A 57,671-nucleotide genomic window follows, 5' to 3' on the forward strand; every position below is an offset into this window, starting at 1 on the left:
AAATCCGCCCGGCGGCGCTGCATGCGATCGCCCGCAAGGCGCTGGCGCGCAAGACCGGCGCCCGCGGCCTGCGCTCGATCCTGGAACATGCGCTGCTCGACGTGATGTACGAACTGCCAAACCAGCAAAACGTGGTCAAAGTCGTGATCGATGAAAACACGATCACGAACGGCGCAAAACCTTTGCTGATTTACAGCGAAACGGCGAAAGCATCGGGCGAAAACTAAAAAATTTCCCGCACGCACCCCACAAAAGGACTTGATCCGCCGATTCTTAGCGGTACAATTTACCTCAATAAAAGACCGAGGCTTCAATCGCAAAGCCACTCTCGCAGCGCAAGCTGTGAAGGTGGCTTTTTTCATTGCACCACGGACTTTTATTGGAACGGCTATATTCGCGTCAAGTTGATGATATTGACTTGCAGAAAATATTTTGGGCTGGCGGTATTGAGTTTTGGATGTACGCGCCCAACATCGTCAACACGCTTTCTATAAGGTATGCCATGACAACTTCGAAATTAACCGAGCAAACGACGCTGCCCCTCCTGCCGTTGCGCGACGTGGTCGTGTTTCCGCATATGGTGATACCACTGTTCGTTGGCCGTCCCAAGTCGATCAAGGCACTCGAAGCCGCGATGGAGCAGGGCAAGAGCATCATGCTCGCCGCGCAAAAGGCGGCCGCCAAGGACGAACCTTCCGCCGCAGACATCTACGAGATCGGCTGCGTGGCGAATATTCTGCAAATGCTCAAGCTGCCGGACGGTACCGTGAAGGTGCTGGTCGAAGGCGCCCAGCGCGCGCGCATCAATCACATCAGCGATACCGCGACCCATTTCGTCGCCGACCTGACCCCGCTGCGCTCGGAAGCGGGTGACGACTCCGAGGTCGAGGCGATGCGTCGCGCCATCGTTCAACAGTTTGACCAGTATGTCAAACTGAACAAGAAGATTCCGCCCGAGATCCTGGCATCGCTCGCCGGCATCGACGACGCGGGCCGCCTGGCCGACACCGTCGCCGCGCACCTGCCGCTCAAGCTCGAGCAAAAGCAGGTGATCCTGGAGATCTTCAACGTCGCCAAACGCCTGGAGCACCTGCTCGGCCAGCTCGAAGGCGAGCTCGACATCCTGCAGGTCGAAAAGCGCATCCGTGGCCGCGTCAAGCGCCAGATGGAAAAGTCGCAGCGCGAGTACTACCTGAACGAACAGGTCAAGGCCATTCAGAAGGAACTGGGCGAAGGCGAAGAGGGCGCGGACATCGAGGAACTCGAGAAGAAGATCGTCGCCGCCAAGATGCCGAAAGAGGCGCTGGACAAGGCCGGTTCCGAGATCAAGAAACTCAAGCTGATGTCGCCGATGTCGGCCGAAGCGACGGTCGTGCGCAACTACATCGACACCCTGATCTCGCTGCCGTGGAAGAAGAAGTCCAAGGTCAACAACGACCTGGAAAACGCCCAGAAGGTGCTGGACGCCGACCACTACGGCCTGGAGAAGATCAAGGAACGCATCCTGGAATATCTCGCAGTGCAGCAGCGCGTGGACAAGCTCAAGGCCCCGATCCTGTGCTTCGTCGGCCCGCCGGGCGTGGGCAAGACCTCGCTTGGCCAGTCGATCGCCAAGGCGACCAACCGCAAGTTCGTGCGCATGGCGCTGGGCGGCGTGCGTGACGAAGCCGAGATCCGCGGCCACCGCCGCACCTACATCGGCTCGATGCCGGGCAAGGTGCTGCAATCGCTCGCCAAGACCGGCGTGCGCAACCCGCTGTTCCTGCTCGACGAGATTGACAAGATGGGCGCGGACTTCCGTGGCGACCCGTCGTCGGCCCTGCTCGAAGTGCTCGATCCGGAACAGAACCACACGTTCTCGGACCACTACGTCGAGGTGGACTTCGACCTGTCGGACGTGATGTTCGTCGCGACCTCGAACTCGTTCAACATTCCGCCGGCGCTGCTCGACCGGATGGAAGTGATCCGCCTGTCGGGTTACACCGAAGACGAGAAGACCAGCATCGCGCAGCGTTACCTGCTGCCCAAGCAGATGAAGGCGAACGGCGTCAAAGAGGACGAGCTGAAGCTGGAAGAAGCTGCGATCCGCGACATCATCCGCTACTACACGCGTGAAGCTGGCGTGCGCTCGCTCGAGCGTGAAATCTCGAAGATCGCGCGCAAGGTCGTGAAGATGCTGCTCCTGAAAAAGAGCGAGCGGAAAGTCGTGGTCGGCGCCAAGAACCTCGACAAGTTCCTCGGCGTGCGCCGCTTCGACTTCGGCATGGCGGAGAAGGACAACCAGATCGGCCAGGTGGTCGGCCTGGCATGGACCGAGGTGGGCGGCGACCTCTTGACCATCGAAGCCGTGCAGGTGCCGGGCAAGGGTGCCATCATCCGCACCGGCACGCTGGGCGACGTGATGAAGGAATCGATCGAGGCCGCGCGCACCGTGGTGCGCAGCCGCGCGCAGCGCCTGGGCATCAAGAACGAAGTGTTCGAGAAGGCCGACATCCACATCCACGTGCCGGAAGGCGCGACGCCGAAGGATGGTCCTTCCGCAGGTATCGCGATGACGACCGCGCTGGTGTCGGTGTTCACCGGCATTCCGGTTCGTGCCGATGTCGCCATGACCGGCGAAATCACGCTGCGTGGCGAAGTCCTGCCGATCGGCGGCCTGAAGGAAAAGCTGCTGGCAGCACAGCGCGGCGGCATCAAGACGGTCCTGATCCCTGAGCAGAACGTCAAGGACCTGGCCGAGGTGCCCGACAACGTGAAGAACAAGCTCGAAATCGTTCCGGTGCGCTGGATCGAAAAAGTGCTTGAGTTCGCGCTGGAGCGCCAGCCGGAACCGCTGGTGGAAGTGCCGACGGTGGCCGTGGCGGCGACCGCAACGGCCGAAGGCCAGGGCGGCGTGGTCAAGCACTAAGCTTAAGTTCAGTACCCAAAGGAGGCGCCCACGCGGCGCCTCTTTTTACGTTGGGGCAAAATTCATCATACGGCTTGCGGGAGGCGTTCGTAGGGTGCGCACCTGTGCGCACGCTGTACGCTTGCGGATAGTTTGCTCCACGTACGAACGTGGTCCATGTATGTACCGGAGCCAACGATGTTCAACCGTACCGCGTGCGCACAGGTGCGCACCCTACGAAAACACTGGCGCTCGTGGCTCCAACCCCCACAAATTTCCATAAAGCACATTCGTTGCTTGACACAACTATTGCCCCCTTGTTTAATACGCCCTTGCAGTTTTTGCCTGAAGGCGCGGCGGCCGCGGCGTCCAGAACGAACAAGAGGGATAGAGTGAACAAGACTGAACTAATCGAAGAAATCGCGAAATCGGCGGACATTACCAAAGCCTCGGCCACGCGCGCACTCGACGCCATGCTCAACGCAGTGACCACGACGCTGAAGAACAACGACAGCGTGACCCTGGTCGGCTTCGGTACCTTCAGCGTTGGCGAACGTGCGGCACGCACTGGTCGCGATCCGCGCACCAAGGAAGCCATCAAGATCAAGGCAGCCCGCGTACCGAAATTTAAGGCTGGTAAAGCCCTTAAAGATGCTGTAAACTAATGCCTTCTTTGCGGTGACAAGCAGAGAAGAGTATCTGGCGGCACCGTCGTCGTCGGGCGCTTAGCTCAGTTGGTAGAGCGGAGCCCTTACAAGGCTTAGGTCGGGAGTTCGAGCCTCTCAGCGCCCACCAGTTGGCCAGATACGCGCAGTACCAGTATTTTGTGGAGCGGTAGTTCAGTTGGTTAGAATACCGGCCTGTCACGCCGGGGGTCGCGGGTTCGAGCCCCGTCCGCTCCGCCAAGTGGTTAGAGAGAAGAGTGCTTCCCCTGCGGGAAGCACGGGTTGGGGATCGAAGGGAATCGCTTGCAAGCGATTCCGCGGCCTGCGCAGCGTAGGCGAGCCCCGTCCGCTCCGCCACAAAATGCTAAAGAATTTGGAGCGGTAGTTCAGTTGGTTAGAATACCGGCCTGTCACGCCGGGGGTCGCGGGTTCGAGCCCCGTCCGCTCCGCCAGATTTTAGGAGTAACAGTGTTCCCCCTGCGGGGAACACGGGCTTGGGCTCGAAGGGAATCGCTTGCAAGCGATTCCGCGGCCTGCGGGACGTAGGCGAGCCCCGTCCGCTCCGCCAGATTTGAAAAGAAGAGGCGAACATTGGTTCGCCTTTTTTTTTAAGTTTTCAGTAACGCATTCTCAACCTTGATTGGCTGACCATGTTTGAATTCATTCGTACCCACCAGCGCCTGATGCAGATTATCCTGTTGGTGTTGATCCTGCCGGGCTTTGCGCTTGTGGGGATCAGCAGTTACCAGAACCGTGGCGACGGCGGCGCCGGTGTCGCCACCGTGGATGGCCAGAAGATCACCCAGCAGGATTGGGAAGCCGCCCAGCGGCGCCAGATCGACCAGTATCGCCAGATGCTGGGCGACAGGTTCGATCAGAAGATGTTCGACACGCCGGAAGCCAAGCAGGCGATCCTTGAAAACCTGGTGGCCGAGCGCGCCGTCAACGCCGAAGTCGCACGCGGCCACTTGACCGCGACTGACGCGATGTTGCAAAAGACGATCGGGGACATCCAGTCTTTCCGCAATCCTGACGGCAGCTTCAACATGGACCAGTACAAGGCCGCGCTGGCAGCGCAGGGCATGACTCCGGAAATGTTCGATGCGCGCCTGCGTCACGACTTGGCCATGCAGCAACTGGTCGGTTCGATCCAGTCCACCGCCTTCACACCGCGTTCGGTCGCGTCGCGCATGTCCGACCTGAACGACCAGGAGCGCGAAGTCCAGGAGCAGCTGTTCCCGCTGGCGCAGTTCGCGCCGCAGGTCAAGGTGACCGATGACATGGTCAAGGCCTACTACGACAAGCACGCGGACCAGTTCCAGGTGCCCGAGCAGGTCAAGGCCGAATACGTGGTGCTTGATCCGTCGACGGTGGAAAAGCAGGTCACGGTCAGCGATGCGGAAATCGCCGACTTCTACAACAAGAACATGAAGAGCTTCACTACGCCGGAAAAGCGCACCGCGAGCCACATCCTGATCGCGGTCAAACGTGACGCCCCGGCCGCCGAGAAGGAGAAGGCGCGCGCCAAGGCGGAAGCCGTGCTGGCCGAAGTTCGCAAGAACCCGAACGATTTCGCGGCGATCGCCAAGAAGGAATCGCAGGATCCGGGTTCGGCAGAGCTGGGCGGCGACCTTGGCGAAGTGCAGAAGGGTCTGTTCGTCAAACCGGTGGAAGACGCGATCTATTCGCTCAAGCAGGGTGAGATCAGCGGCATCGTGCCGTCCGAGTTCGGTTTCCACATCATCAAGGTAACCGCGGTCAAGCCGGCGACCCAGAAGACGCTGGAGGAAGCCAAGCCGCAGATCACGGAAGAGCTCAAGCAGCAGAAGACGCGCAAGAAGTTCTCGGAGCTGGCGGAGGTCTTTAACAACACCGTATTCGAGCAGTCGGACAGCCTGAAGCCGGCCGCGGACAAGCTGGGCGTGCAGGTCCAGACGGTCGACGGCCTGACCCGCAAGCCGAACCCGGCGCTGGGCCCGGCACCGTATAACAACGAGAAGTTCCTGGGTGCGTTGTTCTCGGCTGATGCGATCAAGAACAAGCGCAATACCGAACCGGTCGAAATCGGCGCAGGCACCCTGATTGCGGGCCGCGTGGCTGAATTCAAGCCCGCTGCAAAGCGGCCGCTGGCGGAAGTGGAAGCGCTGATTCGCCAGCGCGTGACGCAGGAAGAAGAAATGCGTCTGGCACGCCAGGCTGGCGAAGCGAAGCTGGCCGCTGCCAAGGCATCGGGCGACGCTGCCGGTTTCGGCGAGGCAAAGGTAGTCTCGCGCACCAAGGAGCCCGCGATCAATCCGACCGCCGCACTGGCCGTGCTCAAGGCTGACGTATCCAAGCTGCCGGCCTATGTAGGCGTGGAGCTGCCGGGCCAGGGTTACGGCGTGTACCGCATCGGCAAGGTGTCGCAGCCGGCCCAGACCGACGAAGCGCGCCGCAAGCAGGAAGCCGAGCAGATCGCCCGCGTGCTTGGCGAGCAAGAGATGTTTGAATACATCGAAGCGCTCAAGCACAAGGCCAAGGCGAAGATCAACGTCAAGCCGGCTGAACTGGGCGAGCAGAAGTAATCGGGCCTGAAAGGCTCAGACAAAAGACCCGGCTGCGGAAGCAGACCGGGTCTTTTTTTCGCTGTCATCGGCAAGCGCGGGTTTCGTAACGTGATCACCAGCGTACGAAAGAGAGCAGTCGTTCCCGGGCTCGGCGCCCCCCTTGGCGGGAACAGCGCCACTGGCGCTGTTCCCCCCATAGGCCGCGTGAAATGACGTTCAGCATGGGTACCCGCCTACGCGGGAACGACGTCGTTAGGCCCTCAGCTAAGGGTGACAGTGTCTCTTTTCCGCGCGTTGCCGGTGCCAAGCATGGCCGCGCGCAATGTAGTGCGATCAGCAATTGTCGGAGGTATTCATTTTCGGATAGCTCCTATTTGCCTATGTATATTGTTCACCGAAAGTCACTGCGGCAGAATTCATTGAATGCAATACGAATATCGTGAATTCAAACTCGTTCGCGGGACAATATCATGCATTGCGACTCCTTCCTCATGCTATCCGGCTCCGGATTGCCGGAGCTTCTCACCGCGCAGGACTGGGACGAATTGCTTGGGCGTACCAGGAGCATTCTCGCCGGTACGGGGATTGACGATTTCCTGCTGCGCCTGAACATCACCGATCCCGAAGGCTGCGTCCGCTCGCACCTGTTCAGCACTCTGCCGGATGACGTTTCGCGGCTGTTCGACCGCAGGCTGCAAGGCCAGGAGGATTCTGTCAATCACCACTTGGCGTGCTCTGGCTTGCCGCTGGCATGGACGGTTGGGCAGATGTGCGAGCATGGCGTCAATCCGGCGTATCAGGCGCTGGGGCGAATCGGGATCCAGCACGGTGCCAGCTTTGCCGTGCGTGGCGCGCTGACCGTGAGCCGTCTCGATTTTTATCGCCGCGACGCGACGCCGCTGTCGCGGCCGCCCACGGCCGACCTGCTGTTGCTTGGCTCTTACCTGCACGAAGCAGTCCACGCCCTGTGGAAGAAGGAGAACCCTGACCCGGCGCCGACCCTGACCCGGCGTGAACGTGAATGCCTCTACTGGAGCGCTGGCGGCAAGACCAGCAAGGAAACTGCGATGATCCTCGGCATCTCGCAGCACACGGTGTACTTTCACCTCAAGAACGTCGCCAGCAAGTTCAATGTCTACTCGACCCGGCACGCAATCACCCGCGCCAGCCGGCTGGGCATGCTCACACCGCAACTGCCCTGAGCGCCGCGGCCCACGGCGCGGCGTCCAATTTCCGGCTTCGGCCGGGATGATGGTCGAGTACTCGTTCATTGCGGGGCCAGCCTTCAGTTCATGGCCAAGGTCCGGGCCGCGCGCGCAGACGCCGCCGTGTTGGCGATCGCGGTGGCGAACGGGGTCCTGGCGATGCCGAAGGTGCTCTGGGTAAGCTCGCTCGAGAACGCCCACGGCTTGTCGTACAGGTACATCATTTCCTGTAGTTCGCGCATGGCGGGATTGAACAGGCCCAGGCAGCGCATCATCAGCGGCCCTACCGTGCGCAACTTGAGCGGATGCTCGCCAAGACCGGAGACGGTTTCGAGGAAGGCCAGTTGCGAAGCGGCGCTATGGGACGGCGCATGCCAGACATGGCCGAAGCTGCTGGAGTGGCGGGCCAGTTCGACCATCGCAGCGGCGAAGTCCGGCACGTAGGTGTAGGCCTGGGCGGCGTGCGGGTCGCCGAGGATCCAGGTGGTCTTGCCGTCCAGGGTGCTGTTGAAAACGGCCTGGCCGACGCTGGACTGCTCGACCCCGGGGCCGAAGAAGGTCGCGCCGCGCACGACCGCCACGCGCAAGCCGGGCTGGCCATGCAAGCCCATCAGGCGTTCGGTCACCGCCTGGCGTACTTGCCCCTTGCGGCTGCAGGGGCGGGCGGGGTCGCCCTCGCGGAAGGCGCCGGCGCAGGGGCCGTAGGCGTACACGTTGTCGGCCAGGATGATATCCACGTCGCCTCCCGTGACTGCGCGTGCGATACCCTCGGCCAGCAAGGGAAACTCGCTTTCCCAGCGCCAGTACGGCGGCGCCGCGCACACGTACAGCGTGGTCGGGCGGGTCAAGACCTTGGCCAACGCCTTGGGATCGCTGGCGTCGCACGCGTGCACCGGCCAGTCGTCGGCCGGCGTGCCGCTGCGGTTGACCAGCAGCGCAGTCGTGCCCTGGTCGGCCAGGTAGCGGGCGACGGCAAGGCCAAGTACGCCAGTGCCAAGTACAACATGATTTCGTGATTTCATGATCGCTCCTTGTCGGTAAAGTGATGGTTTGGGCTGTTCAGCCGCCGTGCTGCATCATGGCCAGACGCCAGCGCAGGTCGCGCACGACTTGTTCCTCGTGGCTTTGCAGGAAGAAGTGGCCGCCGTTGTATCCCAGCGTCTCGAGTAGACCGCGGGTGTGCGCCTGCCAGGCTTGGATGTCGGCCGCGCCGCAATGCTGGTCGCGGCTCCCGTACATGCCGACGATCGGCAGCGCCAGCGCCGGCACCGCGGGCGGCGCACCGAGCTGGTCGTACCAGCGGTCGAGCAGGAGAAAATCGGCCTTGATGGTCGGCAGCAGCAACTGCATCAGCTCGGCGTTGTCGAGCAGGACTTCGGGCGTGCCTTCCAGCCGCCGCAATTCGTCGATGAACTCGTCATCGCTCATGCGCGCCACGTGGCGCCGCTCGCGCGCCAGATGGGGCGCCTTGCAGCCGGACAGGAACAGGCACTCCGGCTGGCGCGCCCCGCGCCGCGCCAGTTCGAGCGCCACATGGTAGGCCAGCAGTGCGCCCATGCTGTGGCCGTACAACGCGAAGCGCGCCACAGGGCGATCGGCGAGCAGGGCGTCGGTGATGTCCTGTACCAAGACCCGATAGTCGACCTCGGCGGCCTCATGCAGGCGGCTGCCACGCCCGGGCAACTGGATGGCGACCAAGTCGTATCCGGCGTCGAAATAGTTTGGCCAATTGCGAAATACCGAGGCGCTGCCGCCGGCATACGGGAACAGGTATAGCCTGATCCGTCCTCGCGCCGGCTCGGGTACGCCGTAGCGGTGCAGGTAGCGGCCCGCGCGCGCTGCCGGCTGTTTGAGCGAATCGAGAGTCATGTGCATTGATCCTCCGTCTAGAAAGATGTACGGATCCCGGTTTGCACCGAGAACTTGATCAGGCGCCCGAAGTCGGAACGATCGCCGCCGAAATTGCGGCTCGTCATCAGGAATGCCTGTGCATGGGGGCCGAGGTAGTAGGTGAATGAACCGGAGAGGGCAGAGCCGCCACGTGACCTGGCCCAGCGCAGCGCAACGTCGCCCTTGTCGTTCCACTCGGTGCGCAGCAGTTGCAGGAACAGGTAGTTGCGCGACACATAGGGCAGGTTGGGCGACAGCGCCGTTCCCAGGGCCGGGAAGGCCGCCGTGCTGGCGGCACCGCCCGCGCGCAGCAGCGCGCCCGCCTGGACGGCCGCGTTGTACCAGGCTTGGCGTTCGGTCGGGCTGTAGCCTTCGTTCCCGTTCAGCCACTCTACGTTGAGCGTCCAGCCCGATTCGAAGGTGTAGGCAGCGCCGCCCAGGGCCGAGTAGAACAGGGTGCCGCTACCAAGCTTGGCCTGCGCGAAGTGCCAGCCGGCCGCATCCGGCACCGGAAACCAGCCCGCATGCCCGCGCCCGGCGGACAGGTCGGCATATACCAACGCAGCCTTCGACACAGGCAACGTGCCGTACAGGCCGAGCCGGCGTACGCCGTTTTCCTGGCGCGAGGCGATCGCGCCGCCGCTCGCGTTTTCGCCCATCCAGTCGAGCTTGGCGGCCCAGGTTGGCGAAAAGTTGAGCGGATCGGGTTCGCGCGCGCCGTGCCGATAGACGCGTACCAGCGCCACAGTCAGCTCAGGAGTCGGAAACCATTGCGCCTGCCAGTCGTCCTTGCCGTACAGCTCCTGGATTGGATTGGTCTTGCCCGTATCGCGGAAGAAAGGGTTGCTGGGTGACAGGAAGATACTGCTCCCCCATTGCAGCACATCGCGCCCAACGCTGAGCTCGGCCTGGTTGCCGATGCGGCAGCGTACGCCCCCTTCGTTGACGAACCCGCCATGGTCGCTGGTGGCCGGCTGCGTGCCCGCCGCACCAGCCCGGTGGTATTGCGCACGCAACCTGGCGGTGCCGCTGCACGGCCCAAGCGCCGCCCCCAGGTTCAGGCGCAGTTCGGCGTCAAGCTGGCGGCGCGGCAGCGGCACGAATGTCGCATCCGGGTTGAACATGCTGTCAGCCGGCGTCAGGAAGGTGCCATGCAGCAGCGCTTGTCCGAGCATGCTGGTGCGCCAGGCCGGGCCGGACTGGTCCGCCGCCCCGGCCACCGCCAGCGGCGCCAGGGCGGCGCAGCACAGCGCCAGGATACGGAGCACGGCAACCATCTAGCGCGTCAGGGCCGCCAGGCTCAGTTCGTCGCGCGGGATCGGCTGCACCTTGACCGCGCTGTACTCAAGCACCGACACGTTGTTGGCGCCAATCGCGTCGTGGATCACCATCCGGCTCACGAAAGGCTGCTTGCGCCCGTCGTGGGTGATGATGTTGCCGGTTTCGAAAATGGCCGTCTTGAACAGTTTGCCTGACACCGTATAGAACTCCGCCTTGACCGGCACCAGGCGTGCGCGCGAGACGTAGTACACGATGCGGTCGTAGGTGACCCACTTGGTCTTGCCGACCAGGTTGAGCACGTACACCGGCTCGCCGTCGATGGTTTGCTCCGGCATCAGGGTGCCGTCGTATTCCTTCATGTAGTTGGTGGCCGCAATATCGCCATTCGCGGCCGGCCCCATCATTTTCTGGCGGCTCGAGATCGACACCGGCTTTTGCAGGTCGGGCCGGCCGTACCACATGTTGCGCCCGAGTTGCAGCAGCCGCCCGCCCGCCGCGCGCGCCGGATAGTAGGTCTCGGCCACGCTGTTATCGCCCTCGGCCTTAACGTGCAGCATGCGCACGTTTTCGCCGCTGTCCGGATCGATGGCGGTGATCTTCAAGTCCCAGCTCACCCCCGGCAGTCCGCCGCCACGGGTCTTGTCGGTCGCTTCCAGGACCTGCAGTGCGGATAAGCCGGTCGCGGTTTGTGCCCACCCGGGCAGGCTCGCAGCCAGCAGGGCGCCGGCCAGCAGCAGCTTGGCATTCGATGTCATCCAGGTCTCCATTATGCAAACGAGAGCGCGTCGACAATCCCGCGCCGGGCGGCGCGCCAGGACGGCAGCACCGCGGCCGCCATCGCCAGCAGCAGCACGACCGCGCCCACGCCTGCGATCCGGGCCCAGTCCAGGTCAACCAGCAGCGCCACCGCCGACGAGGAATTGGGTGGCACGTAGGAGATGCCGGCCCGGTTGACCAGGGTGGCGATCGCGATGGTCAGGCCCAGCCCGAGCGCGATGCCGGCGCCGGCCAGCGCCAGGGCCTCGCACGCGAACAGCCGCACCACGCCGAACCCGCGCAGCCCGAGCGCGCGCAACGTGCCGATTTCGCGCGTGCGCTCGATGACCGTCATCGAAATCGTATTGGCGATGCTCATTGCGGCGATCACGAACACGATGCTGGCGATGAAGGCGAAGATCATGTCGAACAGGTTGCGCACCTGCGTGTAGAAGCTCGACAGCTCCTGCCAGGTCTTGATCTCGACCTTGAAGCCGGCCGCCTGCAGCCGCGCCAACAGCTCGGCGCGCTTGACCTCGGTCTGGGACGCGTCCGCCAGCAGCACCACGAAGCGTTCCGCACTGTCGGTATCGAGCAGCGATTGCACGAAGCCGAACGGCAGCACCAGGTACTTGTCGTTGGTGTTGGCATTACCGGTGTTGAACACGTCGATGACCTGCGCATCCATGGCGTTGGCCTGGCCGTCGATCGTCGAAGTCATCAGCGTCAGCGTGCTGCCGACTCCGTAGTTGAGCAGCTTGGCCAGGTCGGCCGACACCGCCACCCCGTACTGGCGCGCCGGATCGAGCCTGCCGCCAGCGCCTTCGGTCAGCGCACCGCGCAGCACCTGCGCATCGGCGGCGACGATGCCCTCGCCGATGAAGATCGTCGAGTTGTTGCCGTTCGAGGCCATGCCGCTGACGGAGATGCGCGGCGAGACCATCCGCACGCCGCCGACGGCTTCGACCGCCTTGCGCACGCGCGCCATTTCGGCCGCGTCGAACATGTAGCGCTTCGGATGCAGTTTGCCCTCGAGGAGCATGCCTTCCTTGTAGATCGTCAGGTGGCCGAGGCGCTCGCCGGCAACCGCCTGGATCTGCAGCCCGGCGTAGACGTTGGCGATATACCCGGCAAACAGGTTCAGCGCGGTCAGGCCGGCGGCAATCGCGAGCACCGTCGCCACGCTGCGGTGGCGGTTGCGCAGCACGTTGCGCACGGCGAGCAGGAACAGGTTCATCTCAGCGATCCTCCACTGCGATGCGGCCGTCACGCAGGTGCACGATGCGCGTCATGTGGCCGAGGATACGGTTGTCGTGGGTGGAGAACACGAAGGTGGTGCCCAGCTCGCGCCGCAGCGACGCCAGCAGGTCCATCACCAGCATGCTGTTCGCGCTGTCCAGGTTGGCGGTGGGCTCGTCGGCCACCACCAGCTGCGGTTGCCCGATCAGGGCGCGCGCGATGGCCACGCGCTGGCGTTGGCCGCCGCTCATCCGGTCGGGACGCGCGCCCATGTGCGCGGACAGGCCCACGCGCGAGAGCAACTGCTGGGCGCGTGCCTTGTCGCCGTGCGCAAGCTTGCCGCGCAGGCGCAGCGGCAGCAGGACGTTTTCGAGCGCCGACAACACCGGCACCAGGTTAAAGCTCTGGAAGATGAAGCCGAGCGCCGCGCGGCGCAGGTCGGCGCGCGCATTGCGCGTCAGGTCCATCACGCGCTGGCCGCCCAGCACCATGCTGCCTTCGGTCGGCTCGTCAAGCAGGCCAATGATGTTCAGCAGGGTCGACTTGCCGCTGCCCGAGGGGCCGCAGATGGCCAGCATTTCACCTGGCGCGATCGTCAGGTCGATCCCGCGCAGCGCATCGACAGCGACCGCGCCTTGCAGGTAGGTCTTGTGAATGTCCGTCAGGCGGGCCAGTTCGGCGCCGGCGGCAGGCGCGCTGGCCGGCATCCTCGGCGTAAATGGCGGCATCGATTCGGACGGCGGGAGATCGAGTAGCATGGGGTGTCCTTACAAGGTCAGGTGGGAGACGAGTTCGGCGGCGGGGGCCGCGCCCTGCTGCGCCGCGCATACGAGCGCGGCCTGGGCGGCCACGGTGGGATGCTGGAATACGTGCTTGAGCTGGATGTCGCAGGAAAAGCGCGCCCGCAGGGCGACCAGCAGCTTGATCGCGCACATCGAGTCGCCGCCGAGTTGGAAGAAGTCGGCCGTGACGCCGACCTGGGTCACACCCAGCAGCTCGGCCCACAACGCCGCGATCGCGGCTTCCACCGGGCCGCGCGGGGCGACCCGCGCCTGCGCTGGCTCCGGCGCGGCATCGAGGCCGGGCAGGAGCTTGCGGTCGACCTTGCCGTTTGCGCTGAGAGGCAGGTCGTCCAGTTCGCGCAGCGCATGGGGCACCATGTACTGCGGCAGTTGCGCCAGCAGGAAGCTGCGCAGTTCGACCACGTCCAGCTCGCAGCCGGGGTGGCGGCAGTAGAACGCGCCCAGACGCTTTTCCGCGTGGCGCTCGCCCTGGCAGACCGCCACCGCGGCGCGCACGGCCGGGTGCCTGAGCAGCGCGGCTTCGATCTCGCCCAGCTCGATGCGAAAGCCCTGCACCTTGACCTGCTGGTCCTGCCGTCCCAGGAATTCGATATTGCCGTCGCCCAGCCGGCGTCCGAGGTCGCCCGTGCGATACAGGCGTTCGCCGGTGCGCGGATCGGTCACGAACGCGGCAGCGGTCAGCTCCGGCGCCTCCCAGTAGCCGCGCGCCAGTCCGATTCCGCCGATGTAAAGTAGCCCGGTCACCCAGTCCGGGGCATCCTCGAGCCGGTGGTCGAGCACGCGCACCTCTTGGTGCCGCATCGCGCGCCCGTACGGAATGCTGGTCCGGGCCGGGTCGACCGCGTCCACCGGGTACCAGATCGACCAGATCGAGGCCTCCGTCGCGCCGCCCAGGCTGAGCACCCGTGCTTGCGGCGCCAGCGCGCGGATCCGGTCCGGCAAGGTCACGGGAATCCAGTCGCCACTTAGCATCACATGGCGCAGCGTCGGCCAGCCAAGGGCTGCGCGCTCGCCCTGGTCGGCCAGCAGTGCGCACAGGGCCGGCACCGAATTCCACACCGTGACCCCGAAGCGCGCCACCAGTTCGGCCCAGTGCGACGGGTCCAGGCGCCGTTGGTTCTCAGGCAGCACCAGGGTCGCGCCGGCCGCGAGCGTGCCGAAAAAGTCGTACACCGACAGGTCGAAACTAAGCGAGGAGACCGACAGGATGCGATCGGTCGCGCCGATTCCGAGCGTGTCGTTCACGTCCTGCAGTGTGTTGACCGCACCGCGATGCTCGATCACCACGCCTTTCGGCTTGCCGGTTGAGCCGGAGGTGAAGATAACGTAGGCGATGCCGTCCGGACGCGCGCGGCTGTGCCCGAGCAGCGCCGGGTCGGCCAGGCAGGTGGCATCGAGCACCAGCACCCGCAGCCGGCACAACTGCGCCAGTCGCCCGGCCAGGGCCGGAGTGGTCACCAGCGTGGCGCAGCGGCCGTCGGCCAGCAGCTCGGCCACGCGCGCGTCCGGCAGCGCCGGATCGACCGGCATGTAGGCCGCGCCACTGTTCATGATGCCCAGCGTGGCTGCGACCTGTTCCCAGCCCTTGTCCATCACGACGGCGACCAGTTCGCCGGCGGCGGCCGGCTCCAGTTGGCTGCGCACCCAGGCCGCGTGCGACGCCAGCTGGCGGTACGACAGGCAGCGCTGGGGCGTGGCAATCGCGCGGAACTCGGGCTGGCGGCGCAGCGAGTCGAGGAACAGCGTGTCAAGCGTGCCGGCGAGCGCGGGCGCGGGCAGGGCGGCGCGCGGCGGCAGCGGTTCCGGCGCCACGGCGTTCCAGAACGCGTCATCAATGGCCAGGCGCCGGGTCAGGTCGCAGTAGGCCGCGAACATCTCCTCGATCATTCCAGGCGGGTACAGCTCGAGCACCACGTCCCAATTGCACAGCAGGACCTGGTCGTCCTCCCACACGCCGCAGTCGAGCCACACCTGCGAGGTCTGGGTCACGCCGTCGCGGTAGATCGGGACGATCGGGAATTCGCTGTTGCGCTTCGGGATCGGCACCACCAGCGCGCTGGTGAACACAACCGGCATCTTGGCGCGCGTTGCACCGCCGTGCGCGCGGGTCAGGTCGCGCAGCACCTGCACCCCGCTGATATCGTGGTGTTCGAGGTCGTGCCACAGGTCCGACTGCACGCGCCGCGCGCGCTCGGCGAAGCTGCGGCCGGCCGACTGGTCGACCGAGAGCAGCGTGAGCGAGGTGAATTCGCCGACGATGTCGTTGACCTGCGGGTGCATCGGATGGCGGTTCAGGAACGTCAGGTTGAGCGAGAATGCGGGTTCGCTGCTGTAGCGCGCCAGCACCTCGGCATAGGCGGCCAGCATCAGGCCGGTGGTGGTCATCCCGGCGCGCACCGCCTTCTTCTTCAGCCGCGCCCAGGTCTCGCGGTCGAACTCGGCGTGCAGGCGCGTAAAGCGCGGCTTCTTGAGCAGGGCCGGGTCAAGCACCATGGGCAGTTGCGGCGCCGGCGGCAGTTCGGCCACCCGGGCACGCCAGTAATCGAGCGCGCGGCGGTAACGCTCGCTGGCGCGGATCTTTTCCTCGGCCACCACGTAGTCGCGAAACGACAGCGCCAGCATCGGCAGCTGCGCCTGTTCGTCAAGGTAGAACTTGACCAGGTCTTCGATGATGATCACGAAGCTCCAGACGTCGAAGATCAGGGCGTCGTTACTGAAGTGGATGCGGGCGGCGGCCTCCGGCAGCAGGGTGATGCGCACGTCGAACACCGGCCAGTGATGCACGTCGAGCATCTGGTGCGACATCTGCGCGCGCACCGACTGGATTCCCTCTTCGCACTGCCTTGGGGTGGCGTTGCGCAGGTCGAGCACCGCCACCTGGTACTCGGGCACCGTCTCGAGGATTCGCTGGGTGCCGTCGTGCAGGATTTCGGCGCGCAGCATATCGTGGCGCGCCACCACCTTGTTCCAGGCACGCTGGAAGCGCGCGGGGTCGATGTCGACCGTGCCCATTTCGTCGTAGCTGTGGGTGGTGACGTTGCCGAACTCGAAAATCTCATTGCGGCCCAGCCAGTAGGCCTGCTGCACCTCGGTCAGTGGGAATGGCAGGTGGCGGCTGGCCGGGTCGGGCTCGACCACCGGCAGCGCGTTGATCGTCGCGTCGTACGCGGCGCTGGTTCCCTGCAGCTCGCTGATTGCGCGCGCCAGCCCCGCGATGGTGGGATGGGCGAACAGCGTTTGCAGCACCAGGCCGACCCGGAACGCCTCGCGGATGCGCGCCACCAGCTGGAACGCCAGCAGCGAGTGTCCGCCCAGCTCGAAAAAGCTGTCGTGCACGCTCACGCGCGGGACGCCGAACATCTCGATCCAGATCGTCGCCAGCATTTCCTCGTTCAGCGTGCGCGGCGCCACGAATCCCTGCGCGGCGCCGCCGTCATCGCGCAGCGCGGGCAGTCGCGCCCGGTCGAGCTTGCCGTTGGCAGACAGCGGCAGGCTGTCCAGCCGCACGTACGCCCCCGGCAGCATGTAGGCCGGCAGGTACTGCGCCAGGCGATCGTTCAGCACCGCGGGATCCGCCTCGGAGCCGGCGCCGGCGAGGTAGGCGACAATCCGCGGCTGCCCGCGTTGGTCGTCGCGGATCACTGCAGCGCAGTCCTCGACGCCGGCGCGGGTGCGCAGCGTCATTTCGATCTCGCCCAGTTCGATGCGCATGCCGCGGATCTTGACCTGGGTGTCGGTACGGCCGAACAGCTCGATCGAGCCGTCCGCGCGCATGCGGCCCAGGTCGCCGGTGCGGTAAAGGCGCGCGCCTGGCTCCGCGCTGAACGGATGGGGCACGAATTTATCAAAGGTCAGCTCGGGGCGCTTGAGGTAGCCGAGCGCAACCCCGGCGCCGCCGACGCAGATTTCGCCGGTCGTCCCCGGCGGTACCAGCTCCAGGTTGCGGTCGACGATCCAGACGTCGACGTTCGGGAACGGCACGCCGATCGGGACCAGGCCGCCCTCGCCGGCGTCCGCGAGGTCACCCTCGAACAGCGTGCTGTCGATGGTGGCCTCCGCCATTCCGTACGAATTGACCAGGCGCGCCTGCGGCCCCAGCAGCGCGCGGTAGCGGCGGTATTCGCCGGCGTACCAGGCATCGGATGCGACCACCAGGATCTGCATGAAATCGAGCCGCCGGCCGGTATCAAACAGGTATTCGGCCAGTGCGCGGAAGCTGGCCGGCACGAACTCGGCGAAGTCGACCCCGCTGTCCTGCATCAGCGTGTACAGCGCCTGCGGTTCGCCAAGGAGCTGCTGCGGGCAGATCACGAGGGTCTTGCCGGAGCCGAGCGCGCGCACCAGGTCACCGCAGAACACGTCGAACGGAAAGCTCGCCATCTGCAGGTGGGCGTGCAGCTGCTCGAGGCGGTAATGCCGCTCCCATCCCAGGTAGGCGTTCACATAGTTGCCGTGGCTGACCATGACGCCTTTGGGCTGTCCCGTGGTGCCCGACGTGTACACGACGTAGGCCAGGTCCTCCGGGCCGAGCGGGACCTCCGGCGCGGTCGCCGGCAGGCGCTCCAGTTCCGCACGGTCGCGCTCCAGGTGCAGCCGCTCGCAGTCCAGTCGCGCGCCCTGTCCATCCTCGATCACGCAGGCCAGGCCCGCGTCCTGCGCCAGCAGCGCAAGCCGGCTTGGCGGATGGGATGGGTCGAGCGCCACGAAGGCGGCGCCCGCCTTCATCACGCCCAGCACCGCCGCCACCAGCCGGATCGAGCGCTCGAGGCAGACGCCGACTACGTCACCCTGGCGCACGCCCCGGCTGTGCAGGGCGTGTGCGATCCGGTTGGCCGATTCATCGAGTTCGCGGTAGGTGCAGACGGCGGCGCCATCGCGCACGGCGACCGCGTCGGCACATCGCGCGGTGCTGCGCGCGAACAGGGTCACGGCGTCAGGGCAGGGCAACGGCAGGCGCGGTCCCCGGGCAGCGTTGTGCACCTGCTCCAGTTCGCAATCGGTCATCATCCGCAGCCGGGATAGCGGCGTGGCGGGACGCGCGACGACGGCCCGTGCCAGCCGCTCGAAGTGCCCGGCCAGCGTCGCGATGCGTGCGGAGCTGAACAGGTCGGTGCTGTACTCGAAAATGCAATTGGCGCCGTCAAGCGTTTCGTACACGTCGAGCGAGAGGTCGAACTTGGCGGTGCCGCAGTCGACGTCCATGTACTGCACCTCAAGGCCATCGGCGTCGATTGGCGCGAGCGCGTTCTGGTAGGTGTACAGCACCTGAAATACGGGGTGGTGGGCCAGCGTGCGTACTGGATTGACGGCTTCCACGATTGCGTCGAATGGCAGATCCTGGTGCGCGAAAGCGTCGAGGCTGGCGTTCTTCACCGCTGCCAGCAGGTTGGCGAAATCGTGGTCCGGGGCGAGCCGCGTGCGGATCGGCAGCGTGTTGACGAACACCCCGATCAGCGGCGCCAGATGGGCATGGGCCCGGCCCGAAACCGGGGTGCCGATCACCAGGTCGGACTGGCCGGTGTGGCGGTACAGCAGTGTATAGAACAGGCCCAGGAACGCGGCATACGGCGTGGTTTGCGCGGCCGCGGCCAGTGCCTGAATGCCTTCGAACAGCGCGCGCGGCAGGACCAGCTTGTGGATCGCGCCGCGGTAGCTCGGCGCCTGTGGGCGCTGCTTGTCGGTCGCCAGCCCGGTCACCGGCGGGGCGCCTTCCAGCGCGCTGCGCCAGTACGCGGCGTCGGCGGCACGGGTATCGGGCCGACTGGCGCGCCAGGCGACGTAATCGCTGTACTGGTGCGCCGGCACCGGCAGGCCGCCGCCATTGCGGCCAGGAGGGTCCCGATACAGCTCGAACAGCTCGCGGGCGAACACGCCGAGCGACCAGCCGTCGAACACCAAGTGGTGAAAGCTCAGCACCAGCACGTGCTCATGCTTGCCCAGCTCCAGCAGCCGCGCGCGCCACGCCGGACCGGCAGTCAGGTCGAACGACTGCAGGATGACCTCGCGAATCCGCTCCTCGAGCGCGCTGGCCGTGCAGTCGAGCAGCGCGAAATCGGGCGTGGCGCTCACGCCAATGCACTGGAAAGGGCGATTGTCCGGGTCCGTGCCGAAGCTGGTGCGCAGGCTTTCGTGGCGCGCCTGCATCGCCTCCAGCGCGTCGCGCAGGCTGTCCACGCACAGCGGGCCGGCCAGCCGGAATACGCCGGGAATGTTATATGCGCTGCTCGCACCAATCAGCTGCGACGTCAGCCAAAGGCGCATCTGCGGCGGGGACAATGGGCTGCGCGCCACCGGTTGGCGGGCAAGGCCTTGCTGCGCGGCGCCGCGATGGGCCAGCGCGCGGCGCACCGCATTGCGCTGCGCCGGATTGAGGGCTAGGATCTTCGATTCCAGGCTGTTCATTGGGCGGACTCCGGGTTCAGGTTGGAGCTCAATAGCGCATTCATGTCGGCCACGCTGAGCGAGTCGATATCTGCCAGCACGTCGGCCACCGCCGAATCCTCGACAAGCAGCTGCTGCTCGTGCAATTGGGCCAGGACGGCATCCGCCACCCCAGCCGCGCTGACGCCGCGCAGCAGGTCGACGATCGCGACGCCCACCTTGAACGCCTGTTCGATCCGGTTCTTCAGCTCGATCGCCATCATCGAGTCGAGACCACGGCTGCTGATGCTGTCGTCCAGGTCCAGCCTGGTGCTCTCGATGCGCAGGACGCGGCAGGCCAGCGCGCGCACTTCGGTAGCGATCAGCGCGCGCTGCGCTGCCACGTCGGAGCAGGCGGCGAGCCGGGCCAGCAGGTTGGTTTCTGAAGTGGCGGCAGCGCCTGCCGAAGGTGCGTTCGCCTGCTCGGCGGCGAGCACGCGTTCGAGCATCGGGGCGCCGATGCCGAGCGGGCTGGTCTCGGCCACCAGCGACCATTTCGCCCCCAGCACGGCGGCCTGGGCGCAGCGGCCGCTCATCAGCCAGCCGAGTGCCTCGCAACCCTGGTCCGCCGTCATCGGGAACAGCCCGCGGCGGTGGAAGAAGGTCACCAGGTCGAGCTGGGTGGCCATCCCGACGTCGCCCCACGGACCCCAGTTGATGCTGGTGGCGGGAAGGCCCTCGGCGCGGCGGCGGTGCGCCAGGATGTCGAGGAAGGTATTGGCCGCCGCATAGTTCGCCTGGCCTATCGAAATCACCAGCGATGCAACCGACGAGAACAGCACGAAGAAGTCGAGCGGGGCATCGCGCAGAGCGCAATGCAGGTTCCAGGCGCCGATCACCTTGGCCGGCATGACGGCCGCGAACTGGTCGTTGGCGGATTGGCTCAGGAGGCGCGGCTCGGCCACGCCGGCCGAGTGGAACACGCCGCGTAGCGGGGGCCGGCCTTCGGCGCGCATGGTCGCCAGCAAGGCATCGAGCGCGGCGCGGTCGGCAATGTCGAGTGCCGCGATGGTGACGTTCGCGCCCATCCGCTCCAGCGCGCGCACCTGTGCCACGCGCTGCGCCGCCGGATGATCGGCAGGCAGGGTATCCCAGGTGGCGCGCTCGGGCAGGCCAGCGCGCCCGGCCAGGAGCAGATGACGTGCCCCGCACTCGACCATCCAGCGGCTGACCTCAAGACCAAGCGCGCCCAGGCCGCCGGTTACCAGATAGCTGGAGTCGGCACGCAAGCGAGGTGCAACCGGCAGGCGTACCTGGCTGTCGCATTCGGCCAGGCGCATCCCGTAGCGCACGCCGTTGCGCCATGCGATCTGGTCTTCCGCATCCCCGCCCAGGCACTCGCCGGCGATGCGCGCCGCGTCGTCCGGTTGCGCCTGATGCGCCAGGTCGACGATGCCGCCCCACAGGTCGATGTGTTCACCGTGGCCTAGCACCCGCGCCATGCCCCATACGGGGGAGCGGAACGGGTCGGGGCGCTCGCCGTCCAGTACTGGCTGGGTGCCGCGGGTGACGATCCACAGGCGCGGCTTGGCCGGTCCTTCCAGCGCCACCAGCGCCTTGGCCAGGTTCAGCGTCGTGATGCAGCCGCGCTCGATTTCGCCGTGGATGTCGACCGCCCCCGGCATGTCGTCCGGACCGGGGCCGCACAGGTCCAGGTGCAGCACCCCTTTGAGGGGGGCGTCTTGCGGTGCCCTGGCAAGCTGCGCCGTCCACCCGTCCACGCTGGTGGCGTCGAAACTGTCGGGCGTGAGGTGCAGCGCGCGCTCGCCGCGCAGCGCCAGTTCCGCCTCTACTTCGCGCACCAGCGACGCGGGGCCGCCGTACAGCAGCCATGTGCCGGGCGCGTCAGGCTGCGCCGGCTGCGGTGGGGCGAGCGCGATCCACTCCGGCTGGTACAGCTGTTGCGGCCGTACCTGGAACGGTTGCGCGTCGCCGCCGAGCGCACGTGCGCGGCAGCCGGCAATCTGGAGCAGCAAGCTGCCGTCGTCATCGAACATGCGGATGTCGCCTTCCATGCCGTCGCCGTCGCGGCGCGTGATGGCGGCATGGATCCACAGCCGGGTCGGCATCGCGCGCGCGATGCGCCCTTCGGCAACGCCGGTCGGCATGTAGACCACGCTGCCTTCGTCATCGAACGGCAGGGCCGCCGCCAGGGTCTGGAAGGCCAGGTCGAGCACCGCCGGATGAATGCCGAACTGGCCCATTGTGTCGTGCAGCGGCGCCGGAACCTCGACGCGGGCGAACGCCTCGCCGACGCCCTGGCGCAACTGCCTGATGCCGCGAAACAGCGGGCCGTATTCGAGCCCGAGGCGTTCGAAATGGCGGTAGCAGGCCGGAGCGCTGATCACGGTCGGGCAACGCGCCGCGATCGCAGCCAGATCGGCAGGCGGTGCGTTGCCGGGGCAGCCGGTGAGCAGCTTGCCGGTGCAGTGCAGCTGCCATGGCGCGCCGGCGTCGTGCAGCGCGCGGCTGGCGATGCGAAAGGCGAAAGTGTCGGGATCGACCGCGAGGCGCAGCGTGACCGGCTGGTCGGGCGTGATGTACAGCGCGCGCCGGAAGGCGATGTCGGCAAAGCTGACCAGCGCCAGCGCGCCGAACAGGCTGCGCGCGGCAAAGGCCGCCATCTCGACATAGCCGGCGCCGGGGAACACCACGGTGCCTTGGATGCAGTGGTCAACCAGGAACGCGAGCGAGGCGCGGTCCAGGTCCACTTCCCAGGTCGGCGTCTCGGTATCCAGGCGGCGCGACAGGATCGGATGGGGCGGGGGCGACGAGCGGGCCGCGCGTGAGGCGTCGGTCTCGTACCAGTAGCGCTCGTGTCGCCACTGGTAGGTGGGCAGCGGCAGCGCCCGGCCGGCAGGCAATGCCGCGTGCCAGTCGATGCATGCGCCAAGGCGGTACAGCGCGCCGATGGCGGCGCGAAACTGCGCCTGCTCGGGGCGATCGCGGCGCAGGGTGGGTACCGTTTCGGCGGCGACGCCACGCATGATCGCGTTCTCCGAAATCGCGCCGGCCAGGACCGGGTGCGGCGACAGTTCAACGAAGTGGTTGTGGCCGTCGGCGAGGGCGGCATCGACCGCGTCGGCGAACAGCACCGGCTGGCGGATGTTGCGGTACCAGTAATCCGCGTCGTGGATCGGCGCCTCCACGCGCCGGCCGGTGACGGTCGAGTAAAGGGGAATGGCAGGCGCCAGCGGCCGGATCCCGGCCAGCACGTCGCGCAGCGGGCCTTCGAGCGGTTCCATGAATACGCTGTGAAACGGCACCTGCACCTTGAGCTGGCGTACGAAAAGGTCCTTGTCCTCGAACTGCGAGCGCAGCCGGTCGATGCCGTCGACGGAACCGGCGACGGTGGCCTGGCTGGGGCTGTTGATGGCCGCCAGCGAGAGCGTCGGATCGGCTAGCAGGTCGAGTTCGCGCTGGACGTCCTGCCTGGAGAGGCCAACCGCGAGCATGGCGCCCTGGCCGGAAGTGCGGTGCTGCAGCCGGCTGCGGTGGTGGATGACGCACACCGCGTCTTCCAGGCTCAGGCACCCGGCGACGTAGGCGGCGGCCGGTTCCCCGGCGCTGTGGCCGATGATCGCAGCCGGACGCACGCCCCAGGAGCCGAGCAGTTCGGCCAGCGCCACCTGCAGGATGAAGTTGGCAGGCTGCGCGACGTCGGTGGCGGCCATGCGCGAGTCGTGCTGGGGCGCGAGCATCTCGGCCAGGATCGAGCCGCCGGCGCGCCGGTCGTAGAGGGCCGCGCAGCGATCGGCCATGGCACGGAACACCGGTTCGGTGCGGTACAGTTCCTGGCCCATGCCCCACCATTGCGGCCCCATCCCGGAGAACACGAATACCAGGTCGCGCGCCGAGCCTGGTGCTGCGCCCTGTTTCAGTTTGCTGGCCGCTGGTGCCGTGTCTTCAATCTGGCTAAGCGCCTGCAGCGCGGCGATCAGCTCCCCTCGTGAGGCACCACCGGCACAGGCGCGGTGTGGATGGTGTTCGCGCCGTGTGGCGGCATTCCAGGCCACGTCGTCCAGGTCGGCACTGGCCAGCGCGCCGTCTTCGCCCAGCGCGCGCGCATAGGCGCCGGCGAGCGCGCGCAGCGCATCCGGGTGGCGCGCCGAGAGCGGTATCAGCCAGGGCGCCTTGCCGGCGCGGTCCGCTGGCGTCGCCGGCACGGGGGCGCGCTGCAGGATGGCGTGGGCGTTGGTGCCGCCAAACCCGAACGAGTTGACCGCCGCGAAAGCCTCGCTGCCGTGCGCCGGCAAAACGGTGGCGCAGCGCGGGATCGCCAGCCCCAGCGCTTCCAGGTCGATCTTCGGATTTGGTGCGACGAAGTGCAGGTGCGGCGGCACCATGCCGTGCTGTAGCACCAGCGATGCCTTGATGAGGCCAGCCACGCCGGCCGCCGCTTCGGTGTGCCCGATATTGGTCTTGATTGATCCGACCACGCAGGGCTGGCCGGCAGGACGGCCTTGTCCCATCATGGCGCCCAGCGCATTGGCCTCGATCGGGTCGCCCACGGGGGTGCCGGTGCCGTGGGCTTCGACGTAGGAGATGTCGCGCGGTTCGATTCCCGCGGCGTCGCATGCGGCGCCGATCACGGCGCACTGGGCGTCGCCACTTGGCACTGTGAGGCCTTCGCTGTGGCCGTCCTGGTTGACCGCGGTGGCGCGGATCACCGAGTAGATATGGTCGCCGTCCTTGATCGCGTCCTCAAACCGCTTGAGCACCACCACGCCGGCCCCTTCGCCGCGCACGTAGCCGTCGGCGCGGTAATCGAATGCGCGCGAGCGCCCGGTGGGCGAGAGCATGCCGGCGCGCGATTCCGCCACCGTGAAGCTCGGCCCGAGCAGGGCGTTGACGCCGCCCGCGATCGCCAGTTCCGATTCGCCGCTGGCCAGGCTCTGGCAGGCCAGGTGGACCGCCACCAGCGACGACGAGCAGGCGGTGTCGACCGACATGCTCGGGCCGGTGAAGCCGAACAGGTACGACAGGCGTGCCGCCAGCATCGTCATCACCGAGCCGGTGGCGGTGTGCGGCTCGACCGCCCGGTAGTCAAGGCCGCCCATCTGCATCAGCATGTAGTCGAGCGTGAAGCCGCCGATGTACACGCCGACCGGCGAGCCGCGCAGCATGCTGGGCAGCTGGCCGCCGTCTTCCAGCGCCTGCCAGCACACTTCGAGCAGCATGCGCTGTTGCGGGTCCATCAGCGCCGCTTCACGCGGCGAGATGCCAAAAAAGTCGGCGTCGAAGCCGTCGATCGCATCGAGGAAGCCGCCCCATTTGCTGGCCGATTTGCCGGGCACGCCGCGCTTGGGGTGAAAATGGGTGTCAAGGCACCAGCGGGCGGCCGGCACCTCGCCGACGGCGTCAACACCGGCCATCAGGTTGCGCCACAGCGAATGCGGATCGTCGGCCTGGCCCGGAAAGCGGCAGCCGATGCCGATCACGGCGATCGGCGCGCGCGGCGCTTTGGTTGGAACCGCTGAGTCAGGTTCAGTACGGTCTATCGCCGTCCGATTTTTTTGCATCATTCCCCCGATGAGTTCCCGAAAACGTCTATACGTTGTCAGAAGGTATCACCCGGGAAATGGCTGCGGAACCTACGAAATGTCGTAGCTGGAGCGGCCGGCGCAGGCGTGCGGAAGGGGGAGGGGAGCCAGGCTGTTCAGGTGGATTCGACCGGGTCGGGAGCCGTGCCAAGCGCTTGCGCCAGGCCGTTGGCGAGGGCGTCGAACACCAGCTTGATGCGGCGGCTGCCGCGCAGTTCGCGGTGCGCGGTGAGCCACAACGGCAGCGCCGGCACCAGCGAGGCCGGCATCACCATCTGCATTTCGGGCCAGCGCGCAGCCACGATGCTCGGCGCGAAGCAGATGCCGGCGCCGGCCAGCGCCATCTGCCAGCCGGCGATGTGGTTGTCGCAGCGAATGCAGAAGAAGTCACGCTCGACCGGCACCCCGACCTCGCGAAAGCCGCGCAGCAAGGCGTCGGAACTGTCGTAGCCGATCCAGTCGTAGGATCCGAGGCGCTGCTGATCGACCATGCCGCCGAACTTGGCGATGTAGTCGGTGCGCGCGAAGGCGCCGATCTCGAGGGTGCCGATGCGCCGCGCGATCAGGCCGGTCTGGGTCGGGCGCGTGAAGCGTATCGCGATATCGGCATGCCGCTCGAGCAGGTTCTCAAGATGGTTCGACACCGACAGCTCGATCTGGATCTGCGGATGGCGCCGGCGCAGGTCTGCGAGGATGTCCGGCAGGAGGTAGGCAGCGGCCATCTCGCTGGTGGTCAGGCGCACGCTGCCTTGCAGTTGCTGGGCCTGCCCGAGCGCGGTCAGGGACAGCGCCTGCGCCCCCTGTTTCATCTGGCGCGCCGGATCGACCAGCGCTTCGCCGGCGGCCGTGAGCGACAGTCCGCGGGCAGTGCGCTCGAACAGGGCGGCGCCGATGCACGATTCGAGTTCGTCGATTTTCCTGCTCAGCGTAGGCTGGCTGGCGCCGAACAGCGCGGCGGCGGCAGTCATCGAACCCGTGTCGACCACGGCCAGGAAGGCGCGGATCAGGTTCCAGTCCAGGTCGTGCGCGGTGGCGACGGGCGGCTTTTTTGCGTTCATCGATTGTGGGGAAATGGGAGGCTACAGGTGCAGGCGATGCAGCGAGACTGACAACGGGCCGGATGCGCCGGACACCGCCAGCGCAAGCACGTGGCGCTCGGTCGGCAGCGTCGAGTGGAACCACCAGTTGGCGGCTGCATGGCCTTTGATGAGGCAGGCGACCGCTTCGTCCTCGATCCGGAACGATACCTGCGCCAGTGCCGCCCCGAGGCCTTCGGAGGTCGCCTTGGCGTAGGCTTCCTTCAGTGTCCACAGGCGCAGGAAATGGTGCAGGCGAGCGTGCGCGCCGAGCGCCTCCAATTGCGCGATTTCGTCGGGCGAACAAACCGTGGGGACGATCGACTCCAGCGCTGGCAGCGGCCGGCAGGACTCGATGTCGATACCGCACGCGCGGCCGCGCGCGAGCACGCAGCCTACCAGTCCGGCGGTGTGGGACAGGTTGTGCCGGATTGTTGTGTGCGGCGCGGGCAGACGCGCGCAGGGCTTGCCGTTCGGGCCGCTGGCGAAATCGATCTCTTCGGGCGCGAGGCGGGTGTAACGGGACAGCACCAGCCGGGTCAGGGCGTGCGCGGCCAGGTACTGGCGCCGATCCTTGTCAAAATGAAAGCTACGAAACTTGTCGCGCTCGTGGGCGCTCAGCAGGCGGTAGTGACGGTCTTCCAGTTGCGTCAGATCGCACTGGTCGGGATCGGCGATCCAGACATGGACCTCGTTACCCGGTAATTCAGTAGGAAAGCAATCAGCGGCAAGGACAGTCATCCTGAGTCCGGCGCAAGTTTTATTGGACAGAATACTAACATTAATTCTGTGCAACTGACACTTGCGCCTGGGGCGCGCGGCTCGTCAGGAGGCGCCGTGCAGGTGGCGCGCGGCGGCCAGAAAGTCTTCGGTATCGATATCGCCAAGTTCCAGCACTTCGGCCTGCCCGAACTGGACAAAATTGCGGTCGATGGAGCGCTGGTAAGCCGGGTCGTAGTGTTCCACCAGCAGCTGGTCCACCAGCTCGGCCATGTTGCCGCTGTTGGCCAGTTCGTGCCACGCGTCGATCCTGGCGCGCCCGTGCAGCTGCACCAGGTGATCCAACTGGCCGGTGAGCGCAGCCGGATCGTCGACAAAGTGGTGATAATCCTCCATCAGCAAGCGCACCCGGTTCGGGCGCGACAACGTCAGCGAGATGCAGGGCGATGCGCGCATCCGCTCCATCACCGCGCCCGGCACGCGCAGGTTGCCGACCTTCTTGCTCTCCGATTCCACGAACACCGGTTTGGACGGATCGAATCCCCGCAGCTTTTGCCAGATCCGGCTCTCGAACATCTTTTGCGACGGTTGTGGTTCGCCCGGCAGGTGGCCCAGCACCGAGCCGCGATGCGCCGCCAGCTTTTCGAGATCGAGCACCTGCGCGCCCAGCTCGTCCAGCGTTTCAAGCAGCCGGCTCTTGCCGCTGCCGGTGGTGCCGCACACCACGCGGAAGTTCACCGCAGGGGGATTTTCCAGTTCGCTGTTCACGTAGGCGCGATACGCCTTGTAACCGCCGTCGAGCTGCACTGCCGGCCAGCCGACCTTGGCCAGGATGTGCGCCATCGAGCCGCTGCGGTTCCCGCCGCGCCAGCAATACACGAGCGGCTTCCAGTCGCGCGGCTTATCCGCAAACAGTGCCTCGATATGGCGGGCGATGTTGCGCGCCACGAGCGGGGCGCCGATCTTTTTCGCTTCGAACGCGCCAATCTGCTTGTAGGTCGTGCCGACCAGGATGCGCTCCTCGTCATCGAGAACCGGGCAGTTGATCGCGCCGGGGATGTGGTCGAGTGCGAACTCCGATTCGCTGCGGGCGTCGATGATGGTGTCGAATTGGTCCAGCTGCGGCAGGATCTCGTTAAAGCTCAGTACGGCGGGGTATTTCATCGTGTTTTGATTAGTTCTGAAAGCTTGGGCCAAATGTTGTTGAGGATGACCGGATGGGCGGCCGCCAGCGGGTGCATGCGGTCGCCCTGGAACATGGACGCATCCTGCGCCACACCTTCGAGCATGAAGGGCACCAGGGGCGTCTTCAGCTGGGTCGACAGCTCCTTGTACATCCCATAAAAGCGTTCCGTATAGGCGCGCCCGTAGTTCGGCGGCATGCGCATACCGATCAGCAGTACCTTGGCCTTGTTTTGCTGCGCTTGCCAGATCATGCTGCGCAGGTTGTCCTCGGCGGCGGAGACGGGCAGGCCGCGCAAACCATCGTTCGCGCCCAGTTCAATGACGACCACGTCCGGATGGTACTGGCTGAGCAGGCCCGGCAAGCGAGTGCGCCCGCCGCTGGTGGTTTCGCCGCTGATGCTCGCGTTGACCACCTTGGCGTCGATTTTCTCGGTCTTGAGCTTTTGCTCCAGCAGGGCAACCCAGCCGCTCCCGCGCGCCAGTCCATACTCGGCCGACAGGCTGTCACCCAGCACCAGCACGGTTTTTGGTGCAGAATAGGCGCTCGCCGAAGCGGCCAGCATCAGCAGCGCGGCGAACATCCATTTTTTCAGAAGAGCGAGCATGCGTGATATTCCCGAGGCGTCGAAAAGCGTGGTGAACGGCAACAGCGGACAGCATCCCGCGATCGAAGTGGCCGGGCTGTCCAAGACGGTGGCGGACGCCAGCGGCGAGCTCACCATCTTGCAAAATATCGATTTTACCGTGCAACCGGCTGAGACGCTCGCGTTGGTCGGCGCCTCCGGCTCGGGCAAGTCGACGCTGCTTGGCCTGCTGGCGGGTCTGGATACCCCGAGCACGGGTAAAGTCATCCTCGACGGCACGGACATCTTTGCGCTCGACGAAGACGGCAGGGCAGCGTTCCGCAAGGCCAAGCTCGGGTTCGTGTTCCAGTCGTTTCAACTGCTCGCGCACCTGAACGCGCTGGAGAACGTGATGCTGCCGCTCGAATTGCGCGGCGACGCGGATGCGCGCGGCAAGGCCACTGCCATGCTCGGGCGGGTTGGGCTGTCCAGCCGGCTCAAGCACTATCCCAAATACCTGTCGGGCGGCGAGCAGCAGCGCGTGGCGCTGGCGCGCGCGTTCGTCACCGAGCCGCCGCTGCTGTTCGCGGACGAACCGACCGGCGCGCTCGACGCGGCCACCGGCGAAGCGGTGATTAATCTGATGTTCGAGCTCAATCGCGAACGCGGGTCGACCTTGGTGCTGGTGACGCACGATCCGTCGATCGCGGCGCGCTGCGGGCGCACTATCACGATTGCGGCGGGCCGCTTGGTCTGATTTCCTCGACGGGCGCCAGCAGGACTGTAGGGTGCGCACCCGTGCGCACGCGGACGCAAACTCTGCGCAACCGTACCGCGTGCGCACTGGTGCGCACCCTACGCCCTTCGGTACGACGCAGTATTACAAAGGTAGCGGCTTCGCCTCACTGACCATCGCATTAAACAAGGTCCGCGCCGCAGCCGGCAGTTCGCCCGCGGAGAGGCCGATCGGTCCGACGCCTTCGTAGACCAGCGCATCCGCCGCCGCTCCGTGTAGCCACGCGGCGCACCACGCCGCCTGCTGCTCGCCCCAGCCTTGCGCCAGCAGGGCGCCGCAAATACCTGCCAGCACATCGCCAGTGCCAGCAGTCGCCAGCCCCGGATTGCCCGTAACGTTCACGACTACGTCGCCCCCCGGCGTCGCGATGACGGTACCCGAACCCTTGAGCACAATGGTCGCGTCAAAGCGCGCGGCCAGCTCACGCGCAGCCTCCAGGCGGTCGGCCTGAACGATGGCGCTCGTCACGCCCAGCAGCCGTGCCGCCTCCAGCGGGTGCGGCGTGAGCACGGTCGGCGCGACGCGCTGCGTCAGGCGTTGCTGGAGGTCGGGTGTGCCCGCGATCAGGTTGAGCGCATCCGCATCGATCACCATCGCGTTGCCTTGGTCGAGCGCTTTTGTCAGCAGCCGTGCCGCGTCGGGCTGGTCGCCGAGGCCGGGTCCTGCGACGAGCGTACGCGCCCTGAGTTCGCAGCCTGCGGCATCACGGAACATCAGCTCCGGATTGATGCTGTCGTAAGGAGGAAGCGCCGCCAGCGCGGCGACGAACACGCGGCCCGCACCGAGGAACAGTGCGCTGCGCCCGGCGAGGATTGCCGCGCCGGCCATGCCCTGCGCTCCGCCAAGCACCACCAGGTCGCCGAAGCTGCCCTTGTGCGAATTTTGCGGGCGGCGCGAGCCGAGCAAGTCATTGGCGAACAGCTCCGGCGCATTCAACTGGGCGTGGGCAGGGACGAAATGCTGGCGCTCGATCCCGAGCGTGTCGACGCGCACCTCGCCGGAGTGGTCGCGCCCGTCACAGGTGTACAGTCCGGGCTTGTTGCCGATGAATGTGATCGTGTGCGTCGCCACCACCGCGCGGTGCGCCGTAGCGCCGCCAACCACGTTGCCGGTGTCGGCATCCAGGCCACTGGGCACGTCGAGCGCGAGCACGGGGCAGCTTGAGCGATCCAGGTCATGCGCCAGTGTGCGGCAGCCGCCTTCCAGTGGCCGGGTGAGGCCGATGCCGAACAGTCCGTCGACGGCGAGGGCGAAGCGCTCGCCCAGCGGCAGTTCGTCGACAAAGCGCGCGCCCTTGTCCCGGGCCCGCTGCAGGGCTCGCGCGGTTTCGAAGGATGGCGTGCCGGCTGCCAGGTGCAGCACGGTGACGTCGACACCGGCCTCGCGCAGGTTGGCCGCTACCTCCAGAGCGTCACCGCCATTGTTGCCGGGGCCGGCCATTACCAGAACCGGCTGGTGGCGCGCGCCATCGATCAGTTCGAGCGCGAAGCGGGCGGCCGCCTGGCCGGCTCGCTCCATCAGCGTACCAGGGGGCAGGGCGGCTGTGGCCGCGCGCTCGATTGCGCGAATCTCGTCTACGGTGTAAAGAAATTTGTCCATGGTTCTTCTCTTAGGCAAAAGCGCGGCAGCGCCAGTTGCGTGCATTTTCGCCAAAATCGCGGCCCGGCGCGACTACAATACGCGCTTGACCGACTGAGCTTGGAGATGATTATGGATTGGCAGTTCTGGATCGACCGCGGCGGCACCTTTACCGATATCGTCGGTCGGCGGCCGGATGGGACGCTGACCACGCACAAGCTGCTGTCGGAGAACCCGGAGCAGTACCGTGATGCAGCCGTCGCGGGTATCCGCCATCTGCTCGGCCTGCAGCAGGATGCGCCGATCCCGGTTCAGGATATCTCGGCCGTAAAGATGGGCACCACGGTGGCGACCAACGCGCTCCTTGAGCGCAAGGGCGAACCGACGGTACTGGCCATTACCCGCGGCTTTCGCGACGCCCTGCGCATCGCATACCAGAACCGTCCGCGCCTGTTCGACCGCCACATCGTCCTGCCTGAACTGCTTTACGGGCATGTGATCGAAATCGACGAGCGCATCGGCGCACACGGTGACATCGTGCGGCCTATCGACGAAGCGGCTACGCGCGCCGCGCTGCAGGCGGCATACGATACCGGGCTGCGCTCGCTCGCGATCGTCTTCATGCACAGCTATCGCTACACGGAGCACGAAGCCGCTGCCGAGCGCATCGCCCGCGAAATCGGCTTTACTCAGATATCGGTCTCGCACAAGGTGAGCCCGATGATGAAGCTGGTCGCGCGTGGCGATACGACGGTGGTGGATGCCTACCTGTCGCCGATCCTGCGCCGCTATGTGGACCAGGTGGCGGGCGAACTGCCGGGGGTGAACCTGCAGTTCATGCAGTCCAACGGCGGCCTGACCGATGCGCGCGCATTCCAGGGCAAGGACAGCATCCTGTCCGGGCCTGCAGGCGGAATCGTGGGCATGGTCAGGTCGAGCCAGCTCGCCGGGTTCGAGCGCGTGATCGGTTTCGACATGGGTGGCACCTCCACCGATGTATCGCACTATTCGGGCGAATTCGAGCGAGTGTTCGAGACCCGCGTGGCTGGTGTGCGCATGCGTGCTCCGATGATGAGCATTCACACGGTTGCCGCGGGCGGCGGCTCGATCCTGCATTTCGATGGCAGCCGCTATCGCGTTGGCCCCGACAGCGCGGGCGCCAATCCCGGCCCGGCCAGCTACCGCCGCGGCGGCCCGCTGACGGTCACCGACGCCAACGTCATGCTCGGCAAGATCCAGCCGCGGCACTTCCCGCGCCTGTTCGGGCCGAATGCCGACCAGCCGCTTGATGTCGACGTGGTGCGCGACAAGTTCGCGGAAATGGCCGACTGTATCGGCACGTGTACGGGCGCCACGCCGACGCCTGAAGCGGTGGCAGAAGGTTTTATCGAAATCGCGGTTGGGAACATGGCTAACGCGATCAAGCAGATTTCGGTACAGCGCGGCCACGACGTGACCGAATACGCGCTGACCAGCTTTGGCGGCGCGGGCGGACAGCACGCATGCAAGGTGGCTGATGCGCTGGGCATGAAGACCGTGTTCATCCACAGCCTGGCCGGCGTGCTGTCCGCGTATGGCATGGGCCTGGCGGACCAGAGCGCAATGCGCGAGATGGCGATCGAGCAGCGGCTCGGCGACGTGGGCCAGGACGTGCTCGCCCGCGAGCTGGAAGATCTGGCTGATCAGGCGCGCGGCCAGTTGTTGGCCCAGGGTGTCGCGCCAGAGCGCATTAGCGTGATCCGTCGCGTCCACCTGCGATATGAAGGGACCGACTCGCCGCTGGTGGTGCTGTTCGACAGCCTCGAATCGATGAAGGCGCAGTTCGAGGCTGCCTACAAGCGGCGCTTCTCGTTCCTGATGCCGTCCAAGCCGCTGGTTGCCGAGGCGGTGTCGGTCGAAGCGCTGGGATGTTCGGACGCCCCGGTGGAGCAGCCGGTGGCGGCGCTGCAGCGAACCGGAGCGCCAGTGCCCAGCGAGATCGTGCGCATGTTCGGCGCAAGCGCGTGGCGCGAAACCCGGGTATTCGAGCGGGACGACATCGGCCCCGGGGACGTGATCCATGGACCGGCGATCATCGCGGAGAAGAACGCGACCACCGTCGTGGAGTCGGGCTGGCAGGCGCAGGTGACGTCGCACGGCCACCTGGTCCTGACGCGCGTCGAACCACTGCCGGAGCGGCGGGCGATCGGCACCACTGCCGATCCGGTCATGCTCGAAATCTTCAACAACCTGTTCATGTCGATCGCAGAGCAGATGGGACTGCGGCTGCAGAACACGGCATATTCGGTGAACATCAAGGAACGGCTGGACTTTAGCTGCGCGATCTTCGATGCGGACGGCAACCTGGTTGCCAACGCGCCGCACATGCCGGTACACCTTGGCTCGATGGGCGAGAGCATCAAGACCGTGATGCATGCAAACGCCGGCAAGATGCGTCCCGGCGACGTCTACATGCTCAACGATCCATACAACGGGGGCACCCACCTGCCCGACGTGACGGTGATTTCGCCGGTATTCGATGAAGCTGGAGCAGAGATCCTGTTCTATGTCGGCTCGCGCGGGCACCATGCGGACATCGGCGGCACCACGCCTGGTTCGATGCCGCCCGATTCAATGCACGTTGAGGAAGAGGGCGTCCTGATCGATAACTTCAAGCTGGTCGACGGTCTTGACGGCGTCTTGCGCGAGGCGGAAACACGAGCGCTGCTGTGCGGCGCGCGCTACCCGGCACGCAATCCAGACCAGAACATGGCGGACCTGCGGGCGCAGGTGGCGGCCAACCAGAAAGGCGTCGAGGAACTGCGCAAGATGGTCCGCCATTTCGGACTGGACGTGGTGCAGGCCTACATGGGCCACGTGCAGGACAACGCCGAAGAAGCGGTGCGGCGCGTGATCACTGCGCTCAAGGACGGCAGCTTTTGCTACGAGCTGGATAACGGCGCCAAGATCGAAGTTGCGATCCGCGTCGACCAGATAGCGCGCAACGCCGAGATCGACTTCACCGGCACATCCGGCCAGCTGCCGAACAACTTCAACGCGCCGTCGGCCGTGTGCATGGCGGCAGTGCTGTACGTGTTCCGCACGCTGGTGGACGACGAGATTCCGCTCAACGCCGGGTGCCTGAAGCCGCTGAAAGTGATTATTCCGCCGGGGTCGATGCTCAACCCGCATTACCCGGCATCGGTGGTGTCGGGGAACGTCGAGACCTCGACTTGCATCACCAATGCGCTTTATGGTGCGCTGGGCGTGATGGCGGCGTCCCAGGGAACCATGAACAACTTCACATTCGGGAACGCGAAGTACCAGTACTACGAGACGATTTCGGGCGGCTCGGGCGCGGGCGAAGGATTTGACGGGACCGACGTGGTGCAGACGAATATGACCAATTCACGCCTGACCGATCCGGAGATTCTCGAGTTCCGCTTCCCGGTTCGGCTGGAGAGTTACGAGATCCGTGCCGGTTCAGGCGGAGCGGGGCGCTGGCACGGCGGGAATGGTGGTGTGCGCAAGGTGCGGTTCCTGGAACCGATGACGGCGGCGATCCTGTCGAACAACCGGATCTACGCGCCGTTCGGCATGGCGGGCGGTGAACCGGGGGCGCGTGGGGTGAACACGGTGGTGCGGGCGGACGGACGTAGCGAACAGTTGGGCCACATCGGCAAGGTTGAGATGGCCGCGGGTGACATGTTCGTGATCGAAACGCCGGGTGGTGGTGGATATGGACGCATCGGGTAAGGTGGGCAACCGAACTGCAAAAGCGCATGCCGCCTGATGGCCGAAGCCATCGAGGCGGCATGTTTCCCCTTTCGACGCTAGCCCGTGATTTCCAATGCAAATGAGGCCGTCTGCGGGTAGTCGTAAGCGCTAATACGGCCGTAGCCATCAAAATGCTTGGCGGCCACATATAGCGACACGCTGAATGTGCATCGTTGTAGAACTGTTCCCATGCTCGTCAGCATGTTCGCAAAGGTCTCGGTGCCGGAGGAGACCGGGACGCCATCTTCGCCCACATCGGTATGGTTATTGCCTCCCGCCGCCGGTCCCAAGGTGCCGGTATTGCCATTGAGGCCCCGTTGCCAGTGGATCGAGTAACTTGCCATGAACGAATCGTCGTCGGGGCTGGTGGGATAGGTGGTGACTCCGTGAACGTGATAGGCCTTAAAACCGATGGCAAAGGTGGTGGATCCGGGGCCGCTCATGTATTGGCACTCTCCGGTATTGGCGATGCCGCCCTTGCGCAGGTCGACTATCTTGCCGCTGACCGGCGTATTGTCGATCCAGAAGATATGCGCCACGTCGGCGAACGGGACCGACTGGGTTTCGATCGCCGATTGCCAGCGCCGGAACTGGAAGTTTGCAGGCGTGCCGGCACCGGGAGCACCGGTTGGCTTGATGCGATTGCCGGACTTGTCGAATACCTCAATGATGAGCATGTATTTGCCGTCCGGGAAATTTGACGAGGCGGTATTCCAGACCTGATGGAATTGCCCGCTGAGGTAGCGGTGGTCAGTATTATTCCAATAGGGAATCCGGAACAGGTTTTGTTCGGTGCCCACCGACACCGGACCGAGTGTTTCCGGGCCGACAATCTGGTCGGTGACGAACTTGTCCCAAGTGACCGAATCCTTGAGGACGTTCGGTGCGCCGACCGCTAATCCGCTGGCGCTGTCGACTGCGTAAGCCGTCAGCCGGTAATACGTGGCGATGGGTTCGAGGTCGGGCGAGAACCATAGGCGTAAGCCGAGCCTGGTTGCCCATGGGCAGTCGGGCGCGTACGAAGTGGTGTAGGTTCCATGGTTGGCTCCAAGGGTGTCAACCTGCTTCTCGCCCTTCTGCACGGGGAAATTGAAGTGTCTGGTGCCAGGGCCAGTGACATATTCCAGCATGACGAAAGGTGCTCCGTCATTCGGTGGCGGGTAGCCGGGACCGTCCGCACACGTGCGCACGACAGGGTTATAGGTCCGTATGTTGGCGGGCTCAGACGCGCCGAAGTATTGATGTGCCGCGAGTCCGTCATACACGACGGTGAGGACTCCGTTGATAATCTGTTTGACTTTGTAGGCGTAGGTGATTACGCAGTTCGGACGCCGTGGAGGACGAAGGAAACACACATCGAATCGCCCGCCGGGCTGGATCGACGTCTGTGCAACCTTGCGCACGCTGCACTGACAGAACAGGGGCCACAGATATGTCCGTTGCTGCACATATTGCGTCGCCATTTCGTTCGACATGGTGCGCAACGCAAGGTAATCGGTATGCAGGTTCTCGGGCGGGATGGCGGAAAAGTCGAGCTGGGCCGCACGTGCCTGCAGTGTGCTCGCCTGGGTCTGGACCATGCGCGCCGTGATCGGCGTCGGGTCGGGCCCAGTGGGAATGGGATCTGGCAGCGGGATCGGAAGATGCCGGAGGATCTCGCGCAGCCGGTCCAGCAGGATGGGGATGGGGATATACGGGCAGCAGCATTCCCGCTCATAGACCTCGACCATCCCGTCGCACACTGGCAGGCAACCGAAAGGAAACACGATATGTTGGTTCACCTCCGCCGTGATCGGCTTGATGCGAGTCGATTGCATCAAGCTAAGTGCGGGAGCTAGCCGAATATCGTCGAACAGTTGCCAGTACCAGGGGCGACATTTGCGGACGGTTCCCGTGACGCAGGTGAACAGAGGAATGAAGCGCGACCAGATGTCACGTGCCAGGACCGCTCCATTGCGCCACTCGTCGATTTTTTGAGGCAGACGATAGGTGATCAGGTTGTCCGCTTGCAGGGAACTGAGGTCGTCGACATTCGGTCCGAGGGCAAACAGCTGTACATTAGCGGGTTCGATCCTGAATACTTTTCCGTCGTAAGCGCCGATCTTCCTGATTGGGCGTCCGGCGTCATCGAGTTGATACGCGCCGAACTGCGGAGGTTGTTCATTGCATCCCAGATCGACAAATGTGACGCGGAGTTCGATTGATTTTTCGGTAAACATCGTGCGCCTCCCCTAAAACATTTATTGATAGAAATATCAAATAGGCAATATAGGGGAACCGTACGAAGAACCTTTGATCTATATCAAGCTTTCTGTATTGACAAAGGTTGAGAAAAGCACGTGCGCACCTGCGGGTGACATTTTCGTAATCGAGACCGCGGATGGAGGTGGATTCGGGAAAGCGTGATACCAGCGGCCAACGGAGATCGTAGGGTGCGCACCCGTGCGCACGCGGTCAACGTTCGCATCCCGGTGGCGGTGAACGGATAGGTCGCCTAAGCGTTAAGCGCGTGTGCTCACCGGTCGCCTGTATAAAAAGGCGTTATAGGTCCGCCAAATCCGCGTGCGCACAGGTCCTCGGCGGCCCCGCGCTCCCTACGGGGGAGAAATGGCATCGCTGGCCCTGCCGGTGCCTACGCAGAAATACCGTACTTGCGCTTCGCCCCGGTGAATTCGTCCTCCAGCGCGGCCAGTCGTGGATGACCTGCATCGACGGACCTGATGTTTTCCAGTTGCGCCGCGCACAGCTCCGCAAGCGGATGATCCCACCCCATCTCGTTTATCTGCCGCAGAATTCCGCCCACCACCGCGATCATCACCTGCAGGTTCTTCGGCGCGATATGCAGCGCTTCGAGCAGCGTCTGCACCGCGCCGCGGACGTCGCCCATATTGCGTTTTTCGTCGGCCACGCCCAGCAGCACCTGCGCCTGTGCCTTGAGCTGCCGGCCCATGCCTTCGGCCAGGTCGTCCCGCCCGGCCTTGACGAAAACCGCCATCGCCTGCTGCGCCGAGACGCCGCTTTCGGTGTCGTTCATCACCGCCAGCATCACCTCCGATGCCTGCTGGTCGAGCTGGTTGGCCAGGCACGATTGCGCCAGGTCGATCTTCAGGCCAGCCGACAGCCCGCTGCTGGAGCGCACCGCGCCCACCGCGGCGTGCAAATCCGCGACCATCGCTGCCTTGTTGCCGGCCAGTTCGTGAAGCAGGGAGTTCGAAATCGCCTTGCATGCATCGACGTTCGCATTGCCCCGCATGCTGCGATCCAGGTCCCGCACGATGCCGGCCGCCTGTGTCGCATCGCCTTTCTTCACCAGCGTCCTGACCAGCCTGACGTGGTCCTCGGGATCGCGAAATTCGGAATAGCGCGCCTTGGACACCACCTGCTTGAACGACCTCTCGGCAGCGTTCACGTCGCCCGCTTCGAGTGCGACTTCGCCAAGCTTGCGCAGGCGGCGCACCATGTGCGGCGAGATGCCCACCGCCTCTTCCAGCACTTTCTGGGATTGTGTGAGATCGCCTGCGGCTTCGTGGCAGCGCGCGAGCAGGTCGTAGGCGGCCATCAGGCGCGGGTTGACCAGGACCAGCCTTTCAAGCATGTCGCGCGCCTCGTCGATGCGGCCTTGCGCCTGCATGCTCCGCGCCAGGCCCAGGCTGGCCCAGCCCAGCGGCCGCGTCTCGAGCACGGTGCGGTACAGCGCTTCGGCCTGCTCATGCTCTTTCAGTTCCAGATGCAGCTCGGCGCGCAGCCGGGCAAATTCGGTCGCGTAGCGCGGCTGGGCTTGCTCCGCTTGCTCGCAGCTGCGGATCGCCTCGCGCAGGTTGCCCTGGCCGATGAGTTGGTAGGTTGGCAGGAACACCTTGCGCCGCTCCAGCGCACGCGTGATGCGCCCGCTTAGCATATCGACAGTGAACGGCTTGAGGATGTAGTCGGTGGGCGTGAGCTCGGCGGCGCTGACGACTTTGCTGTAGACGGCCTCGGAGGTGAGCATGATGAAGATGGTCCACATGCCGATCAGCCTGTGGTGGCGCAGGTCCTCGAGCAACTGCTGGCCGTCCTGGCCATCGCCCGAGCTGCTGCCCAGGTCGTACTCGCACAGGATGACGTCGTAGGATTTGCGCATCAGCTGCCGCATCGCGGTGCTTGAATTGACCGCGTATTCGATCTTGCTGATGCCCACCTGGTTGAGCATGGCCTGCAGACTGCCGCGCATCCCCGGGTTCGGGTCGACCACCAGCACTGACAGGTTGCTGTTTTCTTGCATATTATTCATCTCCGGCGCCGCTGGCATCGTTGGCTAACGCGCGCCCAGCTTTCTCTAGAAACACTACAATACCGGTTAGTTATGCAAACGGCAACCATCGCCGCCAGTGTGGCCGGCTGTGAATGGGGTGACACTGTATAATAGCGGGCTATCTTTCACCCGCAGCCACGCTGCATCAACCGACTACCAAGCCATGTTGATTCTGCCGGGTTCCAACGCCCTGTCCGTATTTCGTAGCCAACGCCTCCTGAACCAACTGCAAGCGGTCGCCCCGTCGATTGCCGGAATCGAAGCCAGGTTCTACCACTTCATCGATGCATCCGCGCCGTTGTCGACCGACGACACCGCAGCCCTGAGCGCGATGCTGACCTATGGCGAGCCCGCCCCGGCGGTCCAGTACGAGGGCGTCACGGAAGAGTTCTTCGTGATCCCGCGCCTGGGCACGATTTCGCCCTGGGCGTCGAAGGCGACCGATATCGCGCACAACTGCGGCATGGCGCACATTCACCGCATCGAGCGCGGCGTGGCTTACAAGGTGGTGCTCAAATCGGGCATTTTGGGCAGCAGCCTCGGCGCGCCCAAGCGCCTGCAGGACGCCGAGGTAGAGGCGGTGGCGGCGCTGCTGCACGACCGCATGACCGAGACCGTGCTGCGCAACGCCGACGACGCGGCGGCGCTGTTCACCGAACTGGAAGGAAAGCCGTTGGAATCGATTGACGTGCTGGGCGCGGGCAGGGGGGCGCTGGTGCGGGCCAACACCGAGCTGGGTCTGGCCATGTCGCCAGACGAGATCGATTACCTGCTCGATGCCTTCACCAAGGCCCAGCGTAATCCGACCGACGTCGAGCTGATGATGTTCGCGCAGGCGAACAGCGAACACTGCCGCCATAAGATCTTCAATGCGGAATGGATCATCGACGGCGTCAAGCAGGACAAGTCGCTGTTCCAGATGATCAAAAATACGCACCAGCTGCACCCGCAGGGCACGATCGTGGCGTACAGCGACAACTCGGCCATCATGGAAGGCAGCGCGGTGACGCGCTTCTACCCGCGCGGCGACAGCCAGGAATACGCGGCGTCGCATGAACTGACCCACACGCTGATGAAGGTGGAGACGCACAACCACCCGACCGCGATCTCGCCGTTCCCGGGCGCCTCCACCGGCGCCGGCGGCGAAATCCGCGACGAAGGGGCGACTGGCCGCGGCGCCAAGCCGAAGGCGGGCCTGACCGGCTTTACGGTCTCGAACCTGATGCTGCCCGGCGCGCACCAGCCGTGGGAAAACCGCGCCGACGTGACCGCCGGGGCGCAGCAGGATGCCGGCGTGTACGGCAAACCGGAGCGCATCGCTTCGCCGCTGCAGATCATGATCGATGGACCGATCGGCGGCGCCGCCTTCTCGAACGAGTTCGGGCGCCCGGTCCTGGGCGGCTACTTCCGCACGTACGAGCAGAACGTCGCTGGCAACGTGTACGGCTACCACAAGCCGATCATGATCGCCGGCGGCATCGGCAATATCAAGGCCGAGCACACCCACAAGAACGACATCCCGGTCGGCAGCCTGCTGATCCAATTGGGCGGTCCCGGCATGCGCATCGGTATGGGAGGCAGCGCCGCATCGTCGATGGCCACCGGCACCAACACGGCGGACCTGGACTTCGACTCTGTCCAGCGCGGCAATCCCGAGATGGAACGCCGTGCGCAGGAAGTGATCAACGCCTGCTGGGCGATGGGCACGGACAACCCGATTATCTCGATCCACGACGTGGGCGCCGGCGGCCTGTCGAATGCCTTCCCGGAGATCACCAACGACGCCAACCGCGGTGCCGTGTTCGACCTGCGCAAGATTCAGCTCGAAGAGAGCGGCATGTCGCCCAAGGAGATCTGGAGTAACGAGTCGCAGGAGCGCTATGTGCTCGCGATCGCACCGGATAACCTCGAAAAATTCGCGGCACTGTGCGAGCGCGAACGCTGCCCGTTTGCGGCGGTGGGCGTGGCGACCGAAGAACGCCAGCTGCGCGTGTTCGATGAGGTGGGCGATAACTACCCGGTCGACATGCCGATGGAAGTCCTGCTCGGCAAACCGCCGAAGATGCAGCGCAACGTCGAGCACGTCAAACACGGCTTCCCGGCGGTGGACGTGACCGGCCTGGAACTGGAAGAAGTGGCGCGCCGCGTGCTGCTGCTGCCGACGGTGGGCGACAAGTCGTTCCTGATCACGATTGGCGACCGCACTGTGGGCGGCATGAGCGTGCGCGACCAGATGGTGGGGCCGTGGCAGGTGCCGGTGGCCGACTGCGCCGTGACTGCGATGAGCTTTGACGGCTACGTCGGCGAAGCGATGACGATGGGCGAGCGCACGCCGCTGGCGGTGATCGATGCCGCGGCTTCGGGCCGCATGGCGGTGGGCGAGGCGATCACCAACATCGCAGCCGCGCCGATCGCGCACATCTCGGACATCAAGCTGTCCGCCAACTGGATGGCGGCCTGCGGCCAGCCGGGGCAGGACGCGGCGCTGTTCGACACCGTCAAGACCGTGGGCATGGAATTGTGCCCGGCGCTGGGCATCAGCATCCCGGTCGGCAAAGACTCGCTGTCGATGCGCACCACCTGGCAGGACGGCGATGAGGCCAAGTCGGTGATGTCGCCGGTATCGCTGATCGTCTCGGCATTCGCGCCCGTTCCGGACGTGCGCAAGTCGCTCACGCCGCAATTGCGCGTCGATGCCGGCGAAACCGCGCTGGTGCTGATCGACCTTGGCCGTGGCAAGAACCGCCTGGGCGGCTCGGCGCTGGCGCAGGTGACCCAGCAACTGGGAGACGCAGTGCCGGACGTCGATTCGGCCGAGGACCTGCGGGCCTTCTTTGGCGCGATCCAGCAGCTGAACAACGAAGGCAAGCTGCTGGCCTACCATGACCGTTCGGACGGCGGCCTGTACGCAACCCTGTGCGAAATGGCCTTTGCCGGCCGTGCCGGCGTGTCGGTCAACCTTGACATTCTGACGATGGAAGGCGAGTACGCGAGCGACTGGGGCGACGCCAAGAACTGGGCGACGCAAGTTGGCGAGCGCCGCAACGACCTGACCCTGCGCGCGCTGTTCGCCGAGGAGTTGGGCGTAGTGATCCAGGTGCGTGCCGAGGACAAGAGGGCAGTGATGGACGTGCTGCGCTCGTTTAACCTGGGCGCGGCGAGCCACATCATCGGCAAGGTCAACGATCGTGGCGTGATTGAATTCACGCGCGACGCCAAGGTCATCTACAGCAAGAAGCGCAGCGAGCTGCACCGGCTTTGGAGCGAAACCAGCTGGCGCATTGCGCGCCTGCGCGACAATCCGGCCTGCGCCGACATGGAATACGACCGCCTGCTCGACGATAACGAGCCGGGCATGACGCCGAAGCTGACCTTCGACCCGAGCGAGAATGTGGCCGCGCCGTTCCTGGCGACGGGTGTGCGTCCGCGCGTGGCGATCCTGCGCGAGCAGGGCGTCAACTCGCACGTGGAGACCGCGTGGGTGATGCACCAGGCGGGCTTCAGTGCGGTGGACGTGCACATGAGCGATCTGATAGCAGGCAGGGCCAAGCTGGATGACTTTCACGGCATTATCGCCGTGGGCGGCTTCTCGTATGGCGACGTGCTGGGCGCGGGCGAAGGCTGGGCCAAGACGATCCTGTTCCACAGCGCGCTGGCCGAGCAGTTTGCGCGCTTCTTCGCGCGCAAGGACACCTTCGGTCTGGGCGTGTGCAATGGCTGCCAGATGATGAGCAACCTGAAATCGATCATCCCCGGCGCGCACGCCTGGCCCAAGTTCACGCGCAACAAGTCAGAGCAGTTCGAAGCGCGTCTGGGCATGGTCGAGGTGATCGACTCGCCGTCGATCTTCTTCGCGGGAATGGCTGGGACGCAGGCGCCGATCGCGATCGCGCACGGGGAAGGCTTTGCGGACTTTTCGCAGACCGGCGACATTCATGCTGCGATCGGCACGCTGCGCTATATCGACAATCGCGGCCAGGCGACCGAAGCGTATCCGTTCAATCCGAACGGTTCGCCGCAGGGGCTGACCGCGGTGACCACGCCGGACGGCCGCTTTACCGTGATGATGCCGCACGCCGAGCGCGTGTTCCGCACCGTGCAGCATTCGTGGGCGCCGGAAGGTTGGGGCGAGGACGGTCCGTGGATGCGCATGTTCCGCAATGCGCGCAAGTGGGTTGGCTAAGGTTGCTGATTTTGAAAAAGCGCTCATTTGAGCGCTTTTTTGGGATATTCGCTGCGAAAGAAGTACCTGTTGTGCTGATTGACTCTGTTCTAACGTAATCGCTTTGCCGGCGGCTGCTTTACTGCGTCAAAGAAATAGCCCTCCCAAAACACTACAATCTTGCCTTTGCTTTTCAAAAACGCTTCGGTGCAGTCAAGGTCGATTACCGTGATGGTGTAGGGTAGGCCCAAATAGCCGACCCGAGCGTGATAGCCCTCACGCATGTACTTCGCTGCTTCCTCGCGGTGGCGTGTCAACTCCGGCGCACGGCAGGGCTCTCCATTGAACATGACGCTGTCGCGCCGCACGACCACGGTCTTGCCGACCAGCGCCGCGGCTTGCTGGTCAGTCAGGGAGGCCACGTCAGCTGAGTCGAGGACTTTGGTTAGCGTCCATGTGCCGAGAATGTCCGCGTCTTTTTCGGGCTGCTTCGCCTGCGCTGCATGGAAGACCAGCGCCAGTACGGCGGTCGCGGCCAGCACACGTCTGGAGGTACGTAAAAAAGACATTTTTCGGCTCCTTCGCTTATTTTTTGGCCACTGTGGCCGCTTTCGCGGCTGCTTGAAACGGAGCGCTCTCTTCTGCTCGACGCGAAATAAGACCCCGCGCCAGCACTTTTTTGCCGTTCACGTGTGTCGATGTCATCGTTCGAATTTCAGCGGCAGCTTCAGCCGGGCGCCCGGTGTCAACTAGCGTGTACACGTTTCGAGAGCCGCGCACCCCGGCGTTAAAGGTGAGGCTCACCAGCGCGTCGAATTGGTCTTGGGGCAGTTTGTGCTTGCGAACTTGGCGAATGACGCCAGCTTCAGCTTCAGCTACTCTTCGCGAAAACTCAGCCTCTACCGCAGCCGCGCTGACCGGCCTCGCCAACTCTTCTTCAGTGCAAACGCCGTAGTGGGCGAGGATGCCGGGCCCCCAAGTGCAGTTTCCCTTCCCCGGCCCCATATCGTCGTAGTAGTTGAACACATCCTGCTCGCGCCGACGCATCCGCGCGCGTGCTTCAGGGCTCATCTTCATGCCGACATTTACAGAGGGCGTGGCGGCTGCATGTGCATGTTTGGTCATCGGCGTCTCCCGGTCCGTGCGTCAAGACTGCCAATGTAAACCGTGCCCGTCGCCACTTCGTTGCGGCCGAACAAGCAGACTCATCTAAAAAGTCAGAATAATGGCCGATGACGGACGCGGGTCCGAATAACGCCGGAGAGGAGTTTACATGGCCATTGATGTCTATTTGCAAATTGAAGGAATCAAGGGCGAGTCGCAGGACTCGGCGCACCAAGGTTGGATTGAGTGCACAGAAGTGCACTGGTCAATCGTGCAGCCGCGTAGCGCGACCGCGTCGACTGCCGGGGGCCACACTGCGGAGCGGGCGGAATTGAAAGACGTCGTCTTCGGGAAGATTGCCGACCTGGCGTCGCCGATACTGCTGCAGACTTGCGCGATGGGCAAGACCATCCCCAAGGCCAAATTCGAATTCATGCGCGCTGACGGTCACGGCAAGCCCATCAAGTACTTCGAGATACAACTTGAGAACGTGCTGATTAGCGGCGTGGCGCCTTCGCTCATCGCCGGCACTATGCTCAGCGAGCACGTCAGCCTGAAGTACTCGAAAATCAAATGGACATACACTCAACAGAATATCGCCGGTGGCGCCCGTGGCAGCACGGTCGGCGGATGGGACTTGGCAGCAAACAAGATTGCAGCATAGCTCCAGCATTCCCCTCAATGAATAGGCCCCGCCGATTGCGGGGCTTTGCTTTTTAGGAAGTCCTGCGTTTACAGAAGGTTCATCCCGGGCCGCCGCCCCCAAGGCATGTTAGTCCCTTCGCCGATGGTTAGAGTGTGACTCAGACCCAACCTTTAAAGCGAAATCAGTAACTCCTGGTCACCATTGCTGTAAAATAATTCCGGTTCGTCGGCACAAACAGCATGCGGGTCGCGCGGGTCGCGGCGCGCGCGAAAGGGCACTGATGAAACTCTCGCTTGCGGCGAAATTCAATATCGTGTTCCTGGCCATCTCCGGAATCGGTTTTGCGGCGGCCAGCTTCGTCACCCATCACTTGCTGCAGGCGAACGCGCGCGAGGAGACGCTGCAAAACGCCCGCGTGCTGCTGGAGTCCGCGCTGGCCGCGCGAAAGTACACTACCGACCAGATCGGGCCGCTGCTCGCGCCACGGCTGATCGAGGAGTTCCTGCCGCAGTCGGTGCCGTCCTACGCCGCGACGGAACACCTGAACCATCTGCTCAAATCCCATCCCGATTTCAGCTACAAGGAAGCCACCCTCAATCCCACCAATCTGCGCGATCGCGCCACCGATTGGGAAGCGGACCTCGTCAACACGCTGCGCGCCAAGCCGGCCCTGGAGGAGCTGGTCGGCGAGCGCCAGACCTCGGTGGGAACCGCGCTGTATATCGCCCGGCCGCTGCAGATCAAGAATGTGGCCTGCCTGCGCTGCCATAGCGTGCCGGACGCGGCCCCCAAGGCGATGCTCGACATCTACGGCCGCAACAATGGATTCGGCTGGAAGCATATGGAGATTGTCGGTGCCCAGGTCGTATCGGTGCCGATGGCCGTTCCGATGCAGCGCGCGAACTTGGCGCTGCGTGCCTACATGGTGTCAATGCTCGGCATTTTTGGTTTCCTGTTCGTGGCGCTCAACATCATGGTCCACATGTTCGTCACGCGGCGCATCACCCGCATGTCGCGCATTGCCGACGAGGTGAGTATGGGCCAGTTCGGCGCCGAGGAATTCGACGTTTCGGGCAGCGACGAGTTGTCGGTGCTCGGCCGATCGTTCGCGCGCATGCGCACGAGCCTGGCCAGCGCGATGAAGATGCTGGAAGAGTGAGGCCAGCGGCGCATGCTCGGTCAACTCGGCAAGTACCGTCTGGACAGCGTGCTCGGCAAGGGCGCGATGGGCGTGGTCTACAAGGCCTTCGATCCAGTCATCGAGCGCGTGGTGGCGCTCAAGACGATCCGCAAGGAGCTGTTTTCTGACAGCCAGCAGCTGGAACTGGTGAGCCGCTTCAAGAACGAGGCGCAGGCGGCGGGGCGCCTGAACCATCCCAACATCGTCACCGTGTACGACTACGGCGAGGACAATGAATCGGCTTACATCGCGATGGAATACGTCGAGGGCGCACCGCTCGATGCATTGATCAGATCCGGCCAGCCTTGCCCGCTGCCGCGCGTGATGGCCTGGATGAGCGGCCTGCTGCTGGCGCTCGATTATGCGCATGCACGCGGCGTGGTACACCGCGACATCAAGCCGGGCAATCTTCTGCTGAGCGGCGGCACGCAGGTGAAGGTCAGTGATTTCGGTATCGCGCGCATTGAATCTTCCACGCTGACCCAGACGGGCACGCTGGTCGGCACCCCGAGTTACATGTCGCCGGAACAACTACGTGCACAGACCGTGGATGGCCGCAGCGATGTGTTCTCGGCCGGCGTGCTGCTCTACCAATTGCTTACGGGCGTGCGGCCTTTTTCCGGTGCGCCAGCCGTGGTCATGCAGCAGATCCTCAATGATCGGCCGGTTGCGCCCTCGGCGCATGTGCCGACACTGGGACAGGCATTTGACGATGTTGTGGCGCGGGCGCTAGCTAAACAGGCAGACGCGCGCTACCCCAGCGCCCGTGCCTTCCTCGATGCTCTTTCCGCCGCGGTCAATCCGGATGCAACCATATCGGCAGATGAAGACCGCACAGTGCTCGTTGTCCCGGGTGCGCCCGATGTGCCCCCATCGACGATGCCAGGCGGTAGTCTTGCAAGCGATACGATAACGCCTTGGAAAATCGCGGCCTTGCCGGAGCTGGAGCCGCTGTTGGCGCAGCAGGTGGGACCGATGGCGCGGATCCTGCTGAAGAAGGAGGCCGCGCGCAGCGATGGTATCGACGCGCTGTGCGCGCTGCTGCTGGCGCACATTCCGTCGGAGGAGGGGCGCGCGCAATTTCAGTCCGGCGTTGTGCAGCTCAAGAAGAAGCTGGCGGCCAGCGGCACGGGAACCGGCTCGCAGTTCCCAACCTCCCCGACCGGCGATTCACTCGCGAGGGATACTGGCACGGCCTTGAACTCGTCGGTGAAAGGCGCCGTGCCACTCGACGAGACGTTCGCAGAGCGTGTTGCAGAACGGCTCACGGTGTTGCTCGGCCCGATTGCACGGGTGATGGTCAAGCGCGCGGCGCGCCAGGCAGGTGACAAGTCGGAGTTCCTGCAATTGATTGCCGCGAATATCGAATCGTCGCAAGATCGCGCGCGCTTCCTGGCGGAAGCAGCGTCGCTTTAACGCCAAGTGATCGTGTCGGACGTGCCGAATTCGGCGAACCGTATCATCAGTTCAATCCCTGCGCTGAGAGCATCGGGATGGATCGTGAAGTCCATCGAATGCACACCAGCGGTCCCCAACCCATCCTTGGCGATACCGAGTGAGGCGTAGAGCGCGGGTACGATTGGCGTGTAATAAGCGAAGTCTTCCGAGAACATGCCACGCGATTGCCCGGTTTCGACATGACCCGAATAGCTCGCGGTGAGTAAAGGCGCCAGCTTGGCGAAGAGAGCCGGGTCGTTGCTGGTTGGCGGCGATGCCGGTCGCAGCTCCCATTTGGGGTGAAGGCCATACACGGCGCCCATCTTGCCAATGCGGTCGACCAGTAACTTCTCAAGCGATGGTGCGCCGGCTGCGTCCTTCGTCAAATCCTCGAAGGCACGGATCGTTCCCTTGATCTCGACAGAGCTCGGCAGGACGTTGGTTGCGCCGGAATCGCCAGCGAACTTAGTGATTGAGAGGACCATTGGCCTGGCCGCGATGTCGATCTCGCGCGCAGGCGCGTAGCTTAATCCCTGAGCGACCCGCATTGCCGAAAGCAACACGTCGTCACCATCTTGCGGAGCGGCGGCATGAGACCCGCGACCGCTCAGCGTGAGCGTGAAGTAATTGCTCCCCGCAAGAATCGCCCCCGGTGTCAGGCCGATTGTTCGGACCGGCATTCCAGGTGCGGAGTGCAGGGCAAAGATCCGCTCGACGCCGAGTTGTTCGAGAATCCGGTCCTTGACGATATCGTCAGCACCACCGGCGACCTCTTCCGCAGGCTGGAACAGGAACACAATCTTGCCCTTGAAGTGATCGGCATTTGTGCGGATCAACGCCGCAGTCGCGAGCAGGATGGATGCGTGAACGTCATGCCCGCAATTGTGCATAACGCCGGGGATCGCCGATCGCGGACTGTGCGAAGCGGGCTCCGACTGATTATCCGCGAGCGGTCGCGCATCCATTTCCGCACGTAACGCGATCGTATGGCCAGGCCGGCCGGTATCGAACACGGTAATGACAGCAGTTGGCGCCGACGCGGACGTGACGAACTGAGTGAACCCAAGCTTCCTCAGTTTCGCATCGATATAGGTGTGGGCCAGCAGCTCCTTCTTGCCAAGTTCAGGATTGGTGTGGAGATAGGCATAGGCGTCGCGCGCCACCGGAAGCGCCCCGCTTATCGCGGCGCGAACGTCCTGGGCCTCTGCCGGCGCTGCACCTGCCAGAAGTAGTGCGAGTGCCGCAGTTTTCACGAAGCCGGCAAATAGCTCGAAATCAAAGGTAGTGAGGTGCATCATCTTAATTGGCGGGATCGAGTCCCGCCAACAGGTCATCGAGCGAATAAATTTTGCTTTTGTCAAGAATTCCTCCTTGGGACAGCCAATCTTCGGTATTACGCTTGCGCTTCTTCCAATAAACCGGGCGAGACCCTTCATTTGCGTCCGGCCTATTCCCGGTCCAGCGAGTCAAAAGCCAAGCCACAGCACATACGCGCCGTTTAAAGCTTGGTTGACGGCATGTTCTTGGCGCAGCAATAAACCGACATCTGCCCCGGAACCGTGGTGGTCCATTGGCCGGTCCACTGAGCATTGTAGCCGAACACACTTGCCGGCATTTACTCGGCGCATCCTGGCGCCCGCAAGTTGCATAGACCGTGCCGGGCAGCTCCTGCAGGACTTTTCAGGGAAGTTAGCCGATAGGGCCCTTATTGTGATGATGACGTCCCGAGTTTATGGATGACGTGGGGTAGAGGATCTTAGACAGCCTCCACCGCACGAATTGAGTCGGACACGGTTGAGAATTCTCAAAGGCTGAGCTTTCCGACGGGCGGATATTGATCACTCCATCGAACAGATCAAAAGAAGGAGTGAACCATGTCAATCGCAAAAGCAGTTGTAGTGGCCGGCGCGGTGCTGGGCCTGACAAATGTGGCGCATGCGCAAAGCCTGATCGGCTCGCAGGTGACAGGGGCAATCTATTGCTGCGAGGCGCCGACCGAACAGTTTCGCGCGACTAACTTCGTGACCGCAACGGTCGGCAACCAGGTCGAATTCCCGAACGGCGTGTTCTCGTCCATTGTGCCGGGCCTGGCCCCGGTTCCGGCCGACCTCGATATCGGAGCCAATACGATCGACCTGCATTACCTGGCATCGGCCCCGGCGGCACCGGGCGTGTTCGACGGTTATGTGCTCACGTTTCAGAACGCACCGGAAATCTTATCGGTGAAGCTGGATTCGTCGAGCACCCTGACGCCAACCAGTATCTCTTTTACCGGCAACTCGGTCCTGATCAACAATGCGGACCTGGCACTGACGCCCCAATCGCGTGTGCTGCTGAACGTGGCAGTGGTGCCGGAGCCGCAGGAGGTGGCGATGATGCTGGGCGGGCTGGTGGCGCTGGGGATGCTTGCGCGCGGTCGCCAGCAGCGTTCGCGCTTGCCTGAAGAGTCGGCGTAGGACGAAAAAAAAGCGCTTCAACGAAGCGCTTTTTTCGTCCACCGATCCATTACTGGATCTTGGCTTTCTTCATCAGCTGGTCGCGGTACGCAGCCAGCTTGCGCTGCTGCAGCGACTCGGCGACTTGCTGCTTGACTTCTTCCAGTGCCGGGAGCTTGGCCGGGCGAACGTCTTCCAGCTTGATCACGTGGTAGCCGAACTGGGTCTTGACCGGGGTCTCGGTGATCGCGCCTTTCTGGAGGGCGACCATTGCTTTCGAGAATTCAGGCACGTACGAAGCCGGGCTTGCCCAGTCCAGGTCGCCGCCGTTGTTCGCGCTGCCGTCCTTGGATTGCTTGGCCAGTTCTTCGAACTTGGCGCCGCCTTTCAGCTTGGCGATGATCGCCTTGGCTTCCTCTTCGGTGCCAACCAGGATGTGGCGGGCGTGGTATTCCTTGTCGCCAACCTGTGCCTTGTAGCGGTCGTATTCAGCCTTGATCTCGGCGTCGCTGACCGGGTTCTTTTTCACGTAATCGGCCAGCATCGCGTTGATGATGATGCTCTGGCGAGCGTTGTCGATCGCGGTCTTGACGTCGGCGCGGTTGCCGATGCCTTGCTTGTCGGCTTCCTGGATCAGGACTTCGCGGCCGATCAGGTCGCGCTTGATCGCGTCGCGCAGTTGCGCGGAATCGGTAGCCTTGCCCTGGGCAACGACTTGCTTGACCACCTGGTCAACCTTGGACGCAGGGATGGGTTTGCCGTTGACGGTCGCAACGTTTTGCGCGAATACTGGCGCGGCAACCATCGCGGTCATGGCTAACAACAGACGGGCTGGCTTCAAAATCATTATTTCATCCTATAAAAACACGATGAGTCGCCGCTGGCGACGAAAACCGGCGGCATGCAAGCCGCCGGTAGCACGACATATTACTGCACCTTTGCCTTTTTGACCATTTCCTCTTGGTAGGCTTGGAGCTTTTGCTGAGCCAGGGCTTCGGCGACCTGCGGCTTGACTTCTTCCAGCGTCGGCAGCTTGGCCGCGCGGATGTCGTCCACCTTGATCACGTGCCAGCCATTGGCGGTGTGAACCGGGTTCTCGGTGACCTGGCCTTTTTGCAGGTTGACAAAGCCGGCGCTGAACTCTTTCGGGAACGCGGACGGGCTAGCCCAGTCCAGGTCGCCGCCACTGTTGGCGGTGCCGGTGTCCTTCGATTGCTTGGCCAGCTCTTCGAACTTGGCGCCGCCCTTGATCTTGGCGATCACGTCCTTGGCTTGCTGTTCGGTGTCCACCAGGATGTGGCGCACGTGGAATTCCTTGTCGCCGGTGGTTGCCTTGAAGCGGTCGTACTCGGCCTGGATCTCGGCGTCGGTGACCGGGTGCTTCTCGATGTAGTCACGGGCCAGGGCGTTGATCACGATGGTCTGGCGGGCGTTCTCCAGCGCCTGCTTGACGTCCGGCTTCTTGTCGTAGCCTTGCTTGACGGCCTCCTGCATCAGCACTTCGCGTGCGATCAGGTCCTGCTTGATCGCGTCGCGCAGCTCCTTGGTGTCGGGCTGCTGGCCTTGTTCGACGACCTGCTTGACGACTGCATCGGCACGCGACGACGGAATCGGTTTGCCGTTCACGACGGCGAGGTTCTGGGCGAAGGCAGGGGCAACCGCAACGGCGATCAGTGCTATCAGCAGGCGTGCTGGCTTAAAGGTCATTATTGTTTCCTGTGAAGGGAGAGTTGCTTGGACGAGATTGGATTAGTTGTTGTACTTCGGTTTTTACTTCGTTTTTCGATTGTGGAGCAAATTCCTTAAGGCTAGCTGAACGGCCTGCCGTTACAGCTCGGACGGCGCCAGTGCCGTGATCGCCAGCGCATGAATCTCAGCATGCATCATGTCGTGCACGGCATCATACACCAGTCGATGGCGCATGACGAGTTTCAGTCCCTCGAAGCGGTCGGAGACCACTTTCACGCTGTAGTGACCACCGCCGGATGCGGCGCCCGGGTGGCCCGCATGCAGGGCCGAATCGTCGCCCAGTTCGAGCACGCTGGGCGCCAGCGCCGAGCGCAGGCGGTCACGGATGCGGTCAAGGCGGGTATCGATGGTGCCGTTCATGCGCCTTCCTCCTGGATGTATTTCGAGAGCATCAGCGTCTGGACCACGACGAATGCGAAGAAGAGGCCGGTAAAGCCGAACAGCTTGAAGCTGACCCAGGCGCCGGTGTCGTCCTTGAACAAGACAAAGGCCACCAGCAGGTTGAGCAGGCCCAGGAACGCGAAAAACACGGTCCAGGCGTAGCCAAGGCGGGCCCAGACCGGGTCTGGCAGCTTGATCTGCACTTCCATCAATTTGCGCATCAGGTTGGTCTTGAACAGTACCTGGCTGACGAACAGGATGACGGCGAATACCCAGTAGAGGATGGTCGGCTTCCACTTGATGAAGTTTTCATCGTGGAAGTAGATGGTCGCGCCACCCATGACCGCGATCACGGCGAGCGAGACCCACAGCATCCCGTCGACCTTGCGCCCGCGCACCAGCAGGTAGCCGATCTGCAGCACGGTGGCGATGATGGCCACGGCCGTGGCCAGCAAGATCGGCGCTTGCGCCGGCGCCACCACGCCCCCCGATACCAGGCCGCCCAGGTATTGCGTCACGATGTCGTGCGCCGCGCCCTGGTGCCCTTCGCCAAGCTTATAGACGATAAAGAACAGGATGACCGGAAATAGGTCGAAAAGAAATTTCATGTTGTAGCTGGAGAATGTTTCACACTGGTTCGAAGCGCAGGGCTGCGGAGTTGATGCAGTAGCGCAGGCCGGTGGGCGGCGGACCGTCCGGGAACACGTGGCCGAGGTGCGCATTGCAGACCGCGCAGATGATTTCGGTGCGCAGCATACCATGGCTGCGGTCGACTTTCTCGATCACGTTGGCCGGATCGATCGGACGGAAGTAGCTTGGCCAGCCGCAGCCGGAATCGAACTTGGCGTCCGATTCGAACAGCGGGGTATCGCAGCACACGCAGTGGTAGATGCCGTGCTCGTGGTGGTCCCAGTATTTGCCGCTGAAGGCGCGTTCGGTGGCCGCGTGGCGCGTCACCTGGTACTGCATGGGGTCCAGCTGGGCGCGCCACTCGGCGTCGGTCTTGGTTACTTTGTCGTTCATGGTCGGTCTTTCTCGATTCAGGAGGAACAGCTCACTTCGAGCGTGGCCGCCCAGTCTGGCGGCAGGGCCGCATAGGATTCATTTTCCGGCTGCTCGTCGAACGGGTGTTCGAGCACGGCAAGCAGCTTGCTTACGCCGCCATAATCGCCGTTCTGCGCCTGTTCGATGGCGAGCTGGGCCAGATAGTTGCGCAGCACGTACTTTGGATTCGTGCGGTGCATCGCTTCGCGGCGCGGCGCGTCGACGCTGTTTTCCTGGCGCAGCCGCGCGCGGTAGTTTTGCGCCCAGGCGTCGAAGGCCGCGCGGTCGATGAACTGGTCGCGTAGCGGAGCGTCCTGTTCCGGGTTCTCCACCTGCAGGCCGCCCAGCCGGCGGAAGAACAGTGTGTAGTCGACATGGTTTTCCTGCATCAGCTTGAACATGTCGTCCAGGAGCTGCCGATCGCCGTCCTGCGCGGTTGCCAGGCCCAGTTTGGCGTGCAGCAGCGCGTCGATCTGTTGTGCGAATTCTGGCTGGTAGACGTCGAGCGCCTCCTGCGCGGCGTCGACGTCGCCGATCAGTGGCAGCAGGGCGTTGCCGAGCGCATAGCAGTTCCAGTGCCCGACCGGCGGCTGGTTGCTGTACGAGTAGCGGCCGCCCTGGTCGGTGTGGTTGCAGATGTGGTTGGCGTCGAACGCTTCCATGAAGCCGAACGGGCCGTAGTCCAGCGTCAGGCCGAGGATCGACATGTTGTCGGTGTTCATTACGCCATGCATGAAGCCCACCGCCTGCCACTCCCCGATCAGGCGCGCGGTGCGGCGCGTGACTTCGGCCAGCAGCGCCTGGTACGGATTCGGCGCATCCATCAGGTCTGGATAGAACGTTTTGATCACATAGTCGGCAAGCAGGCGCAGCTCTTCCGGCTTGTCGCGGTAATACCAGTGCTCGAACGAACCGAAGCGCACGAACGATGGCGCCATGCGCGTCACGACTGCCGCGGTTTCGATGTTTTCGCGGATCACCTGTTGGCTGGCGCCGGTAACCATGAGAGCGCGCGTGGTCGGAATGCCGAGCGCGGCCATGGCTTCGGAGCAGAGGAATTCGCGGATCGACGAACGCAGCACCGCACGGCCGTCGCCCATGCGGGAGTAAGGCGTACGCCCGGCCCCCTTGAGCTGGAGTTCCATCGGTCCCTGCGCCGTGGCGATATCGCCGAGCAAAATTGCGCGCCCATCCCCCAGTTGGCCAGCCCAGACGCCGAACTGGTGACCCGAATACACGGCCGCCAGCGGCTGCGAGCGTGCGGCGACCTCGTTACCCGTGAAGAGGGCAACGAAATCGTCGTTCGCCAGCTCCCGGGCGTCGAGCCCGATCAGCCCGGCGGCGCGCCCGCTCGCCGCCACGAAGTAAGGATTGGGCAGGGGGGTGGGCATCAGGCGCGTATAGAACGCGGGCGGCAATTCGGCAAACGAATTGTTCAGCGGAAGGTCGTCGGCAGTGATGGCAGTTCCAGTCAGGTTCATTCCAATGTCAGGATTTTACCGTACGGGGCGGATTTCATTCGGACGCGGGCGTGTGCCAAACGTGTGTTACATGGGGTGATACGCCCGATCAAAAGCGCGGCGGTGTAGAAATAATACGATCGTACTTTTATCGGTTATAGTTGAGCATTGCCGGTTCTACTAGATGAGGAAGAGACATGAGTGCCGAATACCTGGTCGATGGCGGAGTTGCCGTCATCACGCTGAACAATCCGCCGGTCAATGGCCTGGGCCTGGCCACTCGTACCGCCGCTGTCGAGGGCATCCGCAAGGCCGAGCTCGACGACACGGTCAAGGCCATCGTGCTCACCGGCGCCGGCAAGGTGTTCTCGGGCGGCGCCGACATTCGCGAATTCAATTCGCCCAAGGCGCTCACCGAACCGACGCTGCACACCCTGATCCGGGTCGCCGAAAACAGCACCAAGCCGGTAGTGGCGGCAATTCATGGGGTCTGCATGGGGGGCGGCCTGGAACTGGCGCTTGGATGCAATTATCGCGTGGCGCTCCCCGGCGCGCAGGTGGCGCTGCCGGAGGTAAAGCTTGGCCTGGTGCCGGGCGCCGGCGGCACACAACGCTTGCCGCGCGTGCTGGGCCTGGAGCGCTCGCTTGAGATGATCGTGTCCGGCACCCCGGTCCTGTCCGACAAGCTGGCCGGCACCGCGCTGTTTGACGAAGTGTTCCCGGCCGGGACCGAGCTCGTGCCAGCGGCCGTCGCTTTCGCGCGGCGGATCGCCGACGTGCGCCCCTTGCCGAAAGTGCGCGATCGCAGTGTCGATCACCCTGATTTTGAGGCCTTCCTCCGGCGCTCGCGCGAGTCGGTCAAGGCGATGGCGGGACCGTTCCCGGCGCCGCTGGCGTGTGTCGAGTGCGTCGCGGCCTCGGTCACCATGCCGTTCGAAGATGGCCTCAAGTTCGAGCGGGAACGGTTTCTTCAATTGGCCCAGTCGCCGGAGTCGAAGGCCTTGCGTCACGCATTCTTTGCCGAACGCGCCGCCAGCAAGATTCCTGACGTACCGGCCGACACGCCGACGCGCCAGATTACGAGGGCGGCGGTGGTCGGCGCCGGCACCATGGGCGGCGGCATCGCAATGAGCTTTGCCAACGCCGGCATCCCGGTCACCATCCTGGAGATGGAGCAGGATCGGCTGGACAAGGGGTTGGCGACGATCCGCAAGAACTACGAAAGCACGCTCAAGAAGGGCAAGCTTACGCCGGAAAAATTCGATCAGCGCATGGGATTAATCACCGGCACGCTCTCGTATAAGGACATTGCACAGGCTGATATCGTGGTCGAAGCCGTGTTCGAGGATATGGGCGTCAAGGAATCGGTATTCCGGCACCTGGACAGCGTGATGAAACCGGGTGCGATCCTGGCCACGAATACCTCCACGCTGGACGTGAACAGGATTGCGGGTGTCACCAGCCGTCCGCAGGACGTGATCGGTACACATTTCTTCAGCCCGGCGAACGTGATGAAGCTGCTCGAAATCGTACGCGGCGCACAGACCGGCAAGGACGTGCTGGCCACGACGATGGCGCTTTCCAAAAAGCTGAAGAAAACCGGCGTGGTGTCCGGCGTGTGCGACGGATTCATCGGCAACCGGATGCTGGAGCAGTACCTGCGCCAGGCCGGCTTTTTGCTGGACGAAGGCGCGCTGCCCGAGCAAGTCGATCAGGCGATCGAGAAGTTCGGCTTTGCCATGGGGCCGTACCGCATGAGCGACATGGCCGGCAACGACGTTGGCTGGTACGTGCGCAAGCGCCGCGCGATCGAGGCGCCGGACGTGACGTATTCCAAAACAGCCGACCTGCTGTGCGAACAGGGGCGCTTTGGCCAGAAAACGGGCGCTGGGTGGTATGACTATGTGCCGGGTGACCGCACGCCGCACCCCTCGCAAATGGTCAACGACATGATCGTTAACCACTCGAAGGAACTCGGCATCGAGCGGCGAGCCATTTCCGACCAGGAGATCGTGGAGCGCCTGGTCTATGCGCTGGTGAACGAAGGGGCAAAGATCCTGGAGGAGGGGATTGCCTTGCGGGCGTCGGACATTGATATGGTGTACCTGACCGGCTACGGTTTTCCGCTGCAGCGGGGCGGGCCGATGTTTTACGCGGACTGGGTCGGCTTGCCGAGGGTTTTGGCGTCGATCGAGAAGTATGCCGAAGGGCGCAATGGCGATGCGTGGAAGCCGGCGCAGCTGCTAGCCAGGTTGGCGGCGGAAGGCAAGGGCTTCAATAGCTGACGCAGGTTTTGTAGGGTGCGCACCTGTGCGCACGCGGTACGGTTGAATGTCGTTGGCGCCGGAATGCACACGTACTGTGCGCATCCTGTACGGGTGAACGCCGTTGGCGCCGGTCTGCACACGTACCGCGTGCGCACTGGTGCGCACCCTACGATCCTGCATGGCACGCGCTAACGTTGCGCATACCAGGCGATCGAAGGCTCAGCAGTTTACTTGAAACTGTATTAACGGTAGGCTTCGTAAACTGCCACTCCCGTCTGCTTTCGTGAAAAAATTCCTCCTGATCGCCAGCGCCTGCTTACTGGCCTTGCTGGCGACCACCGGTGCCTCGTTGCCGTACCCGATCCTGCCACCGCTGTTTGCCTCGGACGCGCCCAATAGCCTGAATCATTTTCTCGGCCTGCCGCCCAAGCTGCTGCTCGCGATCGCACTGCTCATCAACCCGCTCGGGCTGCTGATCGGTTCGGCCGTGCTCGGCCCGCTGTCCGATCGCTTTGGCCGCCGCCCGGTGGTGCTGGTCACTTCCATCGGCGCCGCGCTCGGCCACGTGCTCACAGCCGGTGCTCTCGTCATCCAGTCCTACCCGCT

Annotated in this window: 39 protein-coding genes and 3 tRNA genes (2 of these 42 running past the window's edge); 17 read left to right on the top strand and 25 right to left on the bottom strand. The window is 64.3% G+C overall.

Features of this window, described 5'->3' with window-relative positions; all coding sequences use genetic code 11:
* The 8 genes from clpX to E4O92_RS25360 form a co-directional block, all read left to right on the top strand.
* On the top strand, positions 1-227 hold the 3' portion of the coding sequence (gene clpX, locus E4O92_RS19990; protein WP_135191418.1) for an ATP-dependent Clp protease ATP-binding subunit ClpX. The gene continues 1,042 nt to the left of window position 1, outside the view; only the last 227 of its 1,269 coding nucleotides appear in the window; its start codon lies beyond the left edge, outside the window; it ends in the stop codon at positions 225-227.
* A 275-nt stretch (positions 228-502) separates the two neighbouring features.
* Positions 503-2,908, top strand: a complete 2,406-nt coding sequence (gene lon / locus E4O92_RS19995; protein ID WP_135191419.1) for an endopeptidase La — start codon at positions 503-505, stop codon at positions 2,906-2,908.
* A gap of 320 nt (positions 2,909-3,228) precedes the next feature.
* Positions 3,229-3,552 carry an HU family DNA-binding protein gene (locus E4O92_RS20000; RefSeq protein ID WP_167759845.1) on the top strand — a complete coding sequence of 108 codons (324 nt, stop codon included), beginning with the start codon at positions 3,229-3,231 and terminating at the stop codon, positions 3,550-3,552.
* Positions 3,553-3,606: 54 nt separating this feature from the next.
* Positions 3,607-3,682, top strand: a tRNA-Val gene (locus E4O92_RS20005).
* 33 nt (positions 3,683-3,715) lie between these two features.
* Positions 3,716-3,792: transfer RNA gene (locus tag E4O92_RS20010), tRNA-Asp, on the top strand.
* A gap of 135 nt (positions 3,793-3,927) precedes the next feature.
* Positions 3,928-4,004, top strand: a tRNA-Asp gene (locus tag E4O92_RS20015).
* Between the two features lie 198 nt (positions 4,005-4,202).
* A complete protein-coding gene (locus E4O92_RS20020; protein ID WP_135191421.1) occupies positions 4,203-6,116 on the top strand; it encodes a SurA N-terminal domain-containing protein in 1,914 nt (637 codons plus the stop codon).
* 452 nt (positions 6,117-6,568) lie between these two features.
* Positions 6,569-7,300 carry a helix-turn-helix transcriptional regulator gene (locus E4O92_RS25360; protein ID WP_135191422.1) on the top strand — a complete coding sequence of 244 codons (732 nt, stop codon included), beginning with the start codon at positions 6,569-6,571 and terminating at the stop codon, positions 7,298-7,300.
* Between the two features lie 83 nt (positions 7,301-7,383).
* On the opposite strand, the gene E4O92_RS20030 is transcribed toward E4O92_RS25360, so the two are convergent.
* From E4O92_RS20030 to E4O92_RS20085, 12 genes are all read right to left on the bottom strand, one after another.
* Entirely contained in the window at positions 7,384-8,325 is a 942-nt protein-coding gene (locus E4O92_RS20030) for an NAD-dependent epimerase/dehydratase family protein (protein ID WP_135191423.1), read from the bottom strand.
* Between the two features lie 37 nt (positions 8,326-8,362).
* A complete protein-coding gene (locus E4O92_RS20035) occupies positions 8,363-9,178 on the bottom strand; it encodes a thioesterase II family protein (RefSeq protein WP_135191424.1) in 816 nt (271 codons plus the stop codon).
* Between the two features lie 11 nt (positions 9,179-9,189).
* Positions 9,190-10,470 (bottom strand): hypothetical protein, encoded by a 1,281-nt coding sequence (locus E4O92_RS20040; RefSeq protein WP_135191425.1) that lies wholly within the window; start codon positions 10,468-10,470, stop codon positions 9,190-9,192.
* On the bottom strand, positions 10,471-11,229 hold the full coding sequence (locus tag E4O92_RS20045; protein WP_167759841.1) for an outer membrane lipoprotein-sorting protein: 759 nt from the start codon (positions 11,227-11,229) through the stop codon (positions 10,471-10,473).
* Positions 11,230-11,240: 11 nt separating this feature from the next.
* Entirely contained in the window at positions 11,241-12,467 is a 1,227-nt protein-coding gene (locus tag E4O92_RS20050; RefSeq protein WP_135191427.1) for an ABC transporter permease, read from the bottom strand.
* A gap of 1 nt (position 12,468) precedes the next feature.
* On the bottom strand, positions 12,469-13,227 hold the full coding sequence (locus E4O92_RS20055) for an ABC transporter ATP-binding protein (protein WP_229483584.1): 759 nt from the start codon (positions 13,225-13,227) through the stop codon (positions 12,469-12,471).
* Positions 13,228-13,236: 9 nt separating this feature from the next.
* Entirely contained in the window at positions 13,237-19,674 is a 6,438-nt protein-coding gene (locus tag E4O92_RS20060; protein ID WP_135191428.1) for a non-ribosomal peptide synthetase, read from the bottom strand.
* Complete coding sequence (locus E4O92_RS20065; protein ID WP_167759842.1) at positions 19,671-25,133, bottom strand: type I polyketide synthase; 5,463 nt, start codon at positions 25,131-25,133, stop codon at positions 19,671-19,673. The genes E4O92_RS20060 and E4O92_RS20065 overlap by 4 nt, the downstream gene beginning before the upstream one ends.
* Before the next feature lie 218 nt (positions 25,134-25,351).
* The gene (locus tag E4O92_RS20070) at positions 25,352-26,293 is read right to left on the bottom strand and encodes a LysR family transcriptional regulator (protein WP_135191430.1); all 942 of its coding nucleotides are present in this window, start codon (positions 26,291-26,293) and stop codon (positions 25,352-25,354) included.
* Positions 26,294-26,314: 21 nt separating this feature from the next.
* Entirely contained in the window at positions 26,315-27,052 is a 738-nt protein-coding gene (locus tag E4O92_RS20075; RefSeq protein WP_135191431.1) for a 4'-phosphopantetheinyl transferase family protein, read from the bottom strand.
* 84 nt (positions 27,053-27,136) lie between these two features.
* On the bottom strand, positions 27,137-28,195 hold the full coding sequence (gene mnmH / locus E4O92_RS20080; protein ID WP_135191432.1) for a tRNA 2-selenouridine(34) synthase MnmH: 1,059 nt from the start codon (positions 28,193-28,195) through the stop codon (positions 27,137-27,139).
* Positions 28,192-28,821, bottom strand: coding sequence for an arylesterase (locus E4O92_RS20085; protein ID WP_135191433.1), 630 nt, complete (start codon positions 28,819-28,821; stop codon positions 28,192-28,194). The genes mnmH and E4O92_RS20085 overlap by 4 nt, the downstream gene beginning before the upstream one ends.
* Here E4O92_RS20085 and E4O92_RS20090 point away from each other — a divergent pair.
* On the top strand, positions 28,820-29,536 hold the full coding sequence (locus tag E4O92_RS20090; RefSeq protein WP_135191434.1) for an ABC transporter ATP-binding protein: 717 nt from the start codon (positions 28,820-28,822) through the stop codon (positions 29,534-29,536). The two genes, E4O92_RS20085 and E4O92_RS20090, sit on opposite strands and share 2 nt — an antisense overlap.
* A gap of 123 nt (positions 29,537-29,659) precedes the next feature.
* Here the strand turns inward: E4O92_RS20090 and E4O92_RS20095 are convergent, their stop codons facing one another.
* Complete coding sequence (locus E4O92_RS20095; protein WP_135191435.1) at positions 29,660-31,174, bottom strand: NAD(P)H-hydrate dehydratase; 1,515 nt, start codon at positions 31,172-31,174, stop codon at positions 29,660-29,662.
* 111 nt (positions 31,175-31,285) lie between these two features.
* Here E4O92_RS20095 and E4O92_RS20100 point away from each other — a divergent pair, with 111 nt between their 5' ends.
* On the top strand, positions 31,286-34,888 hold the full coding sequence (locus E4O92_RS20100) for a hydantoinase B/oxoprolinase family protein (protein ID WP_135191436.1): 3,603 nt from the start codon (positions 31,286-31,288) through the stop codon (positions 34,886-34,888).
* A 77-nt stretch (positions 34,889-34,965) separates the two neighbouring features.
* On the opposite strand, the gene E4O92_RS20105 is transcribed toward E4O92_RS20100, so the two are convergent.
* Complete coding sequence (locus tag E4O92_RS20105) at positions 34,966-37,128, bottom strand: hypothetical protein (RefSeq protein WP_135191437.1); 2,163 nt, start codon at positions 37,126-37,128, stop codon at positions 34,966-34,968.
* Positions 37,129-37,541: 413 nt separating this feature from the next.
* A complete protein-coding gene (locus E4O92_RS20110; protein WP_307721757.1) occupies positions 37,542-39,179 on the bottom strand; it encodes a tetratricopeptide repeat-containing response regulator in 1,638 nt (545 codons plus the stop codon).
* Positions 39,180-39,363: 184 nt separating this feature from the next.
* On the opposite strand from E4O92_RS20110, the gene purL reads away from it, so the two are divergent.
* Entirely contained in the window at positions 39,364-43,383 is a 4,020-nt protein-coding gene (gene purL, locus E4O92_RS20115) for a phosphoribosylformylglycinamidine synthase (RefSeq protein ID WP_135191438.1), read from the top strand.
* Between the two features lie 89 nt (positions 43,384-43,472).
* Here the strand turns inward: purL and E4O92_RS20120 are convergent, their stop codons facing one another.
* On the bottom strand, positions 43,473-43,931 hold the full coding sequence (locus E4O92_RS20120; protein ID WP_135191439.1) for a hypothetical protein: 459 nt from the start codon (positions 43,929-43,931) through the stop codon (positions 43,473-43,475).
* Between the two features lie 16 nt (positions 43,932-43,947).
* Complete coding sequence (locus E4O92_RS20125; protein WP_229483586.1) at positions 43,948-44,487, bottom strand: glycoside hydrolase family protein; 540 nt, start codon at positions 44,485-44,487, stop codon at positions 43,948-43,950.
* Between the two features lie 148 nt (positions 44,488-44,635).
* Here E4O92_RS20125 and E4O92_RS20130 point away from each other — a divergent pair, with 148 nt between their 5' ends.
* The 3 genes from E4O92_RS20130 (at position 44,636) to E4O92_RS20140 (ending at position 47,708) form a co-directional block, all read left to right on the top strand.
* Entirely contained in the window at positions 44,636-45,130 is a 495-nt protein-coding gene (locus tag E4O92_RS20130) for an Hcp family type VI secretion system effector (protein WP_135191440.1), read from the top strand.
* 262 nt (positions 45,131-45,392) lie between these two features.
* Positions 45,393-46,271: a Tll0287-like domain-containing protein gene (locus tag E4O92_RS20135; RefSeq protein WP_135191441.1), complete on the top strand. Its 879-nt coding sequence runs from the start codon at positions 45,393-45,395 to the stop codon at positions 46,269-46,271.
* A gap of 12 nt (positions 46,272-46,283) precedes the next feature.
* Complete coding sequence (locus tag E4O92_RS20140) at positions 46,284-47,708, top strand: serine/threonine-protein kinase (protein ID WP_135191442.1); 1,425 nt, start codon at positions 46,284-46,286, stop codon at positions 47,706-47,708.
* On the opposite strand, the gene E4O92_RS20145 is transcribed toward E4O92_RS20140, so the two are convergent.
* Positions 47,705-49,090 (bottom strand): M20 metallopeptidase family protein, encoded by a 1,386-nt coding sequence (locus E4O92_RS20145; protein WP_167759843.1) that lies wholly within the window; start codon positions 49,088-49,090, stop codon positions 47,705-47,707. The genes E4O92_RS20140 and E4O92_RS20145 overlap by 4 nt on opposite strands.
* 137 nt (positions 49,091-49,227) lie before the next feature.
* A complete protein-coding gene (locus tag E4O92_RS25515; RefSeq protein WP_135191444.1) occupies positions 49,228-49,344 on the bottom strand; it encodes a mannan-binding protein in 117 nt (38 codons plus the stop codon).
* 259 nt (positions 49,345-49,603) lie between these two features.
* Between E4O92_RS25515 and E4O92_RS20155 the strand changes: the two genes are divergently transcribed.
* Positions 49,604-50,185 (top strand): hypothetical protein, encoded by a 582-nt coding sequence (locus tag E4O92_RS20155; protein WP_135191445.1) that lies wholly within the window; start codon positions 49,604-49,606, stop codon positions 50,183-50,185.
* A 49-nt stretch (positions 50,186-50,234) separates the two neighbouring features.
* Here E4O92_RS20155 and E4O92_RS20160 read toward each other — a convergent pair whose 3' ends face one another.
* The 6 genes from E4O92_RS20160 to E4O92_RS20185 all read right to left on the bottom strand — a co-directional run bounded on the left by E4O92_RS20160 (position 50,235) and on the right by E4O92_RS20185 (position 54,819).
* Positions 50,235-51,011, bottom strand: coding sequence for a peptidylprolyl isomerase (locus E4O92_RS20160; protein ID WP_135191446.1), 777 nt, complete (start codon positions 51,009-51,011; stop codon positions 50,235-50,237).
* Between the two features lie 80 nt (positions 51,012-51,091).
* Positions 51,092-51,871, bottom strand: a complete 780-nt coding sequence (locus E4O92_RS20165) for a peptidylprolyl isomerase (RefSeq protein ID WP_135191447.1) — start codon at positions 51,869-51,871, stop codon at positions 51,092-51,094.
* Between the two features lie 120 nt (positions 51,872-51,991).
* A complete protein-coding gene (locus E4O92_RS20170) occupies positions 51,992-52,273 on the bottom strand; it encodes a BolA family protein (RefSeq protein WP_135191448.1) in 282 nt (93 codons plus the stop codon).
* Positions 52,270-52,902, bottom strand: coding sequence for a septation protein A (locus E4O92_RS20175; RefSeq protein ID WP_135191449.1), 633 nt, complete (start codon positions 52,900-52,902; stop codon positions 52,270-52,272). The genes E4O92_RS20170 and E4O92_RS20175 overlap by 4 nt, the downstream gene beginning before the upstream one ends.
* A gap of 19 nt (positions 52,903-52,921) precedes the next feature.
* Positions 52,922-53,317 (bottom strand): peptide-methionine (R)-S-oxide reductase MsrB, encoded by a 396-nt coding sequence (gene msrB, locus E4O92_RS20180; RefSeq protein ID WP_135191450.1) that lies wholly within the window; start codon positions 53,315-53,317, stop codon positions 52,922-52,924.
* Between the two features lie 17 nt (positions 53,318-53,334).
* Positions 53,335-54,819 carry a protein adenylyltransferase SelO gene (locus E4O92_RS20185; RefSeq protein WP_135191451.1) on the bottom strand — a complete coding sequence of 495 codons (1,485 nt, stop codon included), beginning with the start codon at positions 54,817-54,819 and terminating at the stop codon, positions 53,335-53,337.
* Positions 54,820-54,995: 176 nt separating this feature from the next.
* Between E4O92_RS20185 and E4O92_RS20190 the strand changes: the two genes are divergently transcribed.
* Together E4O92_RS20190 and E4O92_RS20195 are read left to right on the top strand one after the other, a co-directional pair.
* A complete protein-coding gene (locus E4O92_RS20190; protein ID WP_135191452.1) occupies positions 54,996-57,083 on the top strand; it encodes a 3-hydroxyacyl-CoA dehydrogenase NAD-binding domain-containing protein in 2,088 nt (695 codons plus the stop codon).
* A 265-nt stretch (positions 57,084-57,348) separates the two neighbouring features.
* A protein-coding gene (locus E4O92_RS20195; protein WP_135191453.1) for an MFS transporter crosses the window boundary here: on the top strand, positions 57,349-57,671 show its beginning. The gene runs 877 nt beyond the window's last position; 323 of the gene's 1,200 nt are visible here — the first part of the coding sequence; it begins with the start codon at positions 57,349-57,351; the stop codon falls past the right edge of the window.

It is taken from the genome of Massilia horti (assembly GCF_004614195.1).
Taxonomy (GTDB): domain Bacteria; phylum Pseudomonadota; class Gammaproteobacteria; order Burkholderiales; family Burkholderiaceae_D; genus Telluria; species Telluria horti.

What these genes read in the sequence shown, in the direction of transcription:
- E4O92_RS20090 (WP_135191434.1), top strand. Translation starts at nt 28,820, where the DNA reads ATGCGTGATATTCCCGAGGCGTCGAAAAGCGTGGTGAACGGCAACAGC.
- lon (WP_135191419.1), top strand. Translation starts at nt 503, where the DNA reads ATGACAACTTCGAAATTAACCGAGCAAACGACGCTGCCCCTCCTGCCG.
- purL (WP_135191438.1), top strand. Translation starts at nt 39,364, where the DNA reads ATGTTGATTCTGCCGGGTTCCAACGCCCTGTCCGTATTTCGTAGCCAA.
- E4O92_RS20070 (WP_135191430.1), bottom strand. Translation starts at nt 26,293, where the DNA reads ATGAACGCAAAAAAGCCGCCCGTCGCCACCGCGCACGACCTGGACTGG.
- E4O92_RS20190 (WP_135191452.1), top strand. Translation starts at nt 54,996, where the DNA reads ATGAGTGCCGAATACCTGGTCGATGGCGGAGTTGCCGTCATCACGCTG.
- E4O92_RS20105 (WP_135191437.1), bottom strand. Translation starts at nt 37,128, where the DNA reads ATGTTTACCGAAAAATCAATCGAACTCCGCGTCACATTTGTCGATCTG.
- E4O92_RS20100 (WP_135191436.1), top strand. Translation starts at nt 31,286, where the DNA reads ATGGATTGGCAGTTCTGGATCGACCGCGGCGGCACCTTTACCGATATC.
- E4O92_RS20045 (WP_167759841.1), bottom strand. Translation starts at nt 11,229, where the DNA reads ATGACATCGAATGCCAAGCTGCTGCTGGCCGGCGCCCTGCTGGCTGCG.
- mnmH (WP_135191432.1), bottom strand. Translation starts at nt 28,195, where the DNA reads ATGAAATACCCCGCCGTACTGAGCTTTAACGAGATCCTGCCGCAGCTG.
- E4O92_RS20060 (WP_135191428.1), bottom strand. Translation starts at nt 19,674, where the DNA reads ATGAACAGCCTGGAATCGAAGATCCTAGCCCTCAATCCGGCGCAGCGC.
- E4O92_RS20020 (WP_135191421.1), top strand. Translation starts at nt 4,203, where the DNA reads ATGTTTGAATTCATTCGTACCCACCAGCGCCTGATGCAGATTATCCTG.
- msrB (WP_135191450.1), bottom strand. Translation starts at nt 53,317, where the DNA reads ATGAACGACAAAGTAACCAAGACCGACGCCGAGTGGCGCGCCCAGCTG.
- E4O92_RS20085 (WP_135191433.1), bottom strand. Translation starts at nt 28,821, where the DNA reads ATGCTCGCTCTTCTGAAAAAATGGATGTTCGCCGCGCTGCTGATGCTG.
- E4O92_RS20155 (WP_135191445.1), top strand. Translation starts at nt 49,604, where the DNA reads ATGTCAATCGCAAAAGCAGTTGTAGTGGCCGGCGCGGTGCTGGGCCTG.
- E4O92_RS20035 (WP_135191424.1), bottom strand. Translation starts at nt 9,178, where the DNA reads ATGCACATGACTCTCGATTCGCTCAAACAGCCGGCAGCGCGCGCGGGC.
- E4O92_RS20125 (WP_229483586.1), bottom strand. Translation starts at nt 44,487, where the DNA reads ATGACCAAACATGCACATGCAGCCGCCACGCCCTCTGTAAATGTCGGC.
- E4O92_RS20165 (WP_135191447.1), bottom strand. Translation starts at nt 51,871, where the DNA reads ATGACCTTTAAGCCAGCACGCCTGCTGATAGCACTGATCGCCGTTGCG.
- E4O92_RS20130 (WP_135191440.1), top strand. Translation starts at nt 44,636, where the DNA reads ATGGCCATTGATGTCTATTTGCAAATTGAAGGAATCAAGGGCGAGTCG.
- E4O92_RS20135 (WP_135191441.1), top strand. Translation starts at nt 45,393, where the DNA reads ATGAAACTCTCGCTTGCGGCGAAATTCAATATCGTGTTCCTGGCCATC.
- E4O92_RS20110 (WP_307721757.1), bottom strand. Translation starts at nt 39,179, where the DNA reads ATGAATAATATGCAAGAAAACAGCAACCTGTCAGTGCTGGTGGTCGAC.
- E4O92_RS20140 (WP_135191442.1), top strand. Translation starts at nt 46,284, where the DNA reads ATGCTCGGTCAACTCGGCAAGTACCGTCTGGACAGCGTGCTCGGCAAG.
- E4O92_RS20175 (WP_135191449.1), bottom strand. Translation starts at nt 52,902, where the DNA reads ATGAAATTTCTTTTCGACCTATTTCCGGTCATCCTGTTCTTTATCGTC.
- E4O92_RS20040 (WP_135191425.1), bottom strand. Translation starts at nt 10,470, where the DNA reads ATGGTTGCCGTGCTCCGTATCCTGGCGCTGTGCTGCGCCGCCCTGGCG.
- E4O92_RS20160 (WP_135191446.1), bottom strand. Translation starts at nt 51,011, where the DNA reads ATGATTTTGAAGCCAGCCCGTCTGTTGTTAGCCATGACCGCGATGGTT.
- E4O92_RS20095 (WP_135191435.1), bottom strand. Translation starts at nt 31,174, where the DNA reads ATGGACAAATTTCTTTACACCGTAGACGAGATTCGCGCAATCGAGCGC.
- E4O92_RS20120 (WP_135191439.1), bottom strand. Translation starts at nt 43,931, where the DNA reads ATGTCTTTTTTACGTACCTCCAGACGTGTGCTGGCCGCGACCGCCGTA.
- E4O92_RS20055 (WP_229483584.1), bottom strand. Translation starts at nt 13,227, where the DNA reads ATGCTACTCGATCTCCCGCCGTCCGAATCGATGCCGCCATTTACGCCG.
- E4O92_RS20185 (WP_135191451.1), bottom strand. Translation starts at nt 54,819, where the DNA reads ATGAACCTGACTGGAACTGCCATCACTGCCGACGACCTTCCGCTGAAC.
- E4O92_RS20030 (WP_135191423.1), bottom strand. Translation starts at nt 8,325, where the DNA reads ATGAAATCACGAAATCATGTTGTACTTGGCACTGGCGTACTTGGCCTT.
- E4O92_RS25515 (WP_135191444.1), bottom strand. Translation starts at nt 49,344, where the DNA reads ATGCCGGCAAGTGTGTTCGGCTACAATGCTCAGTGGACCGGCCAATGG.
- E4O92_RS20170 (WP_135191448.1), bottom strand. Translation starts at nt 52,273, where the DNA reads ATGAACGGCACCATCGATACCCGCCTTGACCGCATCCGTGACCGCCTG.
- E4O92_RS25360 (WP_135191422.1), top strand. Translation starts at nt 6,569, where the DNA reads ATGCATTGCGACTCCTTCCTCATGCTATCCGGCTCCGGATTGCCGGAG.
- E4O92_RS20050 (WP_135191427.1), bottom strand. Translation starts at nt 12,467, where the DNA reads ATGAACCTGTTCCTGCTCGCCGTGCGCAACGTGCTGCGCAACCGCCAC.
- E4O92_RS20075 (WP_135191431.1), bottom strand. Translation starts at nt 27,052, where the DNA reads ATGACTGTCCTTGCCGCTGATTGCTTTCCTACTGAATTACCGGGTAAC.